Origin of the sequence: Proteus sp. G4415 (assembly GCF_963896075.1) — a bacterium.
GTDB classification, from domain to species: Bacteria; Pseudomonadota; Gammaproteobacteria; order Enterobacterales; family Enterobacteriaceae; genus Proteus; species Proteus mirabilis.
The window spans coordinates 1-57,618 of the sequence record NZ_CAWQOK010000048.1 but is presented as its reverse complement, the minus strand read 5'-3'; the positions used below and the strand labels follow the sequence as shown (position 1 = coordinate 57,618).

The 57,618-nt window shown below is 40.4% G+C and carries 45 protein-coding genes, 3 tRNA genes and 1 riboswitch; of the genes, 23 read left to right on the top strand and 25 right to left on the bottom strand.

What is annotated here, in order from left to right:
• Positions 1–297: 297 nt before the first annotated feature.
• The 4 genes from ptsG to syd form a co-directional block, all read right to left on the bottom strand.
• Complete coding sequence (ptsG, locus tag AACU95_RS04995) at positions 298–1,746, bottom strand: PTS glucose transporter subunit IIBC (RefSeq protein ID WP_004249509.1); 1,449 nt, start codon at positions 1,744–1,746, stop codon at positions 298–300.
• 282 nt (positions 1,747–2,028) lie between these two features.
• Positions 2,029–2,808: a tRNA pseudouridine(65) synthase TruC gene (gene truC, locus AACU95_RS04990; protein WP_004250244.1), complete on the bottom strand. Its 780-nt coding sequence runs from the start codon at positions 2,806–2,808 to the stop codon at positions 2,029–2,031.
• An 8-nt stretch (positions 2,809–2,816) separates the two neighbouring features.
• Positions 2,817–3,140: a YqcC family protein gene (locus AACU95_RS04985; RefSeq protein WP_004245488.1), complete on the bottom strand. Its 324-nt coding sequence runs from the start codon at positions 3,138–3,140 to the stop codon at positions 2,817–2,819.
• Between the two features lie 473 nt (positions 3,141–3,613).
• Positions 3,614–4,162 carry a SecY-interacting protein gene (gene syd / locus AACU95_RS04980; protein ID WP_036970662.1) on the bottom strand — a complete coding sequence of 183 codons (549 nt, stop codon included), beginning with the start codon at positions 4,160–4,162 and terminating at the stop codon, positions 3,614–3,616.
• A gap of 163 nt (positions 4,163–4,325) precedes the next feature.
• On the opposite strand from syd, the gene queF reads away from it, so the two are divergent.
• The 3 genes from queF (at position 4,326) to xni (ending at position 7,386) form a co-directional block, all read left to right on the top strand.
• A complete protein-coding gene (gene queF / locus AACU95_RS04975) occupies positions 4,326–5,171 on the top strand; it encodes an NADPH-dependent 7-cyano-7-deazaguanine reductase QueF (RefSeq protein WP_004245492.1) in 846 nt (281 codons plus the stop codon).
• Between the two features lie 91 nt (positions 5,172–5,262).
• Complete coding sequence (gene ppnN / locus AACU95_RS04970; RefSeq protein WP_004249505.1) at positions 5,263–6,630, top strand: nucleotide 5'-monophosphate nucleosidase PpnN; 1,368 nt, start codon at positions 5,263–5,265, stop codon at positions 6,628–6,630.
• Positions 6,631–6,636: 6 nt separating this feature from the next.
• Positions 6,637–7,386, top strand: coding sequence for a flap endonuclease Xni (xni, locus tag AACU95_RS04965; RefSeq protein ID WP_017628582.1), 750 nt, complete (start codon positions 6,637–6,639; stop codon positions 7,384–7,386).
• 88 nt (positions 7,387–7,474) lie between these two features.
• Here the strand turns inward: xni and rlmM are convergent, their stop codons facing one another.
• From rlmM to AACU95_RS04950, 3 genes are read right to left on the bottom strand one after another with little or no spacing between them, the layout of a single operon-like run.
• Positions 7,475–8,572, bottom strand: coding sequence for a 23S rRNA (cytidine(2498)-2'-O)-methyltransferase RlmM (gene rlmM / locus AACU95_RS04960; protein ID WP_004245495.1), 1,098 nt, complete (start codon positions 8,570–8,572; stop codon positions 7,475–7,477).
• Positions 8,565–8,960 carry a DUF423 domain-containing protein gene (locus AACU95_RS04955; RefSeq protein WP_004245496.1) on the bottom strand — a complete coding sequence of 132 codons (396 nt, stop codon included), beginning with the start codon at positions 8,958–8,960 and terminating at the stop codon, positions 8,565–8,567. Before AACU95_RS04955 ends, rlmM begins: the two co-directional genes overlap by 8 nt.
• Before the next feature lie 43 nt (positions 8,961–9,003).
• A complete protein-coding gene (locus AACU95_RS04950) occupies positions 9,004–9,924 on the bottom strand; it encodes a transcriptional regulator GcvA (RefSeq protein WP_004245498.1) in 921 nt (306 codons plus the stop codon).
• Between the two features lie 651 nt (positions 9,925–10,575).
• On the opposite strand from AACU95_RS04950, the gene csdA reads away from it, so the two are divergent.
• Positions 10,576–11,790, top strand: coding sequence for a cysteine desulfurase CsdA (gene csdA, locus AACU95_RS04945; RefSeq protein WP_141192179.1), 1,215 nt, complete (start codon positions 10,576–10,578; stop codon positions 11,788–11,790).
• Positions 11,791–11,792: 2 nt separating this feature from the next.
• The gene (gene csdE, locus AACU95_RS04940) at positions 11,793–12,236 is read left to right on the top strand and encodes a cysteine desulfurase sulfur acceptor subunit CsdE (protein ID WP_036895559.1); all 444 of its coding nucleotides are present in this window, start codon (positions 11,793–11,795) and stop codon (positions 12,234–12,236) included.
• A 70-nt stretch (positions 12,237–12,306) separates the two neighbouring features.
• Here csdE and tcdA read toward each other — a convergent pair whose 3' ends face one another.
• A complete protein-coding gene (gene tcdA, locus AACU95_RS04935) occupies positions 12,307–13,155 on the bottom strand; it encodes a tRNA cyclic N6-threonylcarbamoyladenosine(37) synthase TcdA (RefSeq protein WP_012368311.1) in 849 nt (282 codons plus the stop codon).
• A 108-nt stretch (positions 13,156–13,263) separates the two neighbouring features.
• Positions 13,264–14,358 carry a murein transglycosylase A gene (gene mltA, locus AACU95_RS04930; protein WP_004245504.1) on the bottom strand — a complete coding sequence of 365 codons (1,095 nt, stop codon included), beginning with the start codon at positions 14,356–14,358 and terminating at the stop codon, positions 13,264–13,266.
• Positions 14,359–14,615: 257 nt separating this feature from the next.
• Between mltA and AACU95_RS04925 the strand changes: the two genes are divergently transcribed.
• The 3 genes from AACU95_RS04925 (at position 14,616) to AACU95_RS04915 (ending at position 14,908) form a co-directional block, all read left to right on the top strand.
• Positions 14,616–14,692, top strand: a tRNA-Met gene (locus tag AACU95_RS04925).
• Positions 14,693–14,733: 41 nt separating this feature from the next.
• Positions 14,734–14,810: transfer RNA gene (locus tag AACU95_RS04920), tRNA-Met, on the top strand.
• Positions 14,811–14,831: 21 nt separating this feature from the next.
• Positions 14,832–14,908, top strand: a tRNA-Met gene (locus AACU95_RS04915).
• A gap of 204 nt (positions 14,909–15,112) precedes the next feature.
• On the opposite strand, the gene amiC is transcribed toward AACU95_RS04915, so the two are convergent.
• Positions 15,113–16,375: an N-acetylmuramoyl-L-alanine amidase AmiC gene (gene amiC, locus AACU95_RS04910; protein ID WP_004245505.1), complete on the bottom strand. Its 1,263-nt coding sequence runs from the start codon at positions 16,373–16,375 to the stop codon at positions 15,113–15,115.
• A 244-nt stretch (positions 16,376–16,619) separates the two neighbouring features.
• Between amiC and argA the strand changes: the two genes are divergently transcribed.
• Positions 16,620–17,954, top strand: coding sequence for an amino-acid N-acetyltransferase (gene argA / locus AACU95_RS04905; protein ID WP_141192178.1), 1,335 nt, complete (start codon positions 16,620–16,622; stop codon positions 17,952–17,954).
• Positions 17,955–18,052: 98 nt separating this feature from the next.
• Here argA and recD read toward each other — a convergent pair whose 3' ends face one another.
• From recD to rppH, 14 genes are all read right to left on the bottom strand, one after another.
• Entirely contained in the window at positions 18,053–19,969 is a 1,917-nt protein-coding gene (gene recD, locus AACU95_RS04900; RefSeq protein ID WP_036895562.1) for an exodeoxyribonuclease V subunit alpha, read from the bottom strand.
• Positions 19,962–23,600 carry an exodeoxyribonuclease V subunit beta gene (gene recB / locus AACU95_RS04895; protein ID WP_141192177.1) on the bottom strand — a complete coding sequence of 1,213 codons (3,639 nt, stop codon included), beginning with the start codon at positions 23,598–23,600 and terminating at the stop codon, positions 19,962–19,964. Before recB ends, recD begins: the two co-directional genes overlap by 8 nt.
• Positions 23,597–26,485, bottom strand: a complete 2,889-nt coding sequence (ptrA, locus tag AACU95_RS04890) for a pitrilysin (RefSeq protein ID WP_161737190.1) — start codon at positions 26,483–26,485, stop codon at positions 23,597–23,599. Before ptrA ends, recB begins: the two co-directional genes overlap by 4 nt.
• A 15-nt stretch (positions 26,486–26,500) precedes the next feature.
• On the bottom strand, positions 26,501–29,878 hold the full coding sequence (gene recC / locus AACU95_RS04885) for an exodeoxyribonuclease V subunit gamma (protein WP_036907447.1): 3,378 nt from the start codon (positions 29,876–29,878) through the stop codon (positions 26,501–26,503).
• Positions 29,879–29,893: 15 nt separating this feature from the next.
• Positions 29,894–30,178, bottom strand: coding sequence for a hypothetical protein (locus AACU95_RS04880; RefSeq protein ID WP_004245514.1), 285 nt, complete (start codon positions 30,176–30,178; stop codon positions 29,894–29,896).
• 40 nt (positions 30,179–30,218) lie between these two features.
• Entirely contained in the window at positions 30,219–30,677 is a 459-nt protein-coding gene (locus AACU95_RS04875; RefSeq protein WP_004245516.1) for a DUF2509 family protein, read from the bottom strand.
• Positions 30,674–31,312 (bottom strand): prepilin peptidase-dependent protein, encoded by a 639-nt coding sequence (locus AACU95_RS04870; protein ID WP_017628574.1) that lies wholly within the window; start codon positions 31,310–31,312, stop codon positions 30,674–30,676. The genes AACU95_RS04875 and AACU95_RS04870 overlap by 4 nt, the downstream gene beginning before the upstream one ends.
• Positions 31,306–31,785: a prepilin-type N-terminal cleavage/methylation domain-containing protein gene (locus tag AACU95_RS04865; protein ID WP_012368318.1), complete on the bottom strand. Its 480-nt coding sequence runs from the start codon at positions 31,783–31,785 to the stop codon at positions 31,306–31,308. Before AACU95_RS04865 ends, AACU95_RS04870 begins: the two co-directional genes overlap by 7 nt.
• Before the next feature lie 229 nt (positions 31,786–32,014).
• Complete coding sequence (locus tag AACU95_RS04860) at positions 32,015–32,944, bottom strand: nucleotidyl transferase AbiEii/AbiGii toxin family protein (protein WP_004245519.1); 930 nt, start codon at positions 32,942–32,944, stop codon at positions 32,015–32,017.
• A complete protein-coding gene (gene abiEi, locus AACU95_RS04855; protein WP_004245520.1) occupies positions 32,937–33,470 on the bottom strand; it encodes a type IV toxin-antitoxin system AbiEi family antitoxin in 534 nt (177 codons plus the stop codon). Before abiEi ends, AACU95_RS04860 begins: the two co-directional genes overlap by 8 nt.
• A 177-nt stretch (positions 33,471–33,647) precedes the next feature.
• Complete coding sequence (locus AACU95_RS04850; protein WP_004245521.1) at positions 33,648–34,499, bottom strand: thymidylate synthase; 852 nt, start codon at positions 34,497–34,499, stop codon at positions 33,648–33,650.
• A gap of 31 nt (positions 34,500–34,530) precedes the next feature.
• Positions 34,531–35,415: a prolipoprotein diacylglyceryl transferase gene (gene lgt / locus AACU95_RS04845; protein ID WP_004245522.1), complete on the bottom strand. Its 885-nt coding sequence runs from the start codon at positions 35,413–35,415 to the stop codon at positions 34,531–34,533.
• A gap of 86 nt (positions 35,416–35,501) precedes the next feature.
• Positions 35,502–37,748, bottom strand: coding sequence for a phosphoenolpyruvate--protein phosphotransferase (ptsP, locus tag AACU95_RS04840; RefSeq protein ID WP_161737189.1), 2,247 nt, complete (start codon positions 37,746–37,748; stop codon positions 35,502–35,504).
• Positions 37,749–37,756: 8 nt separating this feature from the next.
• The gene (rppH, locus tag AACU95_RS04835) at positions 37,757–38,287 is read right to left on the bottom strand and encodes an RNA pyrophosphohydrolase (protein ID WP_004245524.1); all 531 of its coding nucleotides are present in this window, start codon (positions 38,285–38,287) and stop codon (positions 37,757–37,759) included.
• A gap of 112 nt (positions 38,288–38,399) precedes the next feature.
• A riboswitch (TPP riboswitch) is annotated at positions 38,400–38,492 on the top strand.
• A 64-nt stretch (positions 38,493–38,556) separates the two neighbouring features.
• Here rppH and thiB point away from each other — a divergent pair.
• From thiB to rluA, 8 genes are all read left to right on the top strand, one after another.
• On the top strand, positions 38,557–39,570 hold the full coding sequence (thiB, locus tag AACU95_RS04830; RefSeq protein ID WP_004245525.1) for a thiamine ABC transporter substrate binding subunit: 1,014 nt from the start codon (positions 38,557–38,559) through the stop codon (positions 39,568–39,570).
• On the top strand, positions 39,570–41,150 hold the full coding sequence (thiP, locus tag AACU95_RS04825; protein WP_004245526.1) for a thiamine/thiamine pyrophosphate ABC transporter permease ThiP: 1,581 nt from the start codon (positions 39,570–39,572) through the stop codon (positions 41,148–41,150). The genes thiB and thiP overlap by 1 nt, the downstream gene beginning before the upstream one ends.
• The gene (gene thiQ / locus AACU95_RS04820) at positions 41,143–41,844 is read left to right on the top strand and encodes a thiamine ABC transporter ATP-binding protein ThiQ (RefSeq protein WP_004245527.1); all 702 of its coding nucleotides are present in this window, start codon (positions 41,143–41,145) and stop codon (positions 41,842–41,844) included. The genes thiP and thiQ overlap by 8 nt, the downstream gene beginning before the upstream one ends.
• A 127-nt stretch (positions 41,845–41,971) precedes the next feature.
• Positions 41,972–42,424, top strand: coding sequence for a helix-turn-helix domain-containing protein (locus tag AACU95_RS04815; protein ID WP_004245528.1), 453 nt, complete (start codon positions 41,972–41,974; stop codon positions 42,422–42,424).
• Positions 42,424–42,993 (top strand): PIN domain-containing protein, encoded by a 570-nt coding sequence (locus AACU95_RS04810; protein ID WP_017827532.1) that lies wholly within the window; start codon positions 42,424–42,426, stop codon positions 42,991–42,993. Before AACU95_RS04815 ends, AACU95_RS04810 begins: the two co-directional genes overlap by 1 nt.
• Positions 42,994–43,108: 115 nt before the next feature.
• Positions 43,109–45,463, top strand: coding sequence for a DNA polymerase II (locus AACU95_RS04805; protein WP_036895567.1), 2,355 nt, complete (start codon positions 43,109–43,111; stop codon positions 45,461–45,463).
• A gap of 191 nt (positions 45,464–45,654) precedes the next feature.
• Positions 45,655–48,558 (top strand): RNA polymerase-associated protein RapA, encoded by a 2,904-nt coding sequence (rapA, locus tag AACU95_RS04800; RefSeq protein ID WP_004249485.1) that lies wholly within the window; start codon positions 45,655–45,657, stop codon positions 48,556–48,558.
• Positions 48,559–48,616: 58 nt separating this feature from the next.
• Complete coding sequence (gene rluA / locus AACU95_RS04795) at positions 48,617–49,270, top strand: bifunctional tRNA pseudouridine(32) synthase/23S rRNA pseudouridine(746) synthase RluA (protein ID WP_004245532.1); 654 nt, start codon at positions 48,617–48,619, stop codon at positions 49,268–49,270.
• A gap of 244 nt (positions 49,271–49,514) precedes the next feature.
• Here rluA and djlA read toward each other — a convergent pair whose 3' ends face one another.
• Positions 49,515–50,315, bottom strand: coding sequence for a co-chaperone DjlA (gene djlA / locus AACU95_RS04790; protein ID WP_004245533.1), 801 nt, complete (start codon positions 50,313–50,315; stop codon positions 49,515–49,517).
• A 425-nt stretch (positions 50,316–50,740) separates the two neighbouring features.
• Here djlA and lptD point away from each other — a divergent pair, with 425 nt between their 5' ends.
• From lptD to apaH, 6 genes are read left to right on the top strand one after another with little or no spacing between them, the layout of a single operon-like run.
• Entirely contained in the window at positions 50,741–53,107 is a 2,367-nt protein-coding gene (gene lptD, locus AACU95_RS04785) for an LPS assembly protein LptD (protein WP_004245537.1), read from the top strand.
• A 47-nt stretch (positions 53,108–53,154) separates the two neighbouring features.
• Positions 53,155–54,492, top strand: coding sequence for a peptidylprolyl isomerase SurA (gene surA, locus AACU95_RS04780; RefSeq protein ID WP_004245538.1), 1,338 nt, complete (start codon positions 53,155–53,157; stop codon positions 54,490–54,492).
• Positions 54,482–55,483, top strand: a complete 1,002-nt coding sequence (gene pdxA / locus AACU95_RS04775; RefSeq protein WP_036907443.1) for a 4-hydroxythreonine-4-phosphate dehydrogenase PdxA — start codon at positions 54,482–54,484, stop codon at positions 55,481–55,483. The genes surA and pdxA overlap by 11 nt, the downstream gene beginning before the upstream one ends.
• Positions 55,476–56,294: a 16S rRNA (adenine(1518)-N(6)/adenine(1519)-N(6))-dimethyltransferase RsmA gene (gene rsmA / locus AACU95_RS04770; protein ID WP_004245541.1), complete on the top strand. Its 819-nt coding sequence runs from the start codon at positions 55,476–55,478 to the stop codon at positions 56,292–56,294. The genes pdxA and rsmA overlap by 8 nt, the downstream gene beginning before the upstream one ends.
• 29 nt (positions 56,295–56,323) lie before the next feature.
• Positions 56,324–56,701, top strand: a complete 378-nt coding sequence (gene apaG, locus AACU95_RS04765; protein ID WP_004245543.1) for a Co2+/Mg2+ efflux protein ApaG — start codon at positions 56,324–56,326, stop codon at positions 56,699–56,701.
• 2 nt (positions 56,702–56,703) lie between these two features.
• Positions 56,704–57,525: a bis(5'-nucleosyl)-tetraphosphatase (symmetrical) ApaH gene (apaH, locus tag AACU95_RS04760; RefSeq protein ID WP_141192346.1), complete on the top strand. Its 822-nt coding sequence runs from the start codon at positions 56,704–56,706 to the stop codon at positions 57,523–57,525.
• The last annotated feature ends 93 nt before the right edge of the window (positions 57,526–57,618 follow it).

Sequence of the window (57,618 nt, the reverse complement as noted above, 5' to 3'; positions counted from 1 at the left end):
ACTTCTTTATCTTTATTAACAATCATAAAGTCTCTATTACTATTGCTTATAAGTAAAGATAAATCTTTTATTCCTAAAGAAATATCATCTTTTCCCAAAGAGATGTTTTTTTTATTCCCTATAGAGAGCACAAAAGTTTTATATTCATCATCTTTTCCAAATAATTTCATTGTCATTTAATCTCTTAAACTCTGTTTATGTTCTAAAATAATTACATAATTAACACCTATATTATTTCAATAAAAAAACACTCTTAGCTGATGCATAAGAGTGTTTTCTAATTTAGTCAAAAATAATTTATTTTTCAGTTGTACCTATAGACCGAATATATTCATCCATTTCAGTTTTTAAATTATCAGACTTAGGGCCAAAAATTGCTTGAATACCGGATCCAACCACCACAACACCAGCCGCTCCCAGTCTTTTCAGCTCATCACGATCGACCTTATCAATCTCTTTTACACCAATACGCAAGCGTGTAATACAAGCATCTAAGCTACTGATATTATCTTTACCACCGAAAGCAGCGACTAAAGATTGTCCCATCGCACTTTTATCCGCTTGTTTCGCGTTTTTATCTTCTACTTCTCGCCCTGGGGTTTTCAGGTTGAGTTTCACGATTAAGAAACGAAAAATAGAGTAATAAGTTATCGCATAAAGTATACCAATAATTGGGAATAGATACAGTTTACTGCTATTGCCACTCAATACGATAAAGTCGATTAAGCCATGAGAAAAACTTGTACCGTCACGCATACCTAACAAGATACAAATAACAAATGCTAAACCGGCAAGAATGGCATGAATAACATAAAGAATAGGTGCTACGAACATAAATGAGAATTCAATTGGCTCTGTGATCCCTGTTAAAAAGGCAGTCAATGCCGCAGAAATCATGATCCCACCAACTTTTACACGGTTTTCAGGGCGTGCTGTATGCCAAATAGCAATGGCTGCCGCGGGTAGACCAAACATTTTAAATAGGAAGCCACCTGATAACATCCCCGCAGTTGGATCACCTGCCATATAACGTGGAATATCACCGTGGAACACTTGTCCTGCGCTATTTACATACTCACCCACTTGCATTTGGAATGGTACATTCCAGATATGATGCAGACCAAATGGCACTAACGCACGCTCAACAACACCATAAATACCAAATGCAACGGCTGGATTTTGATACGCAGCCCACTCAGAAAAACGTTGAATAGCAGTACCAATAGGAGGCCAAATAAAGGATAAAAGAATACCGACAAAAATCGCAATCAGCCCAGAAATAATAGGTACAAAACGTTTACCTGCAAAGAAGCCTAAATATTCAGGAAGTTTAATACGATAAAAGCGGTTAAACATTGATGCGGCAATAATACCGGCAATGATCCCACCGAGTACCCCCGTATCAGTTAAACGTTGTATTTCAACACTATCAGGAGATAATCCTAAGACCCAAGGTGCCACCACCAGCATGGTTTTTGACATAATGCCATAGGCAACGACGGACGCAAGAGCTGAGACACCATCATTATTGGTAAAACCTAACGCCACACCAATAGCAAAAATCAGTGGCATATTAGAGAAAACCGAGCCCCCCGCTTCTGCCATCACTTGAGAAACAGAGACAGGGATCCATGATAGTCCCGCAGACCCAACCCCTAGTAAGATACCGGCAATAGGTAGCACAGATACCGGTAACATTAAGGATTTTCCAATTTTTTGTAAAACAACAAATAGGTTTTTAAACATCAAGCAGACTCCCGAATATGGGTTGTATGTGTTATAAGTTTTTTATTTGTTTAAAGTTAAGGTAGGTTTATTCAATTAACTTATCTAATAATAAGCTCTATTTATTTTACATCATAAAATAAATCCATTATTGAATATATGATAGCTGTCACGTTTCAGTTCATATCTTTTATCAATAAAAGTAACTTTTTATATTACAACCAGTTATTGAGGAATAAATATTGCGCAAACTACCAAAACTTAAGTAAATAAGTCTTGATAGTCACGACAGGTAAGCAATATTCAAATATCAGAAAGTACAAAATGGTGAGCTAAATCCTCACCGAATTGCTCTAATTCGGGCTTTAGACCACGCCAGCCAAACTGATTAATCAGATGTTGCCATGGCAGATCCCACTTCGCTGTTAAGTTAAGTGGTTGTTGAGTGATCGGATGAATTAAGTTTAGCTGACTTGCGTGTAACATCAAACGATGTGATTGAAAATGATTTACGACCCCACGATTTTGTCGTAAATCGCCATGGGCTGTATCCCCAATAATAGGGTGACGAATATGAGACATATGACGGCGCAATTGATGCTTACGCCCCGTTTCAGGACGTAATTCCAATAAGCTAAAACGCGATGTTGGATAGCGCCCTATCGCCACTTCTTTTTCCACTTTTGCAAGTGGCACACAATGCGTAATACAGTGTTGAATTTTAGGAGGTTGAGAGGCAAATTTGTCAGCGATTTTGTCATGCTCTTCAACAAGTGGACTATCAATTATCATTGGCTCTTCAACATAGCCACGCACAACTGCATGATACACTTTCTCCATTTGATGTTGTTCAAAACAGACTGAAAGTGTTCTTGCAACCTCGGAAGAGAGCGCCATTAATAGCACTCCGGATGTGGGTCTATCTAAACGATGAACAGGAAAAACATGCTGACCAATTTGATCTCTTAATGTTTGCATCACAAACACGGTTTCATGCCTATCAAGCCAACTGCGGTGAACAAGCCAGCCCGCCGGTTTATTCACCGCCACAAGATATTCATCTTGATAAATAATATCTAGCATCATTGACCTTATTGCTTAAATAACGCATCAAGTTCACGAAGGTGATTGAGTAAATCCACATAATCACGCGTCTCATCGTCCTTAAATGCTTCTTCATAATAAGGTGCGATAGCAAAAGCCGTCGGCAATGCCATACCACTGTCAATAAGAGAAGATAAACGAGGGATCAGAACCCATTGCAACCATTCATGCGCCTCCATTGTATCAATACAAAAAGGCTCTGAGCTTGCAAAAGCCTCATCATTAGGCGCATCCAATTGCCATAACCCTATGTTTTTCATCTCTTCTTCAATTAATAACAGTCTTGCTAAAATGTGTTGTTCTGAGGTCATTGTTTATTCCTTACATAAAAACAGAATAAGCATAACATTGGGGCTGAAAGAGTGAAAAACAAATAGAAAATAAAGGGGCCGTAGCCCCTTTAGACAAGAAGATATGATTATCTAATATAATACCTGCATCCTAGCAGAACCGTTTTATTGTCATCTGTCATCCATGATGATGAAAGTCTATATCTTGTATTAATGGAAATATCCTATTTCCTACATCCTTGATTACTTTCTTTATCACGGTTACCAAATAATCCCTTAGTTGGCGGAGGTAGAATGCCAATAATTGGTTAGTGAAACAACCCACAAAACAAAGGTAATCAATAAAGAAAAACCATCACGAAAAACAATGTATGATTAATCCATTGAAATTATTTAACAAACAAAAAAATCATTACGCAACATTTGCATTTAGTAAGCTAAAGACACTCTTTTTGTAAGATATATCTCACAGAAAAAATAGCTAAATGATTACCTTACTTATCAAAAACAGGGGTTAATTTTGTTAAAAATAGTGATAAATTATCTGCAAGCACTTCCCTTTTCTTTTGACCAAAAGTTTCTAGTATTACTTCACCTGAAAGATTACATACAGAAATAATATCGTTTTCAGACGCTGTTGTACCGATAAACAAAGTCGGGGTAAGCTTCAATCGTTTTTGTGTCACAAGATGTCCGATCATGTTCTCTTGTAGGCGAATAAAATCCTCTTCACTCCAAATTTGAAGCAGAGTAAAGTTGAGCGAATCAAAACGGACTTGCATATCACCAGCATATTGCGTAGTAAAATAGTCATGTAATTCAGGGCGAATAATAATTCCCATCGCTTTTTCAACTTTTTCTAATTTATCTCGACCCTTAAAAGGCTGTGGTAACCAATAAACCACATTATCTCCGGTACGAGAAATACAAGGAGAAGGAACACCATAAAGCTCATGGCTGGCAGGAGGAAACCCTGACTCTTGTTGCCATAAATCAACATAATTTTGCGTAAGCTGTTTTAATTCAGTGGAAATATCATTCATCGTTATCATCGTCTGTAGGCATAAAAAAGAGAAATATATCCCTTATGTTACCTGATAATACCGGTAATTTTGAGCGCCAATAATAAAGCGTTCATATACTCTTGATATTTCGCTAGTATAATCACGGCTCTTTCCATTTTTTGATGACATTAGGATATCGATTATGTCTTTATATCAGGGAGATAAGGCTCTCGAAGCACTATCATTAGGCAAAGAAACACAATACCACACACACTATGATGCGAGTCTATTACAAGGTGTACCTCGTCGCTTAAATCGAGATTCACTCTCTTTAACTGCTGACAATCTACCTTTTCATGGTGGTGATATCTGGACAATGTATGAGCTATCTTGGCTCAACAGCCAAGGCTTACCTCAAGTGGCTATTGGCCATGTAGAATTAGATGCAACGACAGAAAATCTCATCGAATCAAAAAGCTTTAAGCTCTATCTCAATAGCTTTAATCAAACTCGTTTTGAAAATTGGCACATTGTTGAAGAAACATTACTCAAAGATTTAACTGCTTGTGCTAAAGGCAGGGTGCATCTAACGCTTTACCCACTTTCCCATTTTACCTCACAGCCTATTGTCGATTTTGTAGGAGAGTGCATTGATAACCAACCTATTGAAATTGATAATTACCAATTCGATAGCCAATGGTTAAACGGATCAACAACAGATACACTGGTTGAGGAGACGCTTGTTAGTCATCTGCTAAAATCAAATTGCCTGATCACGCACCAACCTGATTGGGGATCTGTGATGATCCAATATAAAGGCAAAAAAATCGACCGTGAAAAACTACTACGCTATCTTGTATCCTTTAGACAGCATAATGAATTTCACGAGCAGTGTGTTGAGCGAATATTCCACGATATTATGACATTTTGTTCACCAGACACATTAACGGTTTATGCAAGATACACTCGCCGTGGAGGATTAGATATTAATCCTTGGCGTAGTAATTGTGAGTTTGTTCCAGAAACTGGTCGCTTAGCCAGACAATAACGTGAATAATGCCTGTATGTTAATATGATCTATGTTATACAGAGATCAGTTGCACTTCAGTTTGTTATTTCGGGAGAAAAAGGAGTCCTACGTGATAACTCATGTCAGCCCATTAGGTTCCATGGATCTGCTTTCACAGCTAGAAGTTGATATGCTTAAAAGAACAGCCAGCAGTGATCTTTATCAACTGTTTCGTAACTGTTCACTTGCAGTTCTCAACTCTGGTAGCCTTACTGATAGTAGTAAAGAACTGTTATCTAAATACCAAGATTTTGATATTAACGTACTGCGTCGCGAACGTGGTGTAAAATTAGAGCTAGTTAATCCCCCAGAAGATGCCTTTGTTGATGGAAAAATTATTCGCTCTCTACAAGCAAACCTATTTGCTGTACTGCGCGATATTTTGTTTGTGCATGGGCAAATAACCACGGCAAAACGCGACCTACATTTAAACCTTGAAAACAGCGCCCATATAACAAACACCATTTTCTCTATCTTACGTAATGCAAGAGCGCTGCATATCGATGAAGATCCAAATATGATCGTTTGCTGGGGCGGACACTCCATCAATGAAACAGAGTATCTTTACGGTAGAAAAGTCGGTAATGAATTAGGGTTACGCGAACTGAATATCTGTACTGGGTGTGGACCTGGGGCTATGGAAGCTCCCATGAAAGGCGCTGCAGTGGGGCACGCTCAACAACGTTATAGAAATAGCCGTTTTATTGGTGTTACAGAGCCATCAATCATCGCCGCAGAGCCACCAAATCCTCTGGTTAATGAACTTATCATTATGCCAGATATTGAAAAACGTCTGGAAGCTTTTGTTCGTATTGCCCACGGCATTATTATTTTCCCAGGGGGCGTAGGAACCGCAGAAGAGCTACTCTATCTACTTGGTATTCTGATGTCACCAGAAAACCAAGAACAAGTACTGCCACTGATTTTAACGGGTCCTAAAGAGAGTGCAGACTATTTCCGAGTACTCGATGATTTTATTGTTAATACCTTAGGTGAAGATGCACGACGTCATTATCAAATCATCGTCGATGATGCGGCTGAAGTGGCTCGTATTATGAAGAAATACATGCCATTGGTAAAAGATAACCGTCGTAGCACAGGGGATGCTTACAGCTTTAATTGGTCAATAAAAATTAATGCGGACTTACAACATCCTTTCGAGCCAACTCATGAAAATATGGCATCACTTAATTTAAGCACGCATCAATCTCCTGAAAAACTGGCGGCTGATTTACGCCGTGCATTTTCCGGTATTGTCGCAGGTAACGTAAAAGAAGTGGGAATGAAGGCGATAGAAGCTCATGGCCCTTATAAAATTCACGGTGAAAGCGATATTATGCGCCGTATGGATATTTTATTGGCGGGGTTTGTCGAACAACATCGTATGAAGCTACCTGGTGGTAGTGCCTATCAACCTTGTTACGAGATCATCAGCTAATTAATTATGGTACATTTGCTGATCATTGATGCATTAAACCTGATCCGCCGTATTCATGCGGCATCAGGTTCTTCATGCCTGACAGTGTGTGAACATAGCGTGAATCAATTGCTTAATCACACACAGCCTACTCACGCGGTTGCTGTTTTTGATGAAGATGATAGGGAAAATAGCTGGCGCCATCAGTTATTGCCGGAATATAAAGCAGGCCGCTCGCCGATGCCGGCTGATCTGCACCAACAGCTTCCAGAAATTAAAGCAATGCTACTTAACTTAGGTATAAAAAGCTGGCATTCAGGAGGCGATGAAGCGGATGATGTGGCCGCAACTTTGGCAACAAAAGTCGCTCAAGCCGGACATAATGTGACCATTATTTCAACAGATAAAGGTTATTGCCAATTACTTTCCCCTGCCATACGTATTCGTGACTATTTCCAAAAACGCTGGCTCGATCTTGAATTTATTAATCAAGAGTTTGGTGTTAAACCGACACAATTAACTGATTATTGGGGATTAACAGGCGTTAGTAGCAGTAAAGTTTCCGGTGTCCCCGGTATTGGTCCTAAAAGTGCAACAGAACTTTTGCAACTTTATCCTAATTTAGAGTCACTGTATCAACACATTGATGAAGTGCCAAAAAAATGGCAAACCAAATTGAGTGATAATAAAGAAGTTGCTTTTATTAGCCGCCAAATCACCACACTTCGCACTGATATTAAGCTAAACGGTAATTTACAACAGTTACGTTTAAAATAGTTTAATCAATAAAAAGGCTAACGCTCTGTAATCGAGAATTAGCCTGTTGATAATTTATTCATCAAAAGATGAACTTAACGCTGTGAAGTTAAAACTCGCGATCAGGACGATAAGCAGCCCAGATATTTTGGATATGTACCGTGATCTCTTCTCTGTCATGATACAAATGCTTAGCCTGAATTTTAGCATTAATGCCTTTCTCAGCTAATTCAGCTCTAATTTTATCAAGGATATGCGCAACTTCTTCATAACGCTTTTTCATCGGTAATTTTAAGTTGAATATTGCTTCACGACACCATTCATTAACTATCCACGTTGTCATTAATGCAGCCACTTTGGCAGGCTTCTCAACCATATCACACACCAGCCAAGTAATATTCTTTGACGTCGGCTCAAACTTAAAGCCATCAGCTTGATGGTGGCGCACTTGTCCTGTTTCCATTAAAGAAGGAGCCATAGGACCATTATCAACGGCATGCACCATCATGCTACGTTTAACTAATTGGTAAGTCCATCCTCCGGGACACGCCCCAAGATCAACCGCACTCATCCCACTGGCTAAGCGCTCTTCCCACTCTTCATAAGGAATAAAAACATGGAACGCTTCTTCAAGTTTTAAAGTTGAACGACTTGGTGCATCTGCTGGGAATTTTAAGCGGGGGATCCCCATATAGAATGGCGAGTTATTAAAGCTATAGGAATAGCCCACGTAACAACATCCCGGAGCAATAAAAAAGACATGGATCACCGGACGGCTATAATTTTCAACTTTTAATAAAATCTTTTCTTTACGTAATTGATTACGCAAAGGAACAGTGAATTTGCGGCAAAATTTTAATAACTCTTTGCTTTCATTGGTATCAGCGACTTCAACACGTAATTCACCTGCTTTTTCTGTACTACCTTTTAGCTGGTCAATAATGGGAGTAATACGATCTTCTGGTGGTAAGTTCTTTAATAATTCACCACAAACAAATAATTGGCGTGCGAAGATAAGTCCTCTAAAATCCACATCACGAGCAATTTTATCTGCATCACCTTCTTGATAGCATTCAAAAATGACGTAACCACTTCCCTCTTTCACTCGAGAAAAGCCATAAACACCTATTTGTCCTGCCTTATCCGTTATCTCCGCCGCGCACTCTTTTTCAAAACCAGGGCGACAATATAATGCTACTTTATTCATGGCGAGATGCCGGTGTCCTTAGACGCAAAGCGCCAATAAAAATTAAAATCCAACCAATAAGAAAACTAAATCCACCAATTGGCGTAAAATAAGATAATAACCTAACCTGTGTTAGCGCCATACAATAAAGGCTACCACTGAAAAGTAAAATGCCTAAACCAAAGAAAATACCTGCCCAATAAAGCCATAAAATGGTTTTGCGCATTAATATCGCCGCTAACCCTACAAGTAGTAAAGTATGTACGATTTGATAACGCATAGCTAACTGAATATATTCCCAATGCTGTGGCGATAAATGAGGGGCTAATTTATGGGTAGCGAATGCCCCAAAAGCCACATAAAAAAAACCACTGATTGCGGAAAACATAAGCAATGTACGACTATTCACTGTTTATTCCTTCCTGTTAGGAGCTAATTTACCTAAACAAATATTAAGAAGTTGCCAATAATCCTAATTTTTCCTGTTCATTTGCCGCTTGAGATAAAATCCATTGACGGAAAGCAGCAATTTTTCCTAATTCAGCCTGACTGTCTTGGCAAACTAAATAAAAGGCATTTTTACTGACAAGCACATCTTGAAAAGGCCTAACTAATCGACCTGATTCAATTTCACTGCGAGCCATAACATTATTAACTAATGCAACACCTTGTCCGTGTACTGCAGCCTGTATCACCATAGAGCTATGGCTAAAGATAGGCCCTTGTTGCACATTAATCTGGTTTTGGATCTCCAATTGACGAACATAAGCTTGCCAATCACGACGCGATGTATCATGTAACAGTGTATGATAAATCAGATCGGACGGGGTTTTTAGTGGTTTTTCACCTGTCAGCAAAGAAGGAGCACAAACCGGAATTAAATATTCGGCGTAAAGACGATCAGTACGCAATCCAGTCCAGTTCCCGCGGCCATAAAAAATAGCCACATCCACATCATCAGCAAGCTTATCTTCTTCGCGATCAACCGCCTGAATACGAACATCAATCCCCGGATAAGCCTGATTAAACCCTGATAACCTCGGTACTAACCACTGAATAGCAAAACTCGGCGACAAGCTCACTGTTAAAGCCCCTTTTGCGCTTCGCGCAAGTAATTTTCTTGTCGCTTCATTAATTGAAGAGAAAATTTCTTTGATATCAAGATAATAACTTTGACCTTCTTCGGTCAGTAACAAAGAACGATTGCGTCTTCTAAATAATTTTAGTCCAAGAAATTCTTCTAATGTTTTAATTTGATGGCTAACCGCTGCTTGAGTCACGAATAATTCTTCAGCCGCTTTAGTAAAACTTAAATGACGTGCTGCCGAATCAAAAACTCTAAGGGCATTTAGTGGAGGTAAACGTTTAGACATATTCTGTTGTGAAACCCCTATTTTGGCTGTTGGTAAACCCTAACGTTAGTTATTAGTTTTTTTTATGCGAAGCATTATAATTTGTCCCTTGATGATTAGCCAGTAAATACCTATAGTACTCGCACTTCCTAAGCCGGAACGAAAAGTTGTGTAGTAGTAATACTGCAAAACTTTTGGCTTTGTGGTTGTGATGTTGTGTTTGCAAGTTGTCTGGAAATTCCAGACTTTGTAGCTGATGCTACTGTTTTTTTTCACTTCCTGTACATTTACCCTGTCTGTCCATAGTGATTTTATAATGCACCGCCAAGGCGGTGCTTTTTTTATATATTACTTTTCTCTAACTTCGCAACGCTGACGGACTGCACATCCTATTTTTATGCTAAATGCGCACCTACTTAGCTATTATTATGCTAAAAAAGTGCAACATCTTTTCCCCATAGGCAATAACAGCGCTCAGTAGATAAACATCTATTCCATTTTCGATGCTATAAACAAGCTCACCTTTATCGTGTTACCATAAAAATCTATCGCAATTCACAGTAAACAAATTAGCAATTTCATTATAAATAAATATTATTAACCGTATAATCTCGCGGTTAGATTTTTACTTACTATAACGGCGTTTTCTAGACTGACTAACACAAGCTCATTATGAAACCATTTTCCCCTACTGTTTTTCGCCAACAATTTCCTGCTATTGCGGAAAATATTGTTTATCTTGATAGTGCGGCTACCGCGTTAAAACCTGTAGCTATGATTGAAGCTTCAGATGAATTTTATCGCCATAGCTCAGCGACGGTTCACCGTAGCCAATATCAACAAGCTAAAAAGATGACACAACACTTTGAGCAAGCACGTCAGCAAGTCGCTCAATTACTTAACGTCGCAGATAGCGATACTATTATTTGGACGCAAGGCACCACTGGCTCACTTAATCTTATTGCTCAAGGCTATTTCCGCCCACGATTACAAGCCGGTGATGAAATTATTGTTAGCGAACAAGAGCATCACGCCAATCTTATTCCTTGGTTAATGTTAGCAGAGCAGACTGGGGCCAAAATTATTCGCTGGCCGATTGAAGATAACTTTTTACCTTCAATCGCCACACTGACGACATTACTTACGGCAAGAACAAGAGTAGTGGCAATAAGCCAAATGTCGAATATCACCGGTGCACAAATCGCCTTAGATAAAGTTTCTCAATGTGTACATCAATATGATGACTGTTTACTCGTGGTTGATGGTGCACAAGGCATAGCTCATCATGCAACGGATATCAGCGCCCTTGATATCGATTTTTATGCTTTCTCTGCCCATAAATTATATGGTCCCAATGGCCTTGGCGTATGTTATGGAAAGCGCGAACTTTTAGAAGTGATGTCTGCGTGGCAAGGGGGCGGAAAAATGTTAACCACGGCAAGCTTTAACGGTTTTGTACCCGCGGCTATTCCTCATCGCTTTGAAGCAGGCACCCCTAACATAGCTGCTGTAATTGCTTTTTCAGCAACATTAGATTGGTTACAAACGCAAGATATGGCGCAAGCCAATCAATACGCCTTAACTCTGGCAGATAAAGCACAGGCGCGTCTTGAGCAACTGGAGGGTTTTATCAGCTACCGCGCGCCTCATTCACCGGTACTCGCTTTTAATTTTGAGGGTATTCATCACAGTGATTTAGCGGCATTAATCGCGGAACAAGGTATTGCTTTACGCACAGGGCAACACTGCGCACAACCCTTAATCGATGCTTTAACCATCTCTGGCTGTTTACGCGCTTCTTTTATGCCATATAATCAACTTTCTGATATTGATAGGTTAGTTGATGCGGTTAAATTCGCACTGTCCTTATTAAAAGATGAAGATTAAATATGAGTAATAATACACAACACCCTTTTGGTCATGACATTACCTTAGATGGATTATTTCAAGACTTCCAGAAATCTAAATCATGGGAAGATAAATATCGTCAATTGATCCAACTTTCAAGAAAATTACCCGCATTACCTGATGAATTAAAAACAACAGAAAACGAAATCAAAGGGTGCGAAAATAGAGTATGGCTAGGTGTTGAGTTAAACAATGACGGCAAATACCATATTTATGGTGATAGTGATGGGCGAATTGTAAAAGGCTTACTGGCGGTTATTTTAACAACAGCTGAGAATAAAACAGCACAAGAAATAGCCAATATCGATATATTAGCTATTTTTGAACAATTAGGATTGGCTAATCAAATTAGCCAATCACGCACTGATGGTGTCAATGCCATTATTGCGCGATTAAAGTCGCTGACACAGACATCTCAACCCTAACAAGTCAATGTGTACAGCTTGTTGTATGGTGGATCAATACGCTTAAATGCTCCAAAGTGCAACTAGGTGACTAGTGCGATTGAGCACCATCAACAACGCGACAACTTGAAGTATGACGAGTACGTTGCGCCTTAGCTAACATCTTCTTTAATACATGAGAAACGGCAATAAAACCAAAGGAAGCGGTAACCATTGTCACCGCGCCAAAACCCGCTGAGCAGTCCATACGCTTGACACCATCGGCAGTACTTTTGGCCGCACACACCGTACCATCTCCTTGAGGGTAGACTAATTGCTCGGTTGAAAAAACACAATCTATGCCTAATTTACCTTTGCTATTTTTCACAACATTAAAATCAGATTTTAAACGCTCACGTAATTTAGCGGCTAATGGATCTTGAATGGTTTTCGCTAAATCGACGACTTGGATTTGAGTTGGATCAATCTGTCCGCCTGCGCCACCAGTGGTGATAACAGGAATTTTATAGCGACGACAGTAAGCTAATAATGCGGCCTTTGGTCTAACACTATCAATAGCATCAATCACATAATCAAATGAGTTTTGCATCATTTCTGCCACATTATCAACCGTAACAAAATCATCAACACAAGTAACTTTGCATTCAGGATTAATTTGCAAAATTCGCTGCTTCATCACTTCACATTTAGGCTGGCCGACATGCTCTTTTAGCGCATGAATTTGTCGATTGGTATTGGTGACACACACATCATCCATATCAATTAACGTAATAGCGCCGATCCCACTGCGAGCTAAGGCTTCTGCAGCCCAGCTACCAACGCCACCAATGCCGACAACACAAATATGTGCCTGAGAAAAATAATACAGCGCTTGTTGTCCATAAAGACGGCCAATACCAGAAAAGCGTTGCAGATAGGAGTCTGATAATGAATTTTGCATAATGCGATAACAACCTAGATAGCAGAAATAATCATGGCTATTGTTAATCAATAGCCATGGCGTTTGCTCATTTTACCGTTAATATGACAATATAAATAGTCAATCGTTTTACTGTATGGGGTTCAGTAAGGTGGGTTGCGATTTTTTTAATACCCATACACGTCCATAATGATTATAAAAACCCGCCATTTGTCCGGCTTCTTTACCAATACCATGATAAATATCGAAATGATGTCCTTTAATGGCTCCCCCCACATCCAAAGCAACCATTAAACGCATTTGGTATTGTCCAGTAAACTTACCGGTATTATCTAAAATAGGGATTTCCGCTAATAATACGGTTCCTGCGGGGATAATACTTCTATCAGAAGCCACTGACGCTTTAGCAATCAGCGGAATAGCACTTGCCCCTCTTACTGGCGTAAAAGGTTCAGGTTTAAAGAAAACGAAAGAGGGGTTCTGTTCTAATAATTTTCTGACTTCTTGTTCACTATGCTTATCAGCCCACTCTCTAATTGCCAACATTGACATCGCTTCTTTTTCAACTTCACCATTATCAATCAGCACTTTACCAATACTGCGGTAGGGATGACCATTTTTCCCAGCATAACCAAAGAAGGTTAAAGGTTTACCATCACCATAATCGACATAGCCACTGCCTTGCACTTCCATCATAAAGTTATCCATGATGGAGTTACTATAAGCGGCAATTAAAGTGGGACTTAAAGCACCGTTATAGATAGCCGCTCGTGAAGGCAATTTACCACGCACTTTGGCTGGCATGCGGTAGAGCGGATATTTAAAGTCACCTTGTGGCGTTAAACGTGCTTCTAAAACAGGGGTATAATATCCGGTAAATTTTACATTCCCATAATTATCTTCCCCTTCCATTTGAAAGGCTGCGATATTAAATTGACGTAATTGACGCGTATCTGCCCCTGAGCGTAACCAATTTTCCACTGCTTGATAAGTATCTTGATTACTATTGTATAGACGTGAAGATGTTTGATTTATTTGGTTAATTTGTTCAAGGTAATCTGAACCATTAATGGGCTTGCCTTGCGTATTTGGCGAGTTAACTTCAATAAGATCTTGCTTAAGCTTACCATCTTTATACTGTTGTCCCTGATCTGTTGGACGATGGCAGCCTGTTAAGGCAAGCGCTAATATCCCCAAAAGCAACGATTTTCGCCAAGTAACCATTTTTTACTTATATTCCTACTTTAAAAAGAGTTGATGACAAGAAAGATACCAAAGCCAAATCAAGAAAGATATCGATACAGAAGTGGTTGCAGTTTTTTTAATTATCGGCTTCACCATTTAGTGTGTTATCTAAAGTATAACTGTCTAAAATTACACCTCTGTGTATTATTTCTGACCGTTTTTAAAAGAAAATGGCAAAAATTACATAAAAAACTTGCAAGTTATCAGATCCTGAGTATAGTGCCCCTCTGTGGAGACGCGGGGTGGAGCAGCTTGGTAGCTCGTCGGGCTCATAACCCGAAGGTCGTTGGTTCAAATCCGGCCCCCGCAACCAATTCACAACATATGCAGTAAGTTAAAATTTATAGATTCAGTCGCGGGATGGAGCAGTCTGGTAGCTCGTCGGGCTCATAACCCGAAGGTCGTTGGTTCAAATCCGGCTCCCGCAACCAATTTCTATAAATGTTTTCGGACGCGGGGTGGAGCAGCATGGTAGCTCGTCGGGCTCATAACCCGAAGGTCGTTGGTTCAAATCCGGCCCCCGCAACCAATCCTTTCCTAATTTTATTTTCTACAAATTCCCATTAAATACTCTCTTAATCCCTACTCTATTTACAATAACCAATATACTCCCTGTTACTGAGTTATGATTTAACTTATTGGGTAAAAAATAATAAGTTGTTACCTCTAGTAGAAAATAACTATTTATTTCCCACTAGAAGTCTCAAAAATAAGTTGTAGTTGTATAGCGAGATCAGCCTCGATCAGCTAATGTCAGTTCACCACCATTAGCAAAATAGGCCTTAATACCTTTGAAAATAGATTCAGCAACTTGTTGCTGGAATTTAGCCGTTTTGAGCTTTCGCTCTTCTTCAATATTACTAATAAAAGCCGTCTCTACTAAAATAGAAGGGATCTCAGGGGCTTTTAAAACCGCAAATCCGGCTTGATCGACCTTATTTTTATGTAGCTTATTCACGCCACCTAATAATTTTAATACCTCACTACCAAATTTTAGGCTGTCATTAATTGTCGCGGTCTGTACTAAATCAAGCATTGCGTGATCAACATAGCGATCACCACTTCGACTCACCCCACCAATTAAATCCGCTTCATTTTGGGTTTGAGCTAGGTAACGTGCGGTATTACTTGTTGCGCCTGTTTTGGATAGCGCGAAAACCGAAGAGCCTCTAGCCGAGCGATTGGTAAATGCGTCTGCATGAATAGAGACAAAGAGATCAGCCTGCATTTTCCGCGCTTTCGCTACTCGCACTTTTAAGGGGATAAACACATCCTCATTACGCGTCATATAAGCTTTCATTTTGGCATCTTTATCAATCAATGCTCTTAAGCGACGGGCAATTTGTAGTACAACATCTTTCTCACGAGTTTTATATTTCCCCATCGCTCCCGGATCTTCACCACCATGACCGGGGTCAATCATGATAATAATCGGCCTATCTCGTCCTGCTCTTCCGGGCTTACGCGTATCCGTTTGTTCAGGCACAGCTTGTTGTAAATCCCCTTCGTTATATTCACGCAATAGCGCTAATAGCGGATCATCTTCACTTGTCGCCGCATGACTTGGATAGAAATCGAGCACTAAGCGATTTTTAAATTCAGCAACTGGTTTTAAAGTAAACATTTGTGGCTGAACGGGGGTTTTAATTTCAAACACTAAACGAACCGTAGTTGGGGTATTTTGACCGACACGAATAAGTTTTAAGTAAGGATCGTTTGTTTGCACTTGACTAGCCATACCTTTCAGAACGCTATTCAGTTGGATACCTTCAAGATCAACCACAATTCTATCTGGTGCTGATAACGCAAACTGGCGATATTTCAAGGGTCTACTTGATTCGATAGTCACACGTGTATAAGTCGATGCAGGCCATACCCTGACGGCAACCACTGATGATGTTGCCGCTAAGCCAACAGGACTAACACTTAATAACAGTAACGCGCCAATTCCTTTAATAAGACGACGACGTGTTTGATTATGTTCTGAATGACTCATGAAAATATTCCAAAAAAAACGATTAACATCAAAAAGTGCTAAAACAGACGGTCAAAAAATATCTGAACGAAAAACTTTACCGAATCCACACTTCACTGTCACTTAAAAACAGCACAATTACACACTTTTATACAAATATTCTGCCTTCTGTTAAAACAGTAAGATCGGATTTTACTTGCCATTTCCGCTCAAAAAGAATAAAAATACATTAAATGCGAATAAAAATTCACTTGAGAGGGGCTTTATGAAAGAGCGTAGCACCGAATTGGTCGATGGTTTTCGACACTCGGTTCCGTATATCAATGCACATAGAGGTAAAACATTTGTCATTATGCTAGGGGGAGATGCAATAGCCCATGAGAACTTTCCCTCGATCATTAACGATATTGGTTTATTGCATAGTTTAGGAATACGGTTAGTGGTGGTTTACGGCGCTAGACCACAAATCGACATGGCTCTTGAAGAGCAAAAAATTTCTCCGCTCTATCATAAACACACACGAATTACTGATAGTAAAACCCTTGAAGTAGTTAAACAATCTGCCGGTACTTTACAACTCGATATTACTGCTCGTTTATCAATGAGTTTAAGTAATACGCCCTTGCAAGGAGCGCATATTAATGTGGTTAGCGGTAATTTTGTCATTGCCCAACCTTTAGGTGTCGATGATGGGGTTGATTATTGCCATAGCGGTAAAATTCGCCGTATTGATGAAGAGGCCATTCATCGTCAGTTAGATAACAATGCCATTGTGTTAATTGGCCCTGTTGCCGTCTCTGTTACAGGGGAAAGTTTTAATTTAACCTCTGAAGAGGTCGCAACCCAGCTAGCTATCAAACTTAAAGCACAAAAGCTTATTGGCTTTTGCTCTTCGCAAGGGGTTGTAGATGCAAGTGGCCAGATTGTGTCTGAACTCTTACCTAATCAAGCAGAAGAACGAATTCAAGCATTACAAACTACAGGCGATTATCACTCAGGTACTGTACGTTTTTTACGAGGTGCGGTAACAGCCTGCCGTCGTGGTGTTGAGCGTAGCCATTTATTAAGCTATCAAGCGGATGGTGCCATTGTTCAAGAGTTATTTTCTCGTGACGGTATTGGTACGCAGATTGTGATGGAAAGTGCCGAGAAAGTCCGTCGCGCCAATATTAATGATATTGGTGGCATATTAGAGCTTATTCGTCCATTAGAGCAACAAGGCATTTTAGTACGTCGCTCAAGAGAGCAACTTGAGATGGAAATTGATCAATTCACTATTATTGAGCGCGATAATCTCACCATTGCTTGTGCTGCCCTCTATCCTTATCAGTCTGAAAAAATAGGTGAAATGGCCTGTGTCGCCGTTCATCCTGATTATCGTAGCTCTTGTCGAGGTGAAGTGTTGTTACAACGCATATCAACCCAAGCTAAACAGATGGGGTTAGATAAATTATTTGTGCTCACGACTCGTAGTATTCATTGGTTCCAAGAAAAAGGCTTTACGCCTGCTGAAATCGATAAATTACCTATTGAAAAACAGGCTCTGTATAATTATCAGCGCCGCTCTAAGATCTTAATTTTAGATCTACATAAAGAGTAGTTTTATTAATAAAGTAAAAAAGACAGGCTCCCCCTCTCAAAGCCTGTCTTTTGCTATTCACTATAATTATATTAATTCGTATTAAATTAAAAAATCACTCAGTAACGCAGTTTTTCAACTAATCCACTGCGGCGTTGAATACGTGTTTGGATCGCCATTTTCACCATATATTCAGAAGAATAAAGTGATAGCTTCTGCTTGGCTCGCGTTATCGCCGTATAGAGTAATTCTCGGCTAACAATAGGAGAAAATTGTGTCGGCAATACCAATGCCGTATGGGTAAATTCCGAACCTTGTGATTTATGCACTGTCATCACATAGGCAGTCTCATGTTGCGGTAAACGACTAGGTTGGATAGCTTTCAATGTGCCATCAGGCAACTGAAAGAAAGCTTTCATTTCCCCTTCATCGTTATTAAGCATAATGCCGATATCACCATTAAATAGCCCCAATGTGCTGTCATTACGCTGGATCATAATTGGTCGCCCAATATACTCCCGCTGATAACTATTTATAGGTCGTCGTATCAAGTGTTGGCGATGTAACAGCATCTCAATACGTTCATTTAGTCCTGTGACACCAAAAGGCCCTTCTCGCAAGGCGCACAATAAACGATATTGATTAAAGCTATGAAGAATAGTCTCTGGTGCTGCTTTTTGCGCGACTAACGATAGATAGTGATGATAAGCCTTAGCAACATCTTGAAGCATCTTCATATAGCTCTCATCGGTGTCTAATGAGATAAATTCGATGTCCTGCGGATCGGTATGTTTTTCTCGCTCAGTGCTCTCTTGTGTTACTGTCGCTTTTTTCAGTAACGTCATAGCACTCTTCACTTGTCCTTGATTAACCGCAAAAGCTAATTGACCAATACCTGAATGTGAGCCAAAACGATAACTTTTACGCAATAAACATAGTGAATCACTGACCACCGAAACTGGCGTAGTAGAAGTCGTCATAGAAGCGGGATCTTTCTGTAATGCACCTTGTGTTAAGCGATCAATCTGCTCAAAACGGCGTTGGCTAAACCCCTGATCCGCAAAACGACAAATATCCCCTAAAACGGCTCCTGCCTCTACCGAAGCGAGCTGATCTTTATCTCCCAGAAAAATAACATGGCAATGTTCCGGTAAAGCCTCAATTAAACGCGCCATCATCGGTAAATCCACCATAGAAGCTTCATCTATAACCAAGATATCAAGTTGTAGCGGATTATCGCGATGATAACGAACTTGCTGACTTTCCGGTTGAGCACCTAATAAGCGATGAATGGTTTGCGCTTGATCGGGCATCCATTTTAACTCTTCTTCACTTAGTGCCAATTGCGCTAATGCTTTACCTAATGATTCGGTCAATCTAGCTGCCGCTTTTCCCGTGGGTGCGGCTAGTTGAATAATGGGTTTTTCATTCGCCGTTAGCATGACAAAAGCAGCTAAAATCTTTGCTACTGTCGTGGTTTTCCCTGTTCCTGGGCCACCCGAAATAATCGAAATAGGGCTTGTAATAGCAACCGCTGCGGCGACTTTTTGCCAGTTAGTTTCAGCATCTGTCTTAACACTTGGGAAAAGTTGATTTAATACGTTTGTTAATTGATTTTCATCGATATCAACCACCCGTTGCTCTTGGCGAAAAAATTGCGCAATTTGCTCTTCATAACGCCACATTCTTTGTAGATAAAGTAATCCGTTATCGAGAATAATAGGTGAAGGCAGATCACTATGGCCTTGATTAACACACTCGCTCTGATTAAGCTCTGCCAGTATTTCTTTCGCTGATGGTTGCGCCATTTCCTGCCAAATGGCTTGTGAAAGCTCGGTGTGTCGTCCATCAAACAATTTATCTTGTTGTATGATATTTAACGGTAAGCAAACATGGCCCGCCCCTGTTTGAGCACTGAGATAGGCAAAAATAAACAGTAGGATAGGATTTTCATCTGCCACCAGCATTTGAGCAAAACGTAAATCTAATGGGCGCAATAGGTTTTGTGCAATTGCTTGTTCTAATAATTTAATCATTTGAATTGTTCTCACCCAGCACGTTCACTTTACTGCCGTTAACCTCAAGCGCTTCCCCTTTAAATAGCGCATCTAATGCCTCTACAAACTTTTCTTCAGGGAGATAGGTATAGACGCCATTGCCCGGGTAGTCAGCATCAATACCACGTAAGAAGAGATAGCAGATCCCACCAAAATGACGTTGGTAATCATAATCAGGTAAGCGTTGTTGTAAAAATCGATGTAGCGCTAAAGTATAGAGTTGATACTGTAAATCATAACGATGATCGCGCATTGCATTGCTCATCGCCTCTTGCGTGTAATCCTCACTCGATTCACCAAGCCAGTTAGATTTATAGTCAACCACATAATACTTGCCCTCCCAACAAAATACTAAGTCAATAAAACCTTTTAGCATGCCTTGCACTTGCTGAAAATTGAGGGCTGGACATTGCGCAGATAAAGGATCGTATTGACGGGTTAATGCTGTTAACTGTGCCGCCGACATCTCCTTTTCAATAGGCAGATAGAATTGTAGCTCATCGAGTTGATGCTCCTTAGGAATATCAGCTAAACATAAGCCTTGCGCATTTAATGGGGTATGAAAAAGGGTTTCCATCCAAGCCACCAACAATGGCGTCCATTTTTCCTCAAAACCTTGGGTAATAAGTTGCTCTTGCATCCAACTTTCATCAATAGGCTGTGAAAAATCAAGCTCTTCAAGCAAACTATGTAAAAATGTCCCCGCGACTGCACCACGAGGGAAGTGATGAATAGAGAGTTCATCGCTGTGTTGCGCTGTTTTCTCACCTTTAGCATCGGTATCTAAGCCCGGTGCGATAGATTGTACCAAGGCATCCAAATCAGCACTATCAAATAGATATCCACGAGCAGAGTGTTGTGCCGTTAATCCCGAATAACTGGTGATACGCCAATTATCATTAATTTTTCGCTTAAATATGGCGACATCTAAAGCAATATCCGTTGTATGTGGAGATTGATATCGATACGTTGAGGTATCACCTAACGTGATCACTTTTATATTGTCATCAAGCAATTGATTAATGGATTGATGTAATAGCTCACTATTACCCTCTTCCCCATGCTGCAACAGATATCCCAGCGCATTTTTATGCAAATCAGTTAATCCTGACTTACGTTTATTTCCTTTAACCAAAGGCGCAACACCAACATAACAACAAAATTTCGCCCGAGTTAATGCCACATACAACAAGCGTAAATCCTCTGCCAATCGCTCTTCATCAGCAAGACGCACGCTATCAGGTTGATTAAAAATATCTAATTTTGCGTAAAATTCATCTCTATCATGATAAAGCGCGCCCTTTTGTTCTTGATAATTACAGGCAAAAGGTAGACAAACAATGGGATATTCCAATCCTTTAGATTTGTGAATGGTACAAATTTGCACTAGATTTTTATCACTTTCCAAACGCATTTGCTGACTTTCCGCTTGTGCATCTGGTCGAGAAATTTGCTGGGCTAACCAACGAATAAGGGCGTGCTCGCTATCAAGCTGTAATGATGTTTCTTGTAGCAACTCGCCAATATGCATGATATCGGTTAAACGTCGTTCTCCTGCTTGGCTTGCGAGTAAGTTCTCAGCGATTTGGTTTTCTATCATGACTTTACGTAGCATAGGTAACACACCACGTTTTTGCCACAAGACAAAATAATCAGCGAATTGCTCCACATAGCGGTTCCAACGCTGTTCATCTTGATTAAGTTCGTCAATTTGTTGTGCGTTAAATCCAAACAGTGCACTGGCAAGAGAAGCTCTTAACACCCGTTCTTTTTCAGGGGTTACCACTGCTTGTAGTAACCAAAGTAGATCTTTGGCTTCATTGGTTTCAAACACACTTTCTCTATTGGATAAAAATACTGATTGGATAGATAACAGATCTAATGCATCTCTGATCAATAATGCTTCTCGGCGACTACGCACTAGCACCACAATATCGGCAGATGTAACAGCGCTTTTATTATCTTGTTCGATTAACCAAGCTTGTTGATTGTCACCGGCTGATAACCAGTCACGAATTTGCATCGCACATTGCGAGGCCATTAATTGTTCATAATTACCAGTTGAAAGGCTTTCACCTTCAGCTAACCAAAAATTTAATGGGGCAACTGTTTTTTGCTGGTAAATAAACTTCATATGCTGATTTTTTTCAGCCGAATTGACCTCAATAAAAGGAATATGATCAAACAAAAAAGGGGTTTTAGAACGTAAAAACAGTTTATTAACTGCACTTACCATACCCGGAGCTGAGCGCCAGTTAGTATTCAATGTATAGTGGTGATCGGTTTGTTGCCGTGCCCGAATATAGGTAAAGATATCTGCACCACGAAATGCGTAAATGGCTTGTTTGGGATCACCAATAAATAGCAAACCACTCTCTGTATGCTCACCATAGATAGTATCAAAAATACGATACTGCTGAGGATCGGTATCCTGAAATTCGTCAATCATCGCGACGGGATAACGTTGGCGAATAGCATCTGCTAATGCTTCGCCGCCTTCTCGTTGCAATGCCTTATCGAGACGCGTTAACAGATCATCAAATCCCAACTCACCACGACGCATTTTTTCATTTTCTATCCCTTGGCGTATTTCAGGAATGGCATTGGCAATGATCACATCACGTAACGTTAAACTTTGTTGGCAAAGTAGTTCGATTTCCGCAAATAAAGCGTGCTCAGGCGCAGCACCCTTTGTAGTTTTTTCATGTAGGGTTGCTTGCGAAAAACGACTTAAACAGTCAGGTAACTGATAACTTTTGGTTTCGAGTGGAGTGGCCCATGCGGTGATTTCATCGATCCATTTAGGTAAGAAACGACTACTGTAACTGCGTTTATCAACACCAGATGAAGTTATCCAATCTGCAATTTCATTGCAATGATGACGCCATAGTGCTTTAACTTTATCAATGGCCTCAATGACTGCTTGATGACGCTGTTCAACAGTCTCTTTTTTAGCGTCGAAATCAATACCTTGAATTTCGGGGCATTCACCTTGTAAATAGGGTTGAATTTCATACAGCAGTTGCTCAGGGCCAGACCAAATTTCGCTTACCGCATAGGCAACATCATAAGAAAGGGGATAACAGTGCCTGCGCCAAAAATCAGCGCAGACACGTTTTTTTAACTCATATTCATCTTGGATCAACACCTGTTCAAACAATACACCAGATTCAAAGGCGTTAGTGGCTAACATGCGCTGACAAAAACCATGAATAGTATAAATGGCGGCTTCATCCATTTGACGCTCAGCTTCTAGTAGCCATTGCGCCGCCACCATTTTATTCGGGATTTGATCTAATAATATTTGGTAAGCGTTATTGTCATTTTCTACTTGATGACGGATACAGGCTAGCCTTAACTGATGAATATTTTGACGAATACGGGCGCGTAATTCATCCGTTGCCGCTTCGGTAAAAGTAACGACTAAGATCTCTTCAACACTTAAGGGGCGATGAAATGCTGACTCGCCCCCTAATCCAAGCAGTAATCGTAAATACAATAACCCTATAGTGTATGTTTTCCCTGTTCCCGCAGACGCCTCAATGAGGCGTCTTTGATACAAAGGAAGTGTATAGGGATCTAATACCTGTGCCTGTATCACTTCACTCACTCTTTAATTTCCTCAACAGGTAATGTTTTTTGTAATTCACTCACGGTTGAATAGATTTTCCACTGTTTATTTTGCGCATAATCAGCGTTGTTACCCTCTTTCCCGATTATTTGTGAAACAAACACGAGTCCTGTCGGTTTAATTATCGCTTTTTCATAAAATTCGATCGCTTGTTTTAGCGTTACCTTATTCAGTTGGGCTAAAAGCTTCTCACGACCATCATATTTTAAGTTATTACGATAAAAATCATTACGATAAAGAGAAACCTCTTCATAAAATGTTTGCGGTGGTTGTTTTACTTCATCAATAATGGCTTTTTTATATTGATTAAATTCAGCTTCACTTAGCTTTTTCAAGCGATCATAAGCTTGTTGATAAAATGCATGATAGCGCTCATTGAGATAAACTGGTGGTTTAGCATTACTTTGCAGTAAAAAGCCTAAACCGGACTGCTCACCCATTGAAGCTTGGAAAGCAAAGACCGCATAACCTAATTGCTCTTCTGTTCTGAGTTGTTCAAAGAACCAAGGATGCACGATAGAGGATAATACTGATGTAATTGCTTTTCCTTGTAGACGCTCATAGCCAACAGGGATAAACAATTCACCTAGCGCATTATCGGTGCTTTTAGATTTATTTTGGAATGTAACTTGATTTAATTTATCAAAAACTAATGTGTCGCCAATCCAATATTCTGTTCCTTTATTACCTAATAATGCCTGTGCCGATTTAACTATCTCACGGCTCTGCTCTGGCGTTAAATTACCGATAATTAATGCTTGAAGCGCTGCATTTTCAATGACATCACGACGATTATCTTTAATATCTTGTAACGTTATCGACTCTAACGCCTTAAGTTTATCGGCTTCTTCATAATAAGGGATCGTATTTAAGCGACGGGCAGGTAACATTGCAGCATCATACGCTTTAAGGTTATGCGTCACTTCCAGTTGTTCACGATACCAAGATTTAGCTTGATCAAGCTCTTGCTGAGTGGCTTCAAACGTTATATAGCTTTTTAGTGTGGCATTTACTAGCTCTGGTAAATGTTGAGTATAACCATTGACTGAGAAATCGACTCCACGCCCAGAAGAAGAGGAGATATTCATGCCGGCAACAGAAGCTTGATAAGCCAGTTCACTAGACGTTAGATCAGCAAGGTAATTGGTCAATGTTTGTATAACTTGCTGTTTAACTGTGCGATCTGCATTTTTATTCACTAAACTTAACGTCACACTGGCTTTCGGCTCATCAGAAAAATAGTGCGATGGCATATAGAATAACCGAGCATGACTGTCTTGCCATAATAGTTGAGGCTTAGTGATGTTACTATCAGCATCAATAAGTGACAGATTATCAGGAATATAAGGGTTTAGTGTCGGTAATGACAATGAGATGTCGCTGGCTAATTCCTGCCATGAAGCTAATTGCTTCGCAGTAATTTTATCCACTTGATAAGGTGCATGAACAAAATAAGCTTGCTTATTTGAAGGCTCATTAGGGCTAATCACCCAAATACGCGCATTTTCTGGTGTAAGCGATCCTAGACGAGAAAGGATCGCGGAAGGTTGATAGTCATCGGCAATAAAATCCGCATTAAGAATATTTTTAATCGGATAGCGCAGCATCATATCGGAGATATCTTCAATATAGTTCATATCTCTAACAATAGAGCCATAGCGGAATGAGAGGTCAAGCACATTGGCTATTTCTTTAAAATAGCGCTCACTGACCCCTTTATTTTGGATCAGTTGAATATAAGAAAATATCGCTGAAATAACTCTATCTTTCTCAGCAAGGCCTTTGTCTGTTAAAGAAACATAAATGGTAAATGAACCTTGGTTGCGATCGATATAAGATTCAGATGAAGCACTAATATTCTCTGCTAATCCTTGCTCTTGTAGCCAAGTTGCTAGTGTACCCGTGCTACGATTACTAATAAGGTAGCCAATATATTCATCTGATTTACTGCGAAAATCGGCAAGATTATTATCAATACCAAATTCGATTTGTAAGGTTTTTTGTGGCTGAGCTGGGACTAAGTGGATCATTATCCCTTTTTCTTTTTCTGTCATCGCAGGCACCGTCGTTACTGGTGCTTGGGTGTTTTTATTAGGAATACGGGAAAAAGTATCAGCCGCTAATTTAGCGAGTTCGTCCAGTGATTTATTACTATAAATCACCCCATTCATTAAGTTACCAGAATAGTATGTTTGATAGAATTTCACTAATTCATCTTGTAATTTACTCTCTGGCTTATCACTTAATGTTTCTAAGTTTCCTCCCATAAAACGAGAGCTTGGATGAGCCGGATTCAAAGTTTCAGCTCTCACTTGCCAAAAACGCATTCCATCGCGGGAGCGAGCCATGGTTAATTCCGCATTAACCGCATTACGTTCACGATCAGCATATTTAGGATCAAGTAATGGCTCCGCTAATGCATCTGCCAAGCGATCAACTGCTTCATTAATGGCACTATTTTCAACTTCTAAATAAAATGCGGTACGGTAAGTGGTTGTGCTGGCATTATGAGAGCCACCATTTTTATTTAAAAACTCTGTCAGATCCCCTGATTTTGGGTATTTGGTCGAGCCCATTAACACCATATGTTCTAAATAGTGGGCAAGACCTTGTTGGCTATCTGGATCTTCTAATGCACCGACAGGCAGAGCAACGGCGGTTAATGATTTGACCGCTTTTTTATCTGAAACCAGTAATACGGTCATATCATTAGCTAATTTAATAGCCTGATAATCACGTGGATCACTTTCACTTTTTTCAATGCTATCCGGCAATACTTGCCAAAGTGGATCTGTTGCGAAGCTGTTGATACTGACTAGCATCAATAGCAACATAATCCAAAGTTGCGATAAGTATTTTCTCATCTGATATGAGCTCCCTTATTTTTTTATAAATGGAATGATTGGCTTAAATATGGCTAACGTGGTCTGTTTTACTGCCTCAAGAAAAGGTGCATCAAGCTGATGAAATACACGTTGAATATAGATATCATTCATTTCACCTTCTCGGTTATAGCTATCGGTTAAATATTGCGTTAATACCAATTCTGCCTTGTTTTGTATCTCTTCATCATCAAATAAAAACGTCTGTGTTTTTTTATCGAAGCAAGCTTGTAACCAAGCCCAACCACTGTTGGCGAATAAGGCTAAAGGTGTATTCATCCCTGTTTGATAATCTTGGATCAATCTTTCAAGGGTTGAATACGCAATATCCGCAGACACCGGTGATAGACACCATTGCGACTCTTTTCTACCATAAAAACGGCTTTCGCCAGTTCCACCACTTAAGCAGTACACGAGATGTTCTATCCATAATTGCAGTAGATCATTAGCTGTTAATGTGGCGGGTCGCCAACGGAGTAACCCATCGGCTTGTACTTCATTTAAACGACCAATTAATGGGATCGTATTAAATTGGTATTCTATTGTGACAGAATGGGTTGCTAAACGTTCACTTCTGACTTTTTCGGCTAAAGGTTGCAACGTTTCTATTTGTTGCTCCCAATAAATTTGACCAAACGCACTAGCTGGTAATTTTCCAGCTGCTTTAATGCGTTCATAAAGTGCTTCTGTTGATGTCCCTTCGATTAAGGCTTTTAATAACCATTGGTTTAATAGATAACGTTGTAATGCATTAATGACAAAAGGCTCTTCTTCCGGTAGCTCGGTCTCTTCAATAACAAAATTCGTTTTTAGACTTTGCTGGAAAAAAGCGCGTACGGGATGGCGATAAAAGCGTGATAGTTCATCTAAAGAGACTTTCTCAATTTTTTTATTTAATGGCGTTGAAAATGCTTGGTGAGCAGTCCCTTTCCCACTTGCTGCCGGTAACCATTCAGCGGCATAAGAGCGATATAGAGCATCCGTTTTAAAGTTTTCTGGCGCAAAAGGCACTCGACTATGTTGGGTTAATAAGTGGCTGATGATACGCTGCGCACTGTCATCAACATTTAATGATGCATCTTCCCTTAAACGGAAATTTTGCCCAATATAATCTTGTAACTCTTTAATCAATACCGAAGGATTACATTCGCGATCGTCACGAATAGATTTACCAATATAACTGATATAAAGGTATTTTTCTGCTGAGCTTAATGCTTCTAAAAACAGGTAGCGATCATCATCACGACGTTTTCTATCACCTCGACGACGTTTTTCTGCCATTAAATCAAATCCTAATGGCTGAATATTACGTGGGTAGATCCCATCATTCATTCCCAATAAACAGACTGCTTTAAATGGAATTGAACGCATTGGCATTAAGGTGCAAAAATTAAGGCTTCCGGCTAAAAAGCGTTGGCTAATTTTCTCATCATCAAAACGCACTGTAAGTTCATCGCGGATCAGCACTAATGGAATTTCATGTTGATAGTGCGCCTCTAGACCATTTTTTATCACCTTTTGCCACTGTTGTGTGATAAGCGCCAATACCAGCTCTGTCTCTTCATCAGTGTCAAAAAAAGCATCAACAAGCTGTTGACCGATATCAAGCCACTCTTCTAAGTTGCGAGTTTCGCTTAATCGTGTGCGCCATTCACTTAAGGTATATAGAAAATCTGCTAGATGCCCTGCTAACTCAGCGACTAGGCCACTTGATTCATCGTAAGGCAATACCCCTTGCCACGGCCCTGCCTCACTGTCCATCGCATAACCAAGAAGCATCCTTAATAACCCAAACTCCCACGTATTTTTTCCTGTCACAGGTAATAAAAAGGAGGCCACATTTTCATCATCTAATCCCCAACGTATACCTGACTCTTCAACCCAGCGCCGTAGTAGCTTCAACTCATTTTCAAAAATGGCAAAATGTGCAGCTAAGGCGGGTACTTCAAGTAATGCAAGCACTTGCTCTGCGGTAAAACGGCTTTGAGGTAATTCTAATAAAGTGATAAAAGCTTGTAAGACAGGATGTACTTGGCGAGCTTTTCGGTCTGAAATGGCAAAAGGAATATAACGCTCTGCGGGCGCATTACCAAATACGGCTTGAATATAGGGCGTATAGCTATCAATATCCGCCACCATAACAATAATATCTCGCGGTAATAAATCAGCATCTTGCTCGAGGAGATGCAGTAATTGGTCTTGTAATACCTCGACTTCCCGTTGTGGGCTATGGCTAGCATGAAAGGTCAAAGAGCGATCATCATTGGCGATGATCCGTTTTTTTTCACTACTTTGGTAATCCTCAAGCGTCTGACCTATTTGTGAAAAATCCTCTAAATCGAGTATATCGGCCTGAAGTTGATGTAATAAATTATCTCTTGGTATATCAACAAAAGCATCTAACACATCGCTATATTCAAGCTCAGAAAGAAAATAGAGATTATCTTTACCTAACTTTCCCCAAGACGCTAATAGTGGATTGCCGACATTTTGCTCCCCTTCTTCATTAAATAGTGTCGATGCATTTTGTTCATCTTTAAACCAAGGTAGTTCATGAAGTTGCTGATAATGTCGAGGCTTTCTACTATTTAGACGAGCGAGGAATTTTGGATCTTGAATATCTCCCCAGTAATAGCGGCAAGGATTAGTAAACAATAAATAGATTTCGGTATGTCTGCCGATTGCTTGCAGTGCTTGCAAATAGACTTGTGGCAATGCTGAAATACCACAAATAAAAATACGCGATGGAAAACAGTGCGCAAGCGCCCCCATAGGCGCATCATTCAAAGTAGAAATAAATTGTTGATAAAGATTAGCACGATGCCATTTAGGTTGCGCAAGATCTTCTGTATAGCGTTGCAGTGCCAACCACAGTGTTTTTTGCCAGTATTGATTGTCACTCAAGCCATCAATTAGTTGATCATTTTCCCATGCCGACAACCAATCGGGACGATAAACCAGATATTGGTCAAAGAGATCCGCCACACGCCCCGCTAGTTGATGTAATTTACGTTTGTCTTCATCATCTTTAAGATAATGTAGCAAGGGTTTAAATGCCGGATCATCAAGGTAATTAGGCAATAATGCCATTAGTTTCCATGTCATGGCATCTTTAGAAAACGCACTTTCTTTAGGTATACCTGATAATACCCGAGTAAACATTTCCCAAATAAAAGTAGCGGGTAATGGATAACGGATATTAGCAGCAATACCCAAACTTTCTGCTAATTGGATTTGTAACCACTGCGACATTCCGGGACTTTGCACTAAAATCACTTCTTGCTCAAAAGGCGATGATAGTGGCCGATTTTGCATAAAATGTACCATCAGTGATTTAAGTAGTGATAATTGATTTGAATGGTAAATATGGAACATCAGATCCTCATTTTATTAATCACATGACCAATGGTATAAGCGTGTCACATAACCTGAATGGTGGGTTATCGATCCCTCTATTTTTTGACAGCCTTCCGCTTCAATAAGTGATTGTGTCATTATTTTAAGGTTATCAACAGAGTTGAATGACATTTGCCCATAAAAAGCAAAAAGAGACGCTCCGGCTTGTTGGATAGCCACTAAGCGCTGAAAATCAACTTTTAAGGCTTGGCTATACCCTATAATAGCGACAAAGCTAATATTAAAGAATAGCAATACTGACACCATATTAATTAGCATACTATCTTCTTTTCTTTCATGATTAATTAAGTATTTATTATCAAATACAGCCTTCTTTAACTAGTGGACAGTAGTCTAGCCAACCATTCGGTTGGGCTTCAATATGCAGTTTTTCCTTACCCACCAGATTAATCCATTGATAATGAGATATCTTATCTCCGCTATGACTTTTAGCCTCTCCGAGTAGTAAAGCGCTTGTCTTTCCTCTCAAAGAGAAACAGCTTTTCATATTAGGCTCAGCAGTAAAAGTACGACATTGCCATTGGTAAAGACGAGAAGGCGATAAATCCCATGTTAAGGTCATTCCCCATGACAACGCAGATCCAGCGAATAAAAAGGTCTGCTTTGCTTGTAACTCTTGCATCACCATTAATTGACATTGACGATAATGATAAGCAAAACTTGTCAGTAACGATAAACTTATCACCATAAAACCTACTGCAGCCATCAGACCGATGACACCCTGTTGCTCCTTTATTGTTCCCTGTGTCGTTATCACGAAATATTCCTTAATAGTATTGATGTTTGATAGTGTACTTTTAGGTTAATATTTTGTTTTGCTTGGAATTTTAATGATAATGATAGATAGTTAAATGCACGTTTTTTTATTGGAGAATAGTGTGTATAGGGAGTTAAGATAAATTCTGTCACCTCAATTTCTTCTTTTTCGAAGATCTGTTGCCATCCTGTTGAATCACAATTTTGCACACCACGACGTTGTTCAAGCTGACCGTTTTTTAATCTAAAACCAAAGTAATCACTCTCTTGTTCTTCTGGACTCTCCCAACGGCCGTTATTGTTCATATCGTAAACAAACAAAACACAAGAGCCATGAGGGTGATAAGGATAATGACCTATTTTAAGTGGTACAGGTAAAGAAGCCTTTTTAACAGTGCAATCACCATTGCAGTACCCTGCTCGCCTTAATTGCGTTTCCAGTAACTGCAAACGCTGTTTTAGATAAATTTCTAAACGATATTGTTGATAAGAAGAAGTTAACTCATTGATAATATAAGGATAAGCACGTCCAATACAAACTAATAAAAGACTACTTATCGTCATCACAAAGAGGCACTCCATCAACATAAAACCCGCAAAATCATGATGTTGAATAGACAAAGGACGCTTTAGCATACTGAAAATGCCTTTATTGTCTGACTGCACGCTCGAATACGCCCTAATGAAGAGATAATAATTTTGACTTCTTCATCACCATTTGACAGCACAAAATGCATCGGTCGTAACGTTTGGCGTAAGCCACAAAATGTAAAGCGTGTTGCTGTAGAGCGAATAAGCTGATTGTTTAACCCTAATTGAATACTTTCTTTGGTTGTGGGTGTTGTTAACGATTTTGCCTCTAATTTATTAATAGGTGATAGCCACAATACAATTTGCACTTTGCAATTAAAGAGCAGTGAGCGTTGTTGTTGATAAGCTAAAAACGCCATCACTTCTCTTACACTTTGAACTAACTGGCGTTGGCGTAACAACTGATGATATGAGCTCAAGGATAAAGCGCTCAATATTGCTACTATAGCCATAACAATAAGCACCTCGAATAAGCTACTCCCTAAATGTTTAGAATGGGAATAATGATTGCCTGTCATCCATGCCTCCTACTTGTTTTCCTTGTCATTTTTACTGTTTTATCTCAATAACAATGCAGGCAAAAACCAGATAGGTAAATCAAAGCTCATCAAATTTAAGAGAGGTTACGCAATACGATATTTTTTTAAGTTAATAACAATAAAATGACGATTTTTTGATATCAAAAACCCCCAATAATTGAATTCAACTATTGGGGGTCACTTCAAAGGTTCGGGCTTAGCTGGAGTGCTACATTTCAAATTTTTTTACTGGCTTCGGATCTTTACTTCCATAAATATCTGTTTGGATAGTGACTAGCAGTTCATGAAGAGTAATTTGTAAAAATTCAAGAAAATCTGGGTGAAGGAGAGTTCTATCTACGACAGACACAGGTAAGAATCGCTTCATCTCTCCCTTAAACTTTTCACTCGCAACCAATGCAGGCAAAGACTCAATTCTTGCTTGCAACCATTCCTCAAAATGCTCATTGAGCTTATAATCGGCAACCTTTTTCATTACCAGTTCAGCGTCTGGTTTAACCCCTTTCTGGTGCAACCACACCAAATCCCACATATCTCTATACCGAATACGTGAGGTTGTTGCTGGGAATGAAACCAATTTATCAGCCATGACCTCCGTGAGCTCTTCCACTCTAATAATCAGGTCAGAATAGCCACTAGGAAGCTGCTCATAGTTTTTAACAAGCGTTCGAAGGGTGTTGGTGTATGCAGGAATGTTGGCTATTTCCACTTTGATCTTCTGCTTTGGTAGGTCTTTTTTTCCTGGATTGGTAGTCACTGATATTTGCCACTTATCGACTTTTACATCTGCATAATCAGGTTCTTTTCTTAGCTCTTTTGGCTCTTTAACCACAACCTCCAAGCCATATCGTTCACCAACATATTTCTCAATACACGCTTTAATCTCAAGCAGTTGCGCTGAACAGAAGTCACGACCACCAGCAAAGTCCAGATCTTCACTAAATCTGTTTGATCCATAGCAAAGCCTAAGCGATGTACCGCCCTGAAATGTGATGTGCTTTAAAAGCCCTGTGGCGGAAAGAGCATAAAGAATGTCATAATGTAGCAATTCTTTTTCCACGACAGGCCTGTTCGCGCCGTAATCCTTTTCGATGACAATGCTGTCAACTAGCTCATTAAAATTGACAAAATCAGACATAGTTTAATTCCTCACGTTGGATGAGGTGTGTATTTCTGCCAACCTTCATTAGATCCTTAATGGCAGTCTCCTTTGTTGCAATTCTTAATGGCCCCCTTCCTTCCACCGTAGTATTGAGTATTTCAAGAGGCTTCTTGGCAGTATGGGTAACCTCAATAACGCCCCAAGGCGTTACAAACTCTCCAGACCGGCCTGTGGACATAATCGTAAGTCTGTCGATGGGGATCTGTGAAATTACACCGTACTGAGATAGAGCGGATTCCAAACTAATGTAGTTGTAGTGGCCTCGTCGAATATTTTCGGCCAGACGTTCTAAAGGGTAAGGCCCCAATGAACCTTGAGTATAGATATATACACCTTTTGATGCTCGGCGTAGCACATCATGCGCGATCAGCCGGTCAACTGATTTTTGTAATGTTTTCGGAGACTCATCAGGAAAAAGCATTTTTAAATCTTTGGTGAGGAAGATATTTCTACCTTGCTTACTGAATTTGTTAAAAACATTAATTGCTCTTATTAACTCCATATCAACCTCTACTAAATCACCCCCAACGAGGGGTTATTTTGTATATTTGAGTATAGTACATTACCTTGATATACAAATAAACCCCAATAAAGGGGGTGTTTTGTATATCAAAAACCCCCAATAATTGAATTCAACTATTGGGGGTTGTTAAGTGTTAAACCAAATCAGTGAGTTAAACTATACCGTGAACGGGTATTTTATCGCCTCGTGACACTGATAACCTTCAACACTAAAGTCATCTGTCGTGACCCAAGTTTCTATATCATCTAATGTCTTAATGTTTGGATTAATATGTAGCTTAGGTAATGGCAATGGCTCTCTTTTTAGTTGAACATCACGCATCAGAGGTAATTGGTTCTCATAAATGTGAGCATTAACTATCTTATGGAATGCTTTACCTGGTTTATGCCCTGTGATTTGAGCCACCAGCGCTAATAATACAAAGCATTGAATTTGATTAAAATTCAACCCTAATGGGACATCACAGCTACGTTGATATGAGGTTAAATAAAGCCTGTCACCGAGCAATGAAAAAGTATGTGTATGCATGCATGGACGTAAACACCCTAACGCTGTTTCTCCGGGATTATAAAAAGTGACTATCTCACCACGATCGTCAATACCGTTAGTTAAGTTATCTACCACTTTACGTAATTGATCAAAGTGTGAGCCATCAGGGCGTTGCCATTGGCGTCCTTGAACACCATAGACTCGGCCCATATCATCTTCACCCTTACGATGCGGATTATTTAACCATGCGCTATTTTCATTAGCATTCGCGTTCCACGTATTACAGCCAATAGCACGAAATTGTGCTGCATTATCATAACCACGTAAGTACCCTAATAGTTCCGCAATCGCGGCTTTGTAAAAACTTTTACGTGTTGTTATGAGTGGAAATTGGTTATTGGCAACATCATATTCCAGATCGGCATTTATCACCGTTAAACAACGGGTTCCTGTCCGTTTATTATCAATCCATTCACCTTCATCGATAATGCGTTGACACAATGCCAGATACTGCTTCATGTAGTCTCTCTTTTTTGTTAGCTAATAATAGTTAGTGTGTTGTTGGCGTCTGTGGAGTGGCTTTATCGCGACGATACGCCCACACCATAAAGATAATGCCTAATATTATCATTGGAATGGAAAGAATTTGCCCCATGCTGATACCGCTAAATAAACCTAATTGCGCATCAGGTTGGCGGAAGAATTCAACAATAATACGGAAAGCACCATAACCAATTAAGAATAACCCCGATACACTACCCATAGGGCGATTTTTGCGTACAAAGATATTCAGAATAATAAATAATACCACGCCTTCTAAGAACATTTCATAGAGTTGCGATGGGTGGCGAGGCAATACGCCGTATTGCTGAATGATAGGTAATAGTGTAGTGGGATCTTGCGCGACAAGCTGTAGATCTTCTGCACGGGAGCCTGGGAATAAAATCGCCCAAGGGGTATCTAAGGTGACTCTCCCCCAAAGCTCTCCATTAATAAAGTTACCAATACGTCCTAAACCTAAACCAAATGGGATTAATGGAGCAACAAAGTCTGCGACTTGAAAAAAGTGACGTTTAGTGCGACGAGCAAACCAAATCATGGCGCAGATCACCCCAATTAAGCCACCGTGGAAGGACATTCCGCCATCCCAGACTTTAAATAGGTAAAGTGGATTATCTAAAAATACCGGTAAGTTATAGAATAAAACATATCCTAGACGCCCACCAATAAACACGCCCACAAACCCTACATAAAGTAATGTTTCAACTTCACTTTTTTGCCAACCACTGTTAGGTTTTGCCGCTCTGCGGTTTGCTAGCCATAATGCAAACACAAATCCAATCAAATACATCATGCCGTACCAGTGCAAAGATACTGGCCCGATAGAAAACATAACTGGATCGATTTCTGGAAATTTAAGGTAGTTTATACTCATTCTTCCCTACTTCACTTTATTAATGATTTTCTATCTATGGGTCGATGTGGATAACCCCTTAGACAAAAAGTTTATACGAAGGCCTATCAGATACCTCCGCGAATTAATCCACCTAATCCTTGTCTTTCCATAAAATCAGCAGACAATTTTTTTATCTCTATTGCCGTTTCAGCTTTCAACACCTGTTGCATAAAAGGCTGTAAGATAGCAGGATCTAGATGGCGCAATAAGTATTTTACCCTAGGTAAACTACGGCCACTCATGCTTAACTGACGAAAACCTAGCCCTATTAGTAGCAATGCCCCCATCGGCGTACCCGCCATTTCACCACAAACACTGACTGGTAACTGATAACGTTGGCATTCTAAAGCAATAATATTAAGCGAACGCAGTAATGCAGGATGCAAATTATCATAGAGCAGTGCTACATGGGTATTATTACGATCGACTGCAAGTAAATATTGCGTTAAATCATTGGTACCAATCGAGATAAAATCTACTCGATGTGCTAATTGCGGTAACATAAAGACCAATGAGGGGACTTCAAGCATGATCCCCACAGGTGGTAGAATGCATTCGCATTTTATTTCTCGGCTAACTTCAGCACATGCTCTTAGTAACAATGCTTTCGCTTCTTCAATTTCATCAATACTTGTCACCATCGGCAACAATATTTTCAAATTTTTAAATTCAAGATTAGCTTTTAACATCGCTCGTAGTTGGATCAGAAATATTTCTGGCTGATCAAGTAATATTCTGATCCCCCGCCACCCTAAACAAGGGTTCTCCTCATTTATCGGCATATAAGGAAGCTGTTTATCTGCACCTATATCTAAAGCACGTAGTACGACGGGTTTATTGGGAAAAAATGATAAGATTTCACGATAACGGTTTTTTTGTTCATCTTCGGAAGGAAAACCGCTTTGTAACATAAAAGGGATTTCTGTGCGATAAAGACCGACACCATCTATGCCAACGCTAATACGTTGTTCATATTTAATGCTTAGCCCTGCATTTAATTGCACACTGATGGATTCACCATTTTTTAATACCGCTTGCTGTTCAAGCTGCTCTTCAGCAAGTTGACTCAATACTCTTTCTTCATCAATGATTTGCCGATATTCCTGCATGATAAAGGGTTCTGGCTCAATAAAAATCTCACCACGATAACCATCAAGAATCAGCATCCGGTTGTGAAGTAGCTCCGGTTGAATATCTGCCCCCATAATGGCAGGGATCCCCATTGCTCGAACTAAAATCGCTGAGTGTGAATGAGTCGCACCATCACGAACTATCACCCCTGCCAGTTGTTGTTCTGGCAACTCAGCCAATAGATTGGCACTAAGCTCATCCGCCACAAGAATAAAGCGATCTGGCCATGTATTTGTCGTACTGAGATCATCATCTAAATGAAATAGTAAGCGCTGACCTAAAGCTTTTAAATCTGAAGCTCGTTCTCGCATATAACTATCTTTAAGACTTGAGAACTGTGCAGAAAACTTCTCTATCACCACTTTTACTGCCCACTCAGCAACATAGCCTTGTTGTATAACCCCAGTCATTTTTTGTCTTAATTGGGGATCGTTAAGTAAATGCGAATAGAGATCGAAAATAGCCGCACTCTCTTTTTGTGAATTCGCCATAAAGCGCTTACTAAAACGGCGACACTCTGATGTTGCATCTTCTAAGGCGACCGTTAATCGGTTTAATTCACTTTTTATATCCAGTGCGCTGGCTTTAAAAACATGATCTAAGGTTGGCTGAGACATCTCTTGCCAACCATATGCCATCACTACCCCCGTAGAAACGGATAGGGCTTTAATACGGCTTTGACGATATTGTCCAAATAATCCTTTCGTTTGCACTTGCGACAATATCGCCCCTAATTGGGTGGCTAGTGTCACCATAAAAGATTCTTCGCTTTCATTAAATAAGCGTCGCTCTTTTTGCTGAACCACCAACACCCCAAGTAACTGACGACGATAGACAATGGGCACGCCGAGAAAAGCGCGCAGATCATCCTCTTTTACTTGTGGCAGATAGGTAAAATTAGGGTGTTCACGAATATCAGCCAGATTAATCAGCTCAGAAAGACGTCCTACTTCACCCACCACCCCCTCATCAAATGAGAGGCTGACGGCACGCCCTTTCGGCTTTTTCAATCCTTTTGTGGCCATTAAATAGAAACAGCGATGGGGAATATCGGCAAGATAAATAGAACACACATCCGTGTGCATAGCTTGACACGTTTCTTTCACTAATAGTTCAAGTGCTTCTGGCAGACTCGCTGCCATAGCCACTTTTTCTACAATTTCCCGCAAACGTGTCAGCATAGTGTTATCTAATACCTTTTACGGCGATATCCATAGGAAGGACGAGACATAGACACTTGTTCTTGTAATGGCATAACTACTGGTGCGAACTCTTTCATCACGCGACGATATACATCTCGTTTAAAAGAGACGACTTGACGAACAGGATACCAATAGCTAACCCAACGCCAACCATCAAACTCTGGCGTTTTGCTCTGCTGAACATTAATGTCCTTGTCGTTACTTGTTAACTGCAAAAGGAACCAACGCTGTTTTTGTCCAATACAAACAGGTTTTGTGTCCCAACGCACCAAACGCTTAGGTAACTTGTAACGTAACCAGTTACGCGTGGAGGCAAGGATTTTAACATCCTTACGACTTAATCCAACTTCTTCGAACAACTCACGATACATGGCTTGTTCTGGTGATTCTCCAGGATTAATTCCCCCTTGAGGAAATTGCCATGAATGTTGTCCATAGCGACGGGCCCAAAGCACTTGCCCTTGCCGATTACAAATTACAATCCCCACATTCGGGCGGTAGCCATCATCATCGATCACCAGACTACCTCAATAACCAAACTTGAAAGATAACTCATTGTTTCATACTACCCACAAACGGTAAACCACTATCAACAGACTTTGCACAACGTGAGTATTTATCTACAATGGGAATGTCTCAACGGGGTGCTTTTTTTAAGCTGAGAAAAACTCGTGGAACCTGATCCAGCTAATACTGGCGTAGGGATTTGAGTCAGGATGGCGCAATAATAACTCATTTGCCTCCTCACTCCTCAGATCCTACTTGACTTTTTACTGAGGAAAATAGCGTGTTAATAAATTCTCTTCGTTCAACTCTCTTATTCAGTGCACTAGGTTTGTTCAGTGCTTTTGCCACAAATGCACAACAAACCAAACCCACACTTACCGTCTATACCTATGACTCTTTTACCGCGGATTGGGGGCCTGGTCCGGCAATTAAAAAAGCATTTGAACAACAATGTGATTGTGAGCTAAAACTGGTTGCCCTTTCGGATGGGGTTTCTCTCCTTAATCGTTTACGTATGGAAGGGAGTAAAAGTAAGGCAGATATTATTTTAGGGCTAGATAACAATCTTATTCATGCGGCAAAACAGACCGGACTTTTTGCACCAAGCAATATTGATACATCAAAACTAGCATTACCTGAAAAATGGACTGATGACACTTTTGTGCCTTATGACTACGGTTATTTCGCTTTTATTTACGATAAAAATCGTATTACTCATCCCCCTAAAAGCATGGATGAGCTGTTAAATAGCCAACAGCCGTGGAAAATCCTTTATCAAGATCCACGTACCAGTACCCCCGGCTTAGGCTTAATGTTATGGATGCAATCACTGTATCCAAACAATACCGCTGAGCAGTGGCAAAAATTGGCGAATAAAACACTGACAGTAACCAAAGGCTGGAGTGAGTCCTATGGCTTATTCTTGAAAGGAGAAGGGGATTTTGTGCTTAGTTACACCTCATCTCCGGGCTACCATATTTTGGCAGATAAAAAGGACAATTATGCGGCAGCTATTTTTGATGAAGGACACTATTTACAGGTAGAAGTTGCAGCCAAGCTAAAATCCAGCAAACAGCCAGAATTAGCTCAGCAATTTATGCAATTTATGCTAACCCCCGCTTTCCAAGAAACCATCCCAACCACTAATTGGATGTATCCTGTTATTGATATGCCACTACCTGAGGTCTACTCCGTTATGCCTAAACCGCAAAAGTCATTACAATTTGATGCTGATGTGGTAGCCAAAGAGCGCCAAACATGGACACGTAATTGGCAATCTGCGGTTAGCCGCTAATGGGTAAATGGCTTATCCCGGGGCTATGCGCCTCGGGATTATTACTTACCGTCGCCCTTCTCTCCTTCGGTGCTTTATGGTTTAACGCGCCAAGTGGTGATTTATCGACTATTTTTGCTGATAGTTACCTATGGCATGTGGTGCGCTTTACTTTTTGGCAAGCATTTTTATCCGCGCTATTTTCCATTTTACCGGCAATTTGGTTAGCAAAAGCGCTCTATCGACGCCAATTTGTTGGCAGAACGCTCTTTTTACGCTTATGTGCAATGAGTTTAGTTCTACCGGTGTTAGTGGCGCTATTTGGCATTTTAACTGTGTATGGTCGCATGGGGTGGCTGGCTCAAATATGCCAATGGTTAGGGATTGATTATCATTTTACACCTTATGGTTTACAAGGCATTTTACTCGCACATATTTTTTTCAATATGCCACTGGCTACCAGAATGTTGTTACAAGCCTTGGAAAGTATTTCTACCGAGCAACGCCAATTAGCATCACAATTGGGAATGAATGGCTGGCAACGTTTTCGTTTTCTCGAGTGGCCCTATTTATGGCGACAAATCCTGCCTACTGCATCACTGATTTTTATGCTCTGCTTTGCAAGTTTCGCGACTGTATTAGCGCTGGGAGGTGGGCCTGCGGCAACAACTGTTGAATTGGCAATTTATCAAGCATTAAGTTATGACTACGATTTACATCGTGCAGCGCTATTAGCATTAATTCAGCTATTTTGCTGCTTAGGATTAGTACTTGTTAGCCAAAAATTAAAGGGAACACTCTTTGTCGGTAGTCATCAAAAACTAAGCTGGCGTGATCCTAGCGACTCATTAATCAATAAAATAACGGATAGTTTAATTATCGTACTTGCTATGCTCTTTTTACTTCCTCCGTTATTAGCGGTGATAAGTGATGGTTTAAACAGTCAATTATTAGGTGTTCTACAACAGCCGGTACTTTGGCAAGCCTTTACAACATCATTAATTATTGCACTTGGCGCTGGGGGACTTTGTGTTATTTTAACGATGATGTTGCTCTGGAGTAGTCGAGAATTACGCTTACGCCATTTTAAAAAGGCCGGACAAGCGCTGGAAATGAGTGGACTCATTATTCTGGCTATGCCGGGCATTGTATTAGCGACGGGCTTTTTTCTATTATTAAACAGCACAACCGGATTACCTGAATCCCCCTATCTTTTAGTGATCCTCACTAATGCGCTTATGGCTATTCCATATGCTTTAAAAGTACTTGAAAACCCAATGAATGATATTGCAGCCCGCTATAATCTATTATGTGCTTCCCTTAATTTGCGAGGTATTAATCGTCTACGTTGGATAGAGCTACGCGCTTTGAAAAAGCCACTATCACAAGCACTGGCTTTTGCTTGTGTCATTTCCATTGGTGATTTTGGTATTGTTGCCTTATTTGGAAATGAAACTTTTAGAACATTACCTTTTTACCTCTATCAGCAAATCGGTGCTTATCACACACAAGATGGCGCTGTCACCGCGATGCTCCTTTTGCTGTTATGTTTCACGCTTTTTAGCCTTATCGAACGCGTTTCAGGAAAATCCTATGATTAAGTTAGAGCAGCTTTCTTATACCTATGAGCACCAACATCTGACCTTTAATTTAACGGTAAAAGCGGGGGAGCGTATTGCTATTTTAGGTCCCAGTGGTGCAGGTAAAAGCTCATTACTCAGCTTAATAGCGGGTTTTCTGCCCTCAGAGTCAGGCTCGTTATTTTTAAAAGGGAAAGATCATACCAAAACAGCCCCTGCCCAACGCCCTATCTCGATGTTATTTCAAGATAACAATCTTTTTCCTCATCTCACGGTAAGACAAAATATTGGTTTAGGGCTAGATCCAGGGCTAAAGCTCACTGTGGCACAGAAAGCACTATTAGAAAGTCGAGCCAAACAGGTTTCTTTAAGTGATTATCTAGAGCGTTTACCTTCACAGCTATCAGGAGGTCAACGTCAACGAGTGGCAATTGCCCGTTGTCTGGTACGTGAACAGCCTATTTTATTGTTAGACGAACCTTTTTCCGCCCTTGATCCCGCATTACGTATCGAAATGCTGACATTATTAGAACAAATTTGTGATGAAAAAAATCTCACTTTACTCATGGTGTCTCACAGCTTAGAAGATGCTCATAAAATCGCACCAAGAGCGCTTGTTATTGATAATGGCACCATTGTCTATGATGGAAATACAGCGTCATTAATCAAAGGCGAAGTGGATCAATCACTGCTGTTAGGGATACCTTTTAATTAATCTATTGAAATATAGCGATATCGAAAGAAGCTTATTCCCCCCTACAAGCCTCTTTCGAATATTTCGAATACTTGACTATTTTTCGAATATTTCAGATAATCTAGTTATTAAAAAGGGGGAAATACTAATGAATACGATAAGTGAGAGACTTAGTGCTGAAGATATTGCATTAGCAAAATTAAGTAGCCAAGAGCTATCCGCTGTTATGGATATTAATGGCAAAACGCAGAAGCTATCCATTATAGATAAGACGGGTAATAATCATATTGTACAAATACCAAATAGTGCATTACGCCTAATGATTGAAATTCTTACTCAACTAGGGCAAGGGAATACTGTTAGTATCACACCAATCCATGCTGAGCTAACGACACAGGAAGCGGCTGATATACTCAATATGTCCCGTCCTACATTTGTAAAATTATTAGATACACGAGCGATACCCTACTCTAGAAAAGGAAATCGTAGGAAAGTTGCTTATGCTGATATTGTTGCTTATAAAAATGAATTGGAGCAAAAACGACTTGATGCCCTTGCTGAATTATCGCAATTAGATCAAGAAATGGATATGGGGTATTAATGACAAACTATACTGTTTTGCTTGATGCCTGTGTCATGTATCCAGCCCCTCTTAGAAGTTATTTAATGTATCTTGCTAATACTGGTTTATTTAGAGCACGTTGGAGTAATCAGATCCATGATGAATGGATCACTAATTTATTAGTCAACAATCCAACATTAACAGCTGAGCGACTAATACGAACCAGAGATTTAATGAATGCACATGTTCCTGATTGTTTAGTAGAAGGCTACGAACCGCTTATTTGTGGTTTAAAGCTACCTGATCCTAATGATCGTCATGTGCTAGCAGCAGCAATAAAAGGGCAGGCTCAAGCTATAATTACATTTAACTTAAAAGATTTTCCGCAAAAATACCTTAATTCTTTTGATATTTCAGCTATCCATCCTGATGAATTTTTGAGTGACATGTTTGAATTAAATCCTAGTAGCTGTATTAAAGCGGCGCAACAACATAGACAAAGCCTAAAGGATCCACCAATGACCGTAGAGACCTTTTTAGGCTGTTTACAAAAGCAGAAATTACCTCAGTTTATTTCCCATTTACGGGCATTCCAGATATTATTATAAGTGCATCAACCCGTGTAATATCCCATTTCCTATCATAACAAGGCTATGATTAATATTATAATTAATAGTTAACGATCTCTTTTTCAAGCTTCAATATCTCGCTTATTAGGAAATTATGACAATTCACACAGAGCAAGGCTTTATTCTTACCCGCCATTGGAGTGATACCCCACAAGGTATCGCTGTCTCCTATTGGTTGGCGACAGAAAATGGACCGCGTAAAGTCACGGTTGCAAAGCAGTATGCTATTGGTTTTGTTGCCCAACAAAATGAAAGTATATTACGCTCAGTGGTTGGTCATAATCGCGATATTGATATTCGTCCTCTGGCGTTAAAAGACTTTGAAAGACAACCTGTTTTGGGGGTTTATTGTAAACAATACCGCCAACTTACCCAGCTTGAACAGCAATTAAAACAGTATAATATTCGCCTATATGAAGCCGATATCCGCCCACATGAACGCTATATGATGGAGCGTTTTATCACCGCGCCTGTATGGTTTCGTTATCAAAATAGTCATACTGTCACGCTAAAACCTGCCAGTGATTATCGTCCTACATTACGTACCGTCTCTTTAGATATTGAAACCAGTGAGTTTGGTGAGCTTTATTCTATTGGATTAGCCGGTTGCGGTGATAACGTTGTTTTTATGCTTAGTGACACCCTCCCAGAAGTTCAAGAAAGCCAACAACCTGAAGGCTATCGTCTGTGCTATGTAAGTAGTCGATTACAACTCCTTGAAAAACTAAATGCTTGGATACAAGAGTACGATCCTGATGCAATTATTGGTTGGAATCTTATTCAATTTGATTTGCGTATCTTGCATACCCATGCTCAGCGTTACGGGATCAATTTATTATTAGGACGACAAAATACCCCATTAGAGTGGCGTGAACATGGTTTTAAAGCGGGGCACTTTTTTGCCTCAACACAAGGGCGTTTAATTATTGATGGTATTGATGCTTTAAAAATGGCGACATGGAATTTTCCCTCTTTTAGCCTAGAGTCAGTTGCTCAAACACTGTTAGGGGAAGGGAAAGCGATTGATACACCTTATGCCAGAATGGACGAAATCAATCGCCGTTTTAAAGAAGATAAGCCCGCCTTAGCGTATTATAACTGGCAAGATTGTGTCTTGGTTAATCGTATCTTTGATACCACACACTTAATGGAATTCTTATTAGAAAGAGCCAGTGTAACAGGGCTGGCAGCAGATAGAAGCGGTGGCTCTGTCGCAGCATTTACTCACCTCTATTTACCCTCAATGCATCGTCTTGGTTATGTTGCCCCCAATCAAGGTGAAAAACCCGAAGAGCATAGCCCTGGTGGTTTTGTCATGGACTCAACACCGGGTCTCTATGACTCAGTGGTGGTACTGGACTATAAAAGCCTATATCCCTCTATTATTCGCACCTTTTTAATCGATCCGGTGGGAATGATTGAAGGTATGCATCACCCTGATAGCACACATGCCGTTCCCGGTTTTCGTCAAGCGTGGTTTTCACGAGAAAAACACTGTTTACCCACCATTGTTTCACAAATCTGGCATGAACGAGATAATGCTAAACGTCATAACAACGCCCCGCTCTCTCAAGCATTGAAAATTATTATGAATGCTTTTTATGGTGTATTAGGCTCGGTAGGCTGTCGTTTTTTTGATCCTCGATTGGCTTCATCAATTACTTTACGTGGTCATGAAATAATGAAAAAGACCCGTGAATTAATTGAGTCAAAAGGCTATCAAGTGATTTATGGTGATACTGATTCTACTTTTGTTTGGCTTAAAGCCGCTCATAACGAAGTACAAGCTGAGCAGATCGGTCGTCAATTAGCGCAAGATGTTAATCAATGGTGGAAAAGCTATCTGACTGAAACTTACCAGCTTGATAGCCAATTAGAGCTTGAGTACGAAACCCATTATCGCCGATTCTTGATGCCCACTATTCGAGGCATGGAAACCGGAAGTAAAAAACGTTATGCAGGGCTAAGTCATGATAAAATGGTGTTTAAAGGATTGGAAACAGTCAGAACAGACTGGACACCACTGGCGCAAGCGTTTCAAAAAGAGCTTTATACACGCATCTTTAATCAGCAACCTTATCAACAGTTTATTCGTGATTATGTTGCTGATACGCTATTAGGAAAATATGATGATAGACTGGTTTATCGAAAAAGATTGCGACGAAAATTATCAGACTACCAGCACCATATCCCCCCTCACGTCAAAGCAGCTCGATTAGCGGATGACTATAATCAGTTACAAAATAGGCCGCAACAATATCAGCAAGGCGGTTGGATTAGTTATATAATTACTCACTTGGGGCCAGAGCCGTTAGAGCATATCACTTCGACACCTGACTATGAACACTACATTAATAAGCAATTAATGCCGATAGCAGATGCTATTTTGCCATTTCTACAAGATGATTTTTCTACCTTGTTAAATGGGCAAATGACGCTCTCTTTTTAAGATGTATTATTTTGCAGGTGACGGCTTGCTTTGCATCTATTAACATAACGCCCCTTTGGTGATAATCACCTTTTTTCTCATCTTGAGAAAGATACTATTTTTTATCCCGTAGATTGGATGACAACACCGCAATACTGCATTCATTAATAATGATTTTATAAATTATATATTTGAGAGCTGAGTTTATATATATGCCTTTTACTCTTGGTCAACGTTGGATTAGCGATACAGAAAGCGAACTTGGACTAGGTACTGTTGTGGCAATTGATGCCCGTATGGTGACCTTACTTTTTCCTGCATGTGGCGAAAATCGTCTTTATTCCCGCCATGATGCCCCAATAACGCGGGTGATGTTTAATGTGGGGGATACTGTCACCAGTCATGAAGGCTGGAAGCTCGCCATCGACAACGTTGTGGAAGATAATGGCTTACTTATTTATCACGGCGTACGTTTAGATACCGAAGAGCCAGCACAACTGCGTGAAGTATTCTTAGATAACAAACTCACTTTTAATAAGCCACAAGATCGTCTTTTTGCCGGTCAAATAGACCGTATGGATCGTTTTGCTTTACGCTATCGTGCGCGTAAATTTATGAGCGAACAGTTTAAGCAAGCACAAAGTGGTCTACGTGGTATTCGCGCAAGTCTTATTCCTCATCAGCTCTATATTGCTAATGAAGTGGGTAAACGTCATAACCCACGCGTTTTATTAGCGGATGAAGTTGGGCTGGGTAAAACTATCGAAGCGGGTATGATAATCCACCAGCAAATCATGGATGGACGCGCTGAGCGTGTTTTAATTATCGTTCCTGAAAGCTTACAACATCAGTGGTTAGTTGAGATGTTACGTCGTTTCAACCTACGTTTTTCACTGTTTGATGATAGCCGTTATAGCGAATCTTTATTAGATAGCGATAATCCTTTCGAAACAGAGCAGATGATCATTTGCTCATTAGACTTTGTGCGTAAAAACAAACAACGCTTTGAACACCTTGTTGAAGCGACTTGGGATATGTTAGTTGTCGATGAAGCCCACCATCTGGTATGGAGTGAAAAGGCACCAAGCCGAGAATACCAAGTTATCGAAACGCTAGCTGAAGCGATCCCTTCTGTATTGTTATTAACCGCAACACCGGAGCAACTTGGTCAAGAAAGCCATTTTGCCCGCTTACGTTTGCTCGATCCTAATCGTTTCCACGATTACAACGAATTTATTAATGAACAACAAAAATATCGCCCCGTAGCCGATGCGGTAACCATTTTGCTTTCAGAAGATGATTTAAATAACGAACAGCAAAATAGCATCAGTGAGATGATCAGCGAGCAAGATATAGAGCCGTTGCTAAAAGCCTCTAATACCCAAGGTGAAGAGCGTACAAAATCTCGCCAAGCACTTATTCATATGTTGATGGATAGACACGGTACGGGTCGTCTGTTATTTCGCAATACTCGCTCCGGCGTCAAAGGCTTCCCTAACCGACTGTTGCACGCAATAAAAATGCCACTACCAACTCAGTATCAAACCGCCATTAAGGTGGCTGAGATTATGGCAGCGAAAAAGAGCCTCGAAGTACGAGCAAAAGAGATGCTCTATCCTGAACGTATCTACCAAGAGTTTGAAGGTGAAAATGCCACATGGTGGAACTTTGATCCACGCGTTGAATGGCTACTAGGCTTTTTAACCGCCAATCGTCATGAAAAAGTATTAGTCATTTGTGCTCAAGCCGCCACAGCATTGCAATTAGAACAAGTTTTACGTGAACGTGAAGGTATTCGTGCTGCAGTATTCCATGAAGGGATGTCTTTACTTGAACGAGATCGTGCAGCCGCTTATTTCGCCTCAGAAGAGGAAGGCGCACAAGTGTTACTATGTTCTGAAATCGGTTCAGAAGGGCGTAACTTCCAATTTGCTAATCAACTAGTGATGTTTGATCTCCCCTTTAATCCTGATTTATTAGAACAACGTATTGGTCGTCTTGATCGTATCGGTCAAAACCGCGACATTGATATCAGTGTGCCTTATCTTGAAGGAACCGCTCAATCTGTTCTATTACGTTGGTATCACGAAGGGTTAGATGCATTTGAACATACCTGCCCGACGGGTCGTACAATTTATGACAACGAATATGATGCGCTAGTCAATTATCTTGCTCAACCTAATGAACTAGGTGATTTTGATAAGTTTATCGTTTCTTGTCGTAAGCAACATGATGAGATGAAACTCAAACTAGAGCAAGGTCGTGACCGTCTATTAGAAATGCACTCTAACGGCGGTGAAGTTGGCGTTGAGTTAGCGAATAAGATTGCAGAGCAAGATAACGATCCCGATCTGGTTAACTTCGCCTTAAACTTATTTGATATTGTGGGCATTAACCAAGAAGATCGTAGTGATAGCTTAATTGTATTAACGCCATCAGATCATATGTTAGTTCCTGACTTCCCAGGATTACCACAAGATGGTTGCACAATTACCTTTGATAGAGAGCACGCACTCTCTCGTGAAGATACGCAATTTATCAGTTGGGAACATCCTATTATCCGTAATGGTTTAGATTTAGTCTTATCTGGTGATACAGGTAGTTGTGCGGTTTCTTTATTGAAAAACAAAGCATTACCTGTAGGTACGCTATTAGTTGAACTGATTTATGTCGTAGAAGCGCAAGCCCCTAAACACCTTCATTTAACTCGCTTCTTACCGGCAACTCCAGTACGCTTATTACTTGATTTAAAAGGTAATAATCTTGCATCACAAGTTGAATTTGAAAGTTTTAACCGCCAATTAAATGCGGTGAATCGCCACACATCCAGCAAATTGGTCAATGCGGTACAAAATGAAGTTCATCATGTACTAAAAGCATCAGAATCCTTAATGGAAGCGGAAGCGAAAACGCTAATTGAACAAGCGAAGCAAGAAGCAGACAACGCATTAACACATGAGTTATCACGCTTAGAGGCATTACGTGCCGTTAACCCAAATATACGTGATGACGAAGTTGAAGCAATTGAAAATGAGCGTACGCATATTCTTAACCACTTAGATGAAGCGACATGGCGCTTAGATGCGATCCGTTTAATTGTTGTTACCCACCAATAATCACTGTTAAAACGGGGGAAAGCTTTATCTCCCCCGTTATTTTGCTGAGATATCCACTATGATGGAAGTTTATAACCCCCCCACTGATCCTTGGTTACACGTTTTATATCAAGATGAGCATATTATTGTTGTTAATAAACCCAGTGGATTGCTATCTGTACCCGGCAAAGCGCTAGAACATCACGACAGCATTATGTCGCGTATAAAAGCCGATTTTCCTGATGCGGAATCTGTTCATCGCCTTGATATGGCCACGAGTGGTGTGATGGTTGTTGCGCTTAATAAAGCCGCCGAGCGTGAATTAAAACGCCAATTTCGTGAACGAGAGCCGAAAAAAACCTATATTGCCCGTGTCTGGGGAAAGCTTGAAAAACCACAAGGGTTAGTAGATCTGCCGTTGATCTGCGATTGGCCTAATCGACCTAAGCAAAAAGTATGTTATGAAACAGGAAAGTCTGCACAAACTTTTTATGAAGTGTTGGAATATGAAGAAAATGCAACGCGGGTAAAACTATCACCAATAACCGGACGCTCCCATCAGCTACGGGTTCATATGCTAGCATTAGGTCATCCTATTTTAGGGGATCGTTTTTATGCTCATCCGCAGGCAAGAGCACTCGCACCTCGCCTGCAGTTACATGCTCAGGAATTATTTATTACGCATCCGGCCTTTCATTCACCGATACATTTTGAATGCCTGGCAGATTTTTAACCTGTCTTACGACACTAAAACGGTCACCGAACTTAGTGAAGCAAGGAGCAGACAGAGCGCTAATCCTATTACCCCAACAAGAACACGGACGTTTGACATTGATATAGTTCCTTTTATAAGAGAATGAGAGTGAAATAATTAAATTTCACTTATATTTTACCGTGACAAATAATAATCTCAACTAAGACTGAGTTATCTTCATCACGGATTAATTCTCTCTTTTCTCATCTTTATTTACAAGATGTTAACGAAATCCTTTTTCTTTTTTAATCAAATCGTAAGCAACTTGGATAGCTTGTGCTTTTTGTTTTGCAATTTCCATCATCTCCGGTGGTAAACCTTTTGCAACCAATTTATCAGGATGATGTTCTCCCATTAATTTTCGATAAGCTCTTTTTATTGTTTTAACATCATCACCCTCTTTAATACCTAACACTTTATAGGCGTCAGAAAGCGTTGGGCCTTGAGTTTGTGGCTGATAATTTTGCCCTTGTTGATAATGAAAACTTTGCCCCGCCTGCATCATGGCTAATATATGTTCAAAACGGGCGCGAGAAAATCCGAGCTCATCAATAATAATAAACAGCATTTTACGTTCGTTAGGATGTAACTGCCCATCAGCAAATGCGGCTTGTAATTGAATTTCCAGAAACATCTGCAGTAAATCACGGCGACCAGCACAAATTTGGCGAACACGTTGTAAGGTGGCTCTAAGTGGGAAATCAACCTCTTTACCTTCTCGAAACGCCTGTTGTGCTGCTTGACGTGCTGCCCCATGTAAATTCATTCTATCCATTAACGTACTGGCTAATGTGATATCGGTTTGTGTCACTCGTCCTTTGGATTTGGTTAAATGCCCTAAGACTTGGAATGTGGCAGCAAAGAAATAGGCTTGTCTATCACGATTATAGCGCCCACCATAGCTTAATTTACTTCTTTGTACGTCATAAAGGTGTCCTAGAAAAACCCCAATCACAATGCCCCAAAAGCCGATCCCGGCAAAACTACCGATGATAAGGCCTAATAATTTTCCCCAATAGCGCATAGACTCCTCAAATCTTCAATGCCCTGCTCACAATTTTGCATTATCATACTATTCATTTGCTTTCACACCTAACATCAAGCAAGCTCAAATAAACTTTTTCTTAAAATGATGAGGTTTTCGCTAGCTGCTTGCACAGAGATAATGCTGTTTTCGTTTAAATTGTGTTAAAGTAAAATAAGTGACCAAACGAATAACTTTAGCGTTGTTATGCAGCACGAAATACCGCACAAGCGCGGTGTTTTTTTGTTTCTAATAAAGCTATAAACCGATTTCAACATAGAAACATCGAAAAAAGGGAACTGCTCTTTTTTCGGTTACCGTTAGAACAATGTTCAGGACGTTGGGCTAGTGTTGCATAACTCCCTGCGTTAGTTTCTCGCTATTTAGCAGTAGAAGCCACTGATGACGGAAGCACATAAATACTCATGAAAAAAAGTTATCCCACACTGCTGGCCACCTTAGTTTGGGCCACAATTTATGCTCAGCCTGCATATGCTGATCTTGCCTCTCAATGTTTACTGGGAGTCCCTGTTTATAATAAGCCATTAGTCGAAGGCGATCCTAACTCATTACCTGTCACCATTACGGCTAAGGATATGCAGGGGGAATACCCACGCATGATCCAATATAGAGGCAATGTAGACATTAAACAGGGAAATCAAACATTAAGCGCAGATAATGTTGAGTTGACCCAAACAGAAGGTGAAACACCATTAAGAATGGTCACCGCGACAGGTAATGTCTCTTATGATGATCCACAAATCATCTTAAAAGGCCCACGTGCTTGGTCTAATCTAAATAATAAAGATACTGATATCGAAGAAGGTAAATACCAAATGGTGGGCCGACAAGGCCGTGGCTACGCGAATAAAATGCAAATGCGTGGCGAAAACCGCTATACCATTATGGATAAAGGGATGTTTACCTCTTGTCTACCCGGCGACGATAGTTGGAGTGTTGTCGGCTCTGAGGTTATCTTAGATCGTGAAGAGCAAGTAGCAGAAATTTGGAATGCACGTTTTCGTGTTGCTAACGTCCCAGTTTTCTATAGTCCTTATCTGCAATTACCGATCGGCGATAAACGTCGCTCTGGTTTCTTAATTCCTAATGGTAACTATTCTCGTAGTTCTGGGTTTGACTTCCAACTACCTTACTATTGGAATATTGCCCCTAATTATGATGCGACTATTACCACGAATTATATTAGTCGCCGTGGTTTAAAGCTCGATAATGAATTTCGTTATTTAACAAAACCGGGTCGCGGTACGATTGCGGTTGATTGGATCAACCACGACAGTCAATACAATAAAGATAAAGCAGACGAAAAAGCGGGTTATCTGGCGCGTGATTCTGCTACACGTTGGTTATTCTATTGGGGTCACAGTGGGGTGATGAACAATGTGTGGCGCTTTAATGTTGACTACACAAAAGTCAGTGATAACAAATATTTCACCGACTTTACTTCGCAATATGGTAATACCACTGATGGTTATGCGACGCAAAAATTCAGTACCGGTTATGCTCAGCAAAATTGGAATGCCACATTAACCACTAAACAGTTCCAAATTTTCTCAGATAATAAAGATGCAAGGGCTTATCGTGCTGAGCCGCAGCTTGATCTTAATTATTATAAAAATGATATTGGCCCATTTGATTTTCGTACTTATGCACAATTTGTCCGCTTTACCAGTGTCGGAGAAAACACCCCTGAAGCGAACCGTTATCATATAGAGCCAACCATTTCCTTACCTGCCTCCACTGGCTGGGCAAGCTTTAATAATGAGTTTAAATTGATGGCGACTCATTATGATCAAGATATTCCTGATGCTTATAAGAAGAAGTATCCACATCAAAAACTTGATGATAGCGTTAACCGCGTACTACCACAATTTAAGTCAGATATGAAAGTGGTATTTGAGCGCCAATATGACACTAACGATATTACGCAAACGTTAGAGCCACGAGTACAATATCTGTATGTACCGTATAAAGATCAGTCTAATATCAATAACTTTGACTCAGCGCTATTACAATCCAACTATAGCGGACTTTTCCGTGACAGAATGTACGGTGGTCTAGATCGCATTGCTTCTGCAAACCAATTAACGGCGGGTGTTACTTCACGTTTTTATGATAGTGAATTGGTTGAACGTTTTAATATTTCTGTTGGTCAAATCTATTTCTTTGAGCGTCCGAAAACAGGTTCATCGAATGAAATTATCAATAGCAAAGATGAAACCGGATCTATGGTATGGGCAGGCGATGCATATTGGCGTATTACTGATACTTTAGGTATGCGTGGTGGTTTACAATATGACCGTCGTTTAGGCAGTGTCTCTATGGGTGATGCGATTATGGAGTATCGCCGTGATAGCGACCATCTCTTACAATTGAGCTATCGTTATGTAGACCGTGATTATATTCAAGCAACACGGGTTCGCCCTTATGATGGCGGGGTCAATCAACTACCAGAATACCAAAAAGGCATTTCTCAAATTGGTGTTGTCGGCAGTTGGCCTTTAGCAGAACGTTGGGGACTGGTCGGCGCTTATTACTTTGATACCAAAGATTCAGAGCCAGTAAGCCAAATGGTTGGCTTACAATATAACACCTGTTGCTGGGCGGTAAACGTTGGTTATGAACGTAAAATTGTTGGCTGGAAAGAAGACCACAGCGATATTGACAACAAATGGTCAATCAATTTGGAACTCAGAGGCCTAAGTAACAATCATAGTTTAGGTAGTCAAAAAATGCTTGAGCGCGGTATCTTACCTTATCAAAGAGCGTTTTGATTAACCCAAACGACAAAATTGGCTGAATGAATATGTCATCGCGCAAAATGCGGAAAACACATAATGGGAAACTTATGAAAAATTGGAAAACGCTGGTTATCGGCTTAATGATCACGGTTGGTGCAGCCACCAGCACAACCACTTTTGCAGCACAAGAACTCAACCGCGTATCGGCTATCGTCAATAACGGTGTCGTTCTGGAAAGCGACGTCAATAGAATGTTACAAACGGTGCAAATGAATGCCAAAAATGCCGGGCAAGAAATGCCTGATGAGCAAGTTTTGCGCCAACAAATCTTAGAGCGCTTGGTGATGGATAACATCATCTTGCAAATGGCTCAACAGATGCAAATTGATATTCCTGAAGCTGCCGTTGAGTCAACCATTCAAGGGATTGCCGCAGAAAATAACCTGACACTAGAGCAGTTAAAAAAACGTCTTGCTGCCGATGGCATTGCTTATAACGATTATCGTCAAGATATTCGTAAAGAGATGATGTTAGCAGAAGTGCGTAATAACGAAGTTCGTCGTCGTATTACGATTTTGCCACAAGAAGTGGACTCATTAGCTAAACAAATTGAAAGCCAAGCAAGCCAAAGTATTGATCTTAATCTTAGCCATATCTTAATTCCATTATCAGAAAATCCATCACCTGCAGAAATTGAAAAAGCACAGCAAGTGGTGAACCGTATTAAGAACCAGCTAAAAAACGGTGCTGATTTCGGAAAATTAGCTGCCACTTATTCTGCCGATCCACAAGCACTTAATGGTGGTAATATGGGATGGGCATCAATTGATGAGTTACCGACAATCTTTGCTAAACAGCTTGCTAATGCACAAAAAGGTGAAATTGTCGGGCCACTGCAATCAGGTGTTGGTCTACATATTATTAAAGTCAATGATATACGTGGTGCTTCAAAAACCGTTTCTGTGACTGAAGTAAAAGCACGCCATATCTTACTAAAAAGCTCGCCTATCATGAATGATGAGCAGGCTTATGCCAAACTACAGAAAATTTCCGCCGATATTCGTAGCGGTAAAATCAGTTTTGCGGATGCGGCTAAAGAGTATTCTGAAGATCCCGGTTCAGCATTACGTGGCGGTGAGTTAGGATGGTCAATGCCTGATATTTATGATCCAGCTTTCCGTGACGCGTTGATGCGTTTAAACAAAAATGAATTAAGCCAACCTGTGCGCTCTAATTTTGGCTGGCACTTAATTGAACTTGAAGATACGCGTAGCGTTGATAAAACAGATGCAGCGAATAAAGAACAAGCTTACCGCTTACTGTTTAACCGCAAGTTTAATGAAGAAGTGCAAAACTGGATGCAAGAGTTGCGTGCAGGCGCTTATGTGAAAATAATGAACGAGAATAATGCAAACTAAGCTAAAAAAACCCCTCGTTATCACCCCCGGCGAACCCGCCGGGGTTGGTCCTGACCTGATTATTTCATTAGCACAGTCACAGTGGGCACTTCCTTGGGTAGTATGCGCTGATCCTCAATTATTACGAGCAAGAGCACAGCAACTCAATCTCCCACTCACTTTAGTTGAATATTCCCCAGATAATCCACCTACAGCACATATCCCTGGCCAAATTTGTGTACTTGCCGTTGAATTAACCGACCCTTCGGTTGTCGCAGGTACACTTAATACTGCCAATGGCCACTATGTGGTACAAACGCTTGCTCGCGCTTGTGATGGATGTTTAAACGGAGAGTTTTCTGCTTTAGTCACAGGGCCGGTACATAAAGGGGTTATTAATGATGCCGGTGTGCCATTTACAGGGCATACAGAGTTCTTTGCCGATCGTAGCCATTGTCAACGAGTGGTGATGATGCTGGCAACGGACACTTTAAGAGTCGCTCTCGCCACCACACACCTGCCCTTAAGAGAAGTTGCTGATGCGATTACGGGTGAGTTGCTTAATGAGATCATCACCATTTTAAACCATGATCTAAAAACCAAATTTGGCATCTCATCACCACATATTTACGTATGCGGCCTAAATCCTCATGCTGGAGAAGGCGGTCATATGGGGCGTGAGGAGATCAATATTATTGAACCCGCATTAGAGCAATTACGCCAACAAGGTATTCAACTTCATGGGCCTTACCCTGCGGATACCTTATTCCAGCCTAAATATTTAACACATGCAGATGCTGTGCTTGCGATGTATCACGATCAAGGATTACCTGTGCTAAAATATGAAGGTTTCGGTCGTGCTGTGAATATCACGCTCGGTCTACCTTTTATTCGTACATCTGTTGATCATGGGACAGCCCTTGAACTTGCAGGTACTAAAAGCGCAGATGCTGGCAGTTTTCGCACCGCATTAAATTTAGCCATTAATATGATACAAAATTGTAATGAATAATAGAGTCCATCAGGGGCACTTTGCCCGCAAACGCTTCGGGCAGAACTTTTTAACAGACAGCTATATTATTGAAAGTATTGTTGAATCTATTTATCCACAACCCGGTGAAGCCGTTATTGAAATCGGTCCTGGTTTAGGCGCGCTTACTGAGCCGGTGGGGGAAAGAATGGATAAAATGACGGTCGTCGAAATTGACCGTGATTTAGCTGCACGCTTAGAAGTTCACCCTACATTAAAAGATAAGCTAACCATTATTCAGCAAGATGCGATGACGATTGATTTTGCCCAATTAGCAAAAGAGCGTCAGCAACCTCTGCGGGTTTTTGGTAACCTACCTTATAATATTTCAACGCCATTAATGTTCCATCTATTTAGTTTTGCTGATGCCATTTCTGACATGACTTTTATGTTGCAAAAAGAGGTGGTTAATCGCCTAGTGGCAAGTCATGGTAGTAAAACTTATGGCCGCTTAAGTGTCATGGCACAATACCACTGCCAAGTCATTCCTATTATTGAAGTGCCACCAAGCTCATTTAAGCCAGCCCCGAAAGTAGATTCTGCCGTTGTGCGTCTGATCCCTTATAAGGAAAAACCCTATCCGGTGACAGATATTGCTATGTTAAGCCGTATCACATCACAAGCCTTTAATCAGCGCCGTAAAACGTTACGTAATAGCTTAGGTGGACTACTTACAGCAGAAGATATGCTGGCATTAGATATTGATCCCACAGCACGCGCAGAAAATATTTCTGTTGAGCAATACTGTAAAGTGGCAAACTGGTTATCATCACAACAGCAACACGCTGAGTGAAATAGCGCACACTAGACCTAGGAGGTATTATGTTTACTTCATCCAAAGTGGCGATACAGGTACAAAGCGTTTACATTGAGAGCCAATCTTCGCCAGAAGAACAGCGCTATGTTTTTGCTTATACCATCACCATACATAACTTGAATAAACATGCTATTCGCCTCCTACGTCGCTATTGGTTGATCACCAATGCACAAGGAAATACCACTGAAGTTCAAGGTGAAGGGGTTGTTGGTGAACAACCTCTGATTGAAGCTGGCTCACGGTATCGTTATACCAGTGGCGCAGTTCTTGAAACGCCGATGGGCACCATGGAAGGTCATTATGAAATGATTGACGCACAAGGACGTCTGTTTCAAATTGACATCCCTGTTTTCCGCCTTGCTATCCCTACATTGATAAATTAATTATGGCTACTTATTTAATTGGCGATGTTCACGGCTGTTATCGTGAATTACGCCAACTTCTCAATCAAGTTAATTTCGACGCCAATCAAGATACACTTTGGTTAACGGGGGATCTGGTTGCTCGAGGACCTGATTCACTTGAAGTATTGCGTTTTGTCAAAAGCTTAGGCTCAGTGTTAAAACTCGTATTAGGGAATCACGATCTGCATCTACTGGGGGTATTTGCAAAGATTAGTCGTAATAAACCCAAAGATAAGCTTAATGAATTACTCAATGCACCAGATGCTGATGAATTAATTAATTGGTTACGACGTCAACCGCTATTACAAGTTGATGAAGAAAAGAAAATCGTTATGGCACACGCAGGTATTACCCCTCAGTGGGATTTAGCAACAGCTAAAAAATGTGCCCGAGAAGTAGAAGCCATATTAAGTAGCGATAGTTACCCCCTTTTCATTAATTCCATGTATGGTGATATGCCCAATAATTGGTCACCCGAATTAACTGGCTTACCGCGATTACGCTTTAGCACCAATGCTTTTACTCGTATGCGCTATTGTTTTCCTAACGGGCAGTTGGATATGATTTGTAAAGATAAGCCTGAAAATGCGCCTGCGCCATTAAAACCTTGGTTTGATCTACCTAATCAACTACCGAATGATTACAGTATTATCTTTGGCCACTGGGCCTCTTTAGAGGGAAAAGGCACCCCTGAAAACATCTATGCGCTAGATACTGGCTGTTGCTGGGGCGGTGTTCTAACCTGTCTACGTTGGGAAGACAAACGTTATTTTATCCAACCTAGTCTCACACATTTACCATAATTTGGTAGCGTCAAGATAGCATAGGTGTTGATTTATTTTACTATGCTATCTGGGCTATCTGGGCTATCTACTCTCTTCTGAGAGCCATCACAA

Coding starts and splice junctions, on each gene's coding strand:
- syd (WP_036970662.1), bottom strand. CDS start 4,162: ATGAATGATATTTCCACTGAATTAAAACAGCTTACGCAAAATTATGTT.
- apaG (WP_004245543.1), top strand. CDS start 56,324: ATGTTTACTTCATCCAAAGTGGCGATACAGGTACAAAGCGTTTACATT.
- recC (WP_036907447.1), bottom strand. CDS start 29,878: ATGTTCCATATTTACCATTCAAATCAATTATCACTACTTAAATCACTG.
- thiQ (WP_004245527.1), top strand. CDS start 41,143: ATGATTAAGTTAGAGCAGCTTTCTTATACCTATGAGCACCAACATCTG.
- abiEi (WP_004245520.1), bottom strand. CDS start 33,470: ATGGAGTTAATAAGAGCAATTAATGTTTTTAACAAATTCAGTAAGCAA.
- csdA (WP_141192179.1), top strand. CDS start 10,576: ATGAAACCATTTTCCCCTACTGTTTTTCGCCAACAATTTCCTGCTATT.
- AACU95_RS04860 (WP_004245519.1), bottom strand. CDS start 32,944: ATGTCTGATTTTGTCAATTTTAATGAGCTAGTTGACAGCATTGTCATC.
- AACU95_RS04950 (WP_004245498.1), bottom strand. CDS start 9,924: ATGTCTAAACGTTTACCTCCACTAAATGCCCTTAGAGTTTTTGATTCG.
- rluA (WP_004245532.1), top strand. CDS start 48,617: ATGATGGAAGTTTATAACCCCCCCACTGATCCTTGGTTACACGTTTTA.
- surA (WP_004245538.1), top strand. CDS start 53,155: ATGCGGAAAACACATAATGGGAAACTTATGAAAAATTGGAAAACGCTG.
- pdxA (WP_036907443.1), top strand. CDS start 54,482: ATGCAAACTAAGCTAAAAAAACCCCTCGTTATCACCCCCGGCGAACCC.
- ptsP (WP_161737189.1), bottom strand. CDS start 37,748: ATGCTGACACGTTTGCGGGAAATTGTAGAAAAAGTGGCTATGGCAGCG.
- thiP (WP_004245526.1), top strand. CDS start 39,570: ATGGGTAAATGGCTTATCCCGGGGCTATGCGCCTCGGGATTATTACTT.
- argA (WP_141192178.1), top strand. CDS start 16,620: ATGAAAGAGCGTAGCACCGAATTGGTCGATGGTTTTCGACACTCGGTT.
- rsmA (WP_004245541.1), top strand. CDS start 55,476: ATGAATAATAGAGTCCATCAGGGGCACTTTGCCCGCAAACGCTTCGGG.
- mltA (WP_004245504.1), bottom strand. CDS start 14,358: ATGGTTACTTGGCGAAAATCGTTGCTTTTGGGGATATTAGCGCTTGCC.
- queF (WP_004245492.1), top strand. CDS start 4,326: ATGTCTTTATATCAGGGAGATAAGGCTCTCGAAGCACTATCATTAGGC.
- AACU95_RS04865 (WP_012368318.1), bottom strand. CDS start 31,785: ATGACAGGCAATCATTATTCCCATTCTAAACATTTAGGGAGTAGCTTA.
- ptrA (WP_161737190.1), bottom strand. CDS start 26,485: ATGAGAAAATACTTATCGCAACTTTGGATTATGTTGCTATTGATGCTA.
- AACU95_RS04985 (WP_004245488.1), bottom strand. CDS start 3,140: ATGACCTCAGAACAACACATTTTAGCAAGACTGTTATTAATTGAAGAA.
- truC (WP_004250244.1), bottom strand. CDS start 2,808: ATGCTAGATATTATTTATCAAGATGAATATCTTGTGGCGGTGAATAAA.
- AACU95_RS04880 (WP_004245514.1), bottom strand. CDS start 30,178: ATGCTAATTAATATGGTGTCAGTATTGCTATTCTTTAATATTAGCTTT.
- rlmM (WP_004245495.1), bottom strand. CDS start 8,572: ATGAATAAAGTAGCATTATATTGTCGCCCTGGTTTTGAAAAAGAGTGC.
- AACU95_RS04850 (WP_004245521.1), bottom strand. CDS start 34,499: ATGAAGCAGTATCTGGCATTGTGTCAACGCATTATCGATGAAGGTGAA.
- xni (WP_017628582.1), top strand. CDS start 6,637: ATGGTACATTTGCTGATCATTGATGCATTAAACCTGATCCGCCGTATT.
- csdE (WP_036895559.1), top strand. CDS start 11,793: ATGAGTAATAATACACAACACCCTTTTGGTCATGACATTACCTTAGAT.
- AACU95_RS04810 (WP_017827532.1), top strand. CDS start 42,424: ATGACAAACTATACTGTTTTGCTTGATGCCTGTGTCATGTATCCAGCC.
- recD (WP_036895562.1), bottom strand. CDS start 19,969: ATGATTAAATTATTAGAACAAGCAATTGCACAAAACCTATTGCGCCCA.
- ptsG (WP_004249509.1), bottom strand. CDS start 1,746: ATGTTTAAAAACCTATTTGTTGTTTTACAAAAAATTGGAAAATCCTTA.
- rapA (WP_004249485.1), top strand. CDS start 45,655: ATGCCTTTTACTCTTGGTCAACGTTGGATTAGCGATACAGAAAGCGAA.
- lgt (WP_004245522.1), bottom strand. CDS start 35,415: ATGAGTATAAACTACCTTAAATTTCCAGAAATCGATCCAGTTATGTTT.
- djlA (WP_004245533.1), bottom strand. CDS start 50,315: ATGCGCTATTGGGGAAAATTATTAGGCCTTATCATCGGTAGTTTTGCC.
- apaH (WP_141192346.1), top strand. CDS start 56,704: ATGGCTACTTATTTAATTGGCGATGTTCACGGCTGTTATCGTGAATTA.
- amiC (WP_004245505.1), bottom strand. CDS start 16,375: ATGAGTCATTCAGAACATAATCAAACACGTCGTCGTCTTATTAAAGGA.
- tcdA (WP_012368311.1), bottom strand. CDS start 13,155: ATGCAAAATTCATTATCAGACTCCTATCTGCAACGCTTTTCTGGTATT.
- AACU95_RS04805 (WP_036895567.1), top strand. CDS start 43,109: ATGACAATTCACACAGAGCAAGGCTTTATTCTTACCCGCCATTGGAGT.
- AACU95_RS04815 (WP_004245528.1), top strand. CDS start 41,972: ATGAATACGATAAGTGAGAGACTTAGTGCTGAAGATATTGCATTAGCA.
- lptD (WP_004245537.1), top strand. CDS start 50,741: ATGAAAAAAAGTTATCCCACACTGCTGGCCACCTTAGTTTGGGCCACA.
- AACU95_RS04870 (WP_017628574.1), bottom strand. CDS start 31,312: ATGCTAAAGCGTCCTTTGTCTATTCAACATCATGATTTTGCGGGTTTT.